General features: G+C 58.9%; 49 protein-coding genes, 3 tRNA genes, 1 other RNA gene and 1 pseudogene (2 of these 54 running past the window's edge). 43 read left to right on the top strand and 11 right to left on the bottom strand.

The genetic code is table 11. From position 1 onward, the window contains the following. From nuoG to pnp, 16 genes are all read left to right on the top strand, one after another. Nucleotides 1–15: the final stretch of an NADH-quinone oxidoreductase subunit NuoG gene (gene nuoG / locus VZ068_RS13325; protein WP_349655566.1), read on the top strand. The gene continues 2,220 nt to the left of window position 1, outside the view; the window shows 15 of its 2,235 coding nt (coding positions 2,221–2,235); its start codon lies beyond the left edge, outside the window; the stop codon is at nt 13–15. Further along, entirely contained in the window at nt 12–1,106 is a 1,095-nt protein-coding gene (gene nuoH / locus VZ068_RS13320; RefSeq protein ID WP_259151150.1) for an NADH-quinone oxidoreductase subunit NuoH, read from the top strand. Before nuoG ends, nuoH begins: the two co-directional genes overlap by 4 nt. Before the next feature lie 3 nt (nt 1,107–1,109). Beyond that, nucleotides 1,110–1,598 carry an NADH-quinone oxidoreductase subunit NuoI gene (gene nuoI / locus VZ068_RS13315; protein ID WP_039407442.1) on the top strand — a complete coding sequence of 163 codons (489 nt, stop codon included), beginning with the start codon at nt 1,110–1,112 and terminating at the stop codon, nt 1,596–1,598. Nucleotides 1,599–1,602: 4 nt separating this feature from the next. After that, on the top strand, nt 1,603–2,265 hold the full coding sequence (locus VZ068_RS13310; RefSeq protein ID WP_349657711.1) for an NADH-quinone oxidoreductase subunit J: 663 nt from the start codon (nt 1,603–1,605) through the stop codon (nt 2,263–2,265). Continuing rightward, entirely contained in the window at nt 2,262–2,567 is a 306-nt protein-coding gene (nuoK, locus tag VZ068_RS13305) for an NADH-quinone oxidoreductase subunit NuoK (RefSeq protein ID WP_005914274.1), read from the top strand. Before VZ068_RS13310 ends, nuoK begins: the two co-directional genes overlap by 4 nt. 7 nt (nt 2,568–2,574) lie before the next feature. Further along, nucleotides 2,575–4,758, top strand: a complete 2,184-nt coding sequence (gene nuoL, locus VZ068_RS13300; protein ID WP_349655565.1) for an NADH-quinone oxidoreductase subunit L — start codon at nt 2,575–2,577, stop codon at nt 4,756–4,758. 20 nt (nt 4,759–4,778) lie between these two features. After that, on the top strand, nt 4,779–6,281 hold the full coding sequence (locus VZ068_RS13295) for an NADH-quinone oxidoreductase subunit M (protein WP_259151036.1): 1,503 nt from the start codon (nt 4,779–4,781) through the stop codon (nt 6,279–6,281). 36 nt (nt 6,282–6,317) lie between these two features. Further along, nucleotides 6,318–7,778 (top strand): NADH-quinone oxidoreductase subunit NuoN, encoded by a 1,461-nt coding sequence (gene nuoN, locus VZ068_RS13290; protein ID WP_259151033.1) that lies wholly within the window; start codon nt 6,318–6,320, stop codon nt 7,776–7,778. Between the two features lie 208 nt (nt 7,779–7,986). Further along, a tRNA-Met gene (locus VZ068_RS13285) sits at nt 7,987–8,063 on the top strand. A gap of 197 nt (nt 8,064–8,260) precedes the next feature. After that, on the top strand, nt 8,261–8,851 hold the full coding sequence (rimP, locus tag VZ068_RS13280) for a ribosome maturation factor RimP (RefSeq protein WP_259151031.1): 591 nt from the start codon (nt 8,261–8,263) through the stop codon (nt 8,849–8,851). Nucleotides 8,852–8,855: 4 nt separating this feature from the next. Beyond that, nucleotides 8,856–10,367 carry a transcription termination factor NusA gene (gene nusA, locus VZ068_RS13275; protein WP_349655564.1) on the top strand — a complete coding sequence of 504 codons (1,512 nt, stop codon included), beginning with the start codon at nt 8,856–8,858 and terminating at the stop codon, nt 10,365–10,367. 95 nt (nt 10,368–10,462) lie between these two features. After that, complete coding sequence (gene infB, locus VZ068_RS13270) at nt 10,463–13,174, top strand: translation initiation factor IF-2 (RefSeq protein ID WP_349655563.1); 2,712 nt, start codon at nt 10,463–10,465, stop codon at nt 13,172–13,174. 144 nt (nt 13,175–13,318) lie between these two features. Further along, nucleotides 13,319–13,711: a 30S ribosome-binding factor RbfA gene (gene rbfA, locus VZ068_RS13265; protein WP_005991395.1), complete on the top strand. Its 393-nt coding sequence runs from the start codon at nt 13,319–13,321 to the stop codon at nt 13,709–13,711. Between the two features lie 79 nt (nt 13,712–13,790). Further along, complete coding sequence (gene truB / locus VZ068_RS13260) at nt 13,791–14,717, top strand: tRNA pseudouridine(55) synthase TruB (protein WP_349655562.1); 927 nt, start codon at nt 13,791–13,793, stop codon at nt 14,715–14,717. 156 nt (nt 14,718–14,873) lie between these two features. Beyond that, the gene (gene rpsO / locus VZ068_RS13255; protein WP_005991399.1) at nt 14,874–15,134 is read left to right on the top strand and encodes a 30S ribosomal protein S15; all 261 of its coding nucleotides are present in this window, start codon (nt 14,874–14,876) and stop codon (nt 15,132–15,134) included. Nucleotides 15,135–15,302: 168 nt separating this feature from the next. Then, nucleotides 15,303–17,417 (top strand): polyribonucleotide nucleotidyltransferase, encoded by a 2,115-nt coding sequence (gene pnp / locus VZ068_RS13250; RefSeq protein WP_046963953.1) that lies wholly within the window; start codon nt 15,303–15,305, stop codon nt 17,415–17,417. A gap of 227 nt (nt 17,418–17,644) precedes the next feature. On the opposite strand, the gene VZ068_RS13245 is transcribed toward pnp, so the two are convergent. From VZ068_RS13245 to VZ068_RS13235, 3 genes are all read right to left on the bottom strand, one after another. Beyond that, on the bottom strand, nt 17,645–18,697 hold the full coding sequence (locus VZ068_RS13245; RefSeq protein WP_349655561.1) for a DUF2272 domain-containing protein: 1,053 nt from the start codon (nt 18,695–18,697) through the stop codon (nt 17,645–17,647). Between the two features lie 63 nt (nt 18,698–18,760). Then, complete coding sequence (gene nadC / locus VZ068_RS13240) at nt 18,761–19,642, bottom strand: carboxylating nicotinate-nucleotide diphosphorylase (protein ID WP_259151009.1); 882 nt, start codon at nt 19,640–19,642, stop codon at nt 18,761–18,763. Beyond that, nucleotides 19,639–19,908 (bottom strand): Trm112 family protein, encoded by a 270-nt coding sequence (locus tag VZ068_RS13235; RefSeq protein WP_259151008.1) that lies wholly within the window; start codon nt 19,906–19,908, stop codon nt 19,639–19,641. The genes nadC and VZ068_RS13235 overlap by 4 nt, the downstream gene beginning before the upstream one ends. Nucleotides 19,909–19,966: 58 nt before the next feature. Here VZ068_RS13235 and purE point away from each other — a divergent pair, with 58 nt between their 5' ends. Next, nucleotides 19,967–20,470, top strand: coding sequence for a 5-(carboxyamino)imidazole ribonucleotide mutase (gene purE / locus VZ068_RS13230; protein ID WP_349655560.1), 504 nt, complete (start codon nt 19,967–19,969; stop codon nt 20,468–20,470). Continuing rightward, entirely contained in the window at nt 20,467–21,612 is a 1,146-nt protein-coding gene (locus VZ068_RS13225; protein ID WP_349655559.1) for a 5-(carboxyamino)imidazole ribonucleotide synthase, read from the top strand. Before purE ends, VZ068_RS13225 begins: the two co-directional genes overlap by 4 nt. A 124-nt stretch (nt 21,613–21,736) precedes the next feature. Here VZ068_RS13225 and VZ068_RS13220 read toward each other — a convergent pair whose 3' ends face one another. Next, entirely contained in the window at nt 21,737–22,315 is a 579-nt protein-coding gene (locus tag VZ068_RS13220; RefSeq protein ID WP_349655558.1) for a Fe-Mn family superoxide dismutase, read from the bottom strand. A gap of 120 nt (nt 22,316–22,435) precedes the next feature. On the opposite strand from VZ068_RS13220, the gene grxD reads away from it, so the two are divergent. The 5 genes from grxD (at nt 22,436) to ppnN (ending at nt 29,208) form a co-directional block, all read left to right on the top strand. Next, entirely contained in the window at nt 22,436–22,756 is a 321-nt protein-coding gene (gene grxD, locus VZ068_RS13215) for a Grx4 family monothiol glutaredoxin (protein ID WP_039420602.1), read from the top strand. Beyond that, on the top strand, nt 22,753–23,496 hold the full coding sequence (locus tag VZ068_RS13210) for an SDR family NAD(P)-dependent oxidoreductase (RefSeq protein WP_349655557.1): 744 nt from the start codon (nt 22,753–22,755) through the stop codon (nt 23,494–23,496). The genes grxD and VZ068_RS13210 overlap by 4 nt, the downstream gene beginning before the upstream one ends. Next, nucleotides 23,493–24,092, top strand: coding sequence for a YhgN family NAAT transporter (locus tag VZ068_RS13205; protein ID WP_046963961.1), 600 nt, complete (start codon nt 23,493–23,495; stop codon nt 24,090–24,092). The genes VZ068_RS13210 and VZ068_RS13205 overlap by 4 nt, the downstream gene beginning before the upstream one ends. Before the next feature lie 369 nt (nt 24,093–24,461). Further along, nucleotides 24,462–27,719, top strand: a complete 3,258-nt coding sequence (locus VZ068_RS13200) for a carboxypeptidase regulatory-like domain-containing protein (protein ID WP_349655556.1) — start codon at nt 24,462–24,464, stop codon at nt 27,717–27,719. Nucleotides 27,720–27,822: 103 nt separating this feature from the next. Continuing rightward, complete coding sequence (gene ppnN, locus VZ068_RS13195) at nt 27,823–29,208, top strand: nucleotide 5'-monophosphate nucleosidase PpnN (protein WP_259150999.1); 1,386 nt, start codon at nt 27,823–27,825, stop codon at nt 29,206–29,208. Here ppnN and VZ068_RS13190 read toward each other — a convergent pair. Then, entirely contained in the window at nt 29,205–30,269 is a 1,065-nt protein-coding gene (locus VZ068_RS13190) for a histidine kinase (protein WP_349655555.1), read from the bottom strand. The genes ppnN and VZ068_RS13190 overlap by 4 nt on opposite strands. A gap of 220 nt (nt 30,270–30,489) precedes the next feature. Between VZ068_RS13190 and VZ068_RS13185 the strand changes: the two genes are divergently transcribed. From VZ068_RS13185 to VZ068_RS13160, 6 genes are all read left to right on the top strand, one after another. Then, complete coding sequence (locus VZ068_RS13185; RefSeq protein ID WP_326521113.1) at nt 30,490–30,957, top strand: GspH/FimT family pseudopilin; 468 nt, start codon at nt 30,490–30,492, stop codon at nt 30,955–30,957. Between the two features lie 40 nt (nt 30,958–30,997). Continuing rightward, nucleotides 30,998–31,480, top strand: a complete 483-nt coding sequence (pilV, locus tag VZ068_RS13180) for a type IV pilus modification protein PilV (protein WP_259160996.1) — start codon at nt 30,998–31,000, stop codon at nt 31,478–31,480. 65 nt (nt 31,481–31,545) lie between these two features. Then, on the top strand, nt 31,546–32,481 hold the full coding sequence (locus tag VZ068_RS13175) for a PilW family protein (protein WP_259160994.1): 936 nt from the start codon (nt 31,546–31,548) through the stop codon (nt 32,479–32,481). Next, nucleotides 32,478–33,011, top strand: coding sequence for a PilX N-terminal domain-containing pilus assembly protein (locus VZ068_RS13170; RefSeq protein ID WP_259160993.1), 534 nt, complete (start codon nt 32,478–32,480; stop codon nt 33,009–33,011). The genes VZ068_RS13175 and VZ068_RS13170 overlap by 4 nt, the downstream gene beginning before the upstream one ends. Nucleotides 33,012–33,022: 11 nt before the next feature. After that, entirely contained in the window at nt 33,023–36,823 is a 3,801-nt protein-coding gene (locus tag VZ068_RS13165) for a PilC/PilY family type IV pilus protein (RefSeq protein ID WP_349655554.1), read from the top strand. A 3-nt stretch (nt 36,824–36,826) separates the two neighbouring features. Next, nucleotides 36,827–37,267, top strand: coding sequence for a type IV pilin protein (locus VZ068_RS13160; protein ID WP_349655553.1), 441 nt, complete (start codon nt 36,827–36,829; stop codon nt 37,265–37,267). 264 nt (nt 37,268–37,531) lie between these two features. On the opposite strand, the gene VZ068_RS13155 is transcribed toward VZ068_RS13160, so the two are convergent. The 4 genes from VZ068_RS13155 to VZ068_RS13140 all read right to left on the bottom strand — a co-directional run bounded on the left by VZ068_RS13155 (nt 37,532) and on the right by VZ068_RS13140 (nt 39,399). Further along, a complete protein-coding gene (locus VZ068_RS13155) occupies nt 37,532–37,801 on the bottom strand; it encodes a hypothetical protein (RefSeq protein ID WP_349655552.1) in 270 nt (89 codons plus the stop codon). A 568-nt stretch (nt 37,802–38,369) separates the two neighbouring features. Further along, a complete protein-coding gene (locus tag VZ068_RS13150; RefSeq protein ID WP_349655551.1) occupies nt 38,370–38,492 on the bottom strand; it encodes a hypothetical protein in 123 nt (40 codons plus the stop codon). Between the two features lie 238 nt (nt 38,493–38,730). After that, nucleotides 38,731–38,807 (bottom strand) — tRNA-Asn (locus VZ068_RS13145). 55 nt (nt 38,808–38,862) lie between these two features. Next, the gene (locus VZ068_RS13140) at nt 38,863–39,399 is read right to left on the bottom strand and encodes a GspH/FimT family pseudopilin (protein ID WP_349655550.1); all 537 of its coding nucleotides are present in this window, start codon (nt 39,397–39,399) and stop codon (nt 38,863–38,865) included. Between the two features lie 149 nt (nt 39,400–39,548). On the opposite strand from VZ068_RS13140, the gene uvrB reads away from it, so the two are divergent. From uvrB to VZ068_RS13070, 14 genes and pseudogenes are all read left to right on the top strand, one after another. Then, nucleotides 39,549–41,570: an excinuclease ABC subunit UvrB gene (gene uvrB, locus VZ068_RS13135; RefSeq protein ID WP_259160984.1), complete on the top strand. Its 2,022-nt coding sequence runs from the start codon at nt 39,549–39,551 to the stop codon at nt 41,568–41,570. 95 nt (nt 41,571–41,665) lie between these two features. Then, nucleotides 41,666–41,740 (top strand) — tRNA-Val (locus tag VZ068_RS13130). A gap of 616 nt (nt 41,741–42,356) precedes the next feature. Next, complete coding sequence (locus tag VZ068_RS13125; RefSeq protein WP_259160982.1) at nt 42,357–42,599, top strand: hypothetical protein; 243 nt, start codon at nt 42,357–42,359, stop codon at nt 42,597–42,599. A 36-nt stretch (nt 42,600–42,635) separates the two neighbouring features. Beyond that, nucleotides 42,636–44,309 (top strand): type IV secretory system conjugative DNA transfer family protein, encoded by a 1,674-nt coding sequence (locus tag VZ068_RS13120; protein WP_259160981.1) that lies wholly within the window; start codon nt 42,636–42,638, stop codon nt 44,307–44,309. A 349-nt stretch (nt 44,310–44,658) separates the two neighbouring features. Next, a complete protein-coding gene (locus tag VZ068_RS13115; protein WP_259163780.1) occupies nt 44,659–45,069 on the top strand; it encodes a toxin co-regulated pilus biosynthesis Q family protein in 411 nt (136 codons plus the stop codon). 128 nt (nt 45,070–45,197) lie between these two features. Next, complete coding sequence (locus tag VZ068_RS13110) at nt 45,198–46,211, top strand: type IV secretion system protein (protein ID WP_259160979.1); 1,014 nt, start codon at nt 45,198–45,200, stop codon at nt 46,209–46,211. After that, a complete protein-coding gene (locus tag VZ068_RS13105; RefSeq protein WP_259160977.1) occupies nt 46,208–46,975 on the top strand; it encodes a TrbG/VirB9 family P-type conjugative transfer protein in 768 nt (255 codons plus the stop codon). The genes VZ068_RS13110 and VZ068_RS13105 overlap by 4 nt, the downstream gene beginning before the upstream one ends. Further along, nucleotides 46,972–48,153, top strand: a complete 1,182-nt coding sequence (locus VZ068_RS13100) for a TrbI/VirB10 family protein (RefSeq protein WP_326521098.1) — start codon at nt 46,972–46,974, stop codon at nt 48,151–48,153. The genes VZ068_RS13105 and VZ068_RS13100 overlap by 4 nt, the downstream gene beginning before the upstream one ends. A 14-nt stretch (nt 48,154–48,167) precedes the next feature. Continuing rightward, nucleotides 48,168–49,208, top strand: a complete 1,041-nt coding sequence (gene virB11 / locus VZ068_RS13095; protein ID WP_259160976.1) for a P-type DNA transfer ATPase VirB11 — start codon at nt 48,168–48,170, stop codon at nt 49,206–49,208. Nucleotides 49,209–49,260: 52 nt separating this feature from the next. After that, nucleotides 49,261–49,977 (top strand): annotated as a pseudogene (locus VZ068_RS13090) (lytic transglycosylase domain-containing protein); the annotation flags it as partial. 166 nt (nt 49,978–50,143) lie between these two features. Next, the gene (locus tag VZ068_RS13085) at nt 50,144–50,548 is read left to right on the top strand and encodes a TrbC/VirB2 family protein (RefSeq protein ID WP_259160975.1); all 405 of its coding nucleotides are present in this window, start codon (nt 50,144–50,146) and stop codon (nt 50,546–50,548) included. Beyond that, nucleotides 50,541–50,849, top strand: coding sequence for a VirB3 family type IV secretion system protein (locus tag VZ068_RS13080; RefSeq protein WP_259160974.1), 309 nt, complete (start codon nt 50,541–50,543; stop codon nt 50,847–50,849). Before VZ068_RS13085 ends, VZ068_RS13080 begins: the two co-directional genes overlap by 8 nt. Nucleotides 50,850–50,948: 99 nt before the next feature. Continuing rightward, nucleotides 50,949–53,405, top strand: coding sequence for a VirB4 family type IV secretion/conjugal transfer ATPase (locus VZ068_RS13075; protein ID WP_259160972.1), 2,457 nt, complete (start codon nt 50,949–50,951; stop codon nt 53,403–53,405). Between the two features lie 301 nt (nt 53,406–53,706). Continuing rightward, a complete protein-coding gene (locus VZ068_RS13070) occupies nt 53,707–55,326 on the top strand; it encodes an alpha-amylase family glycosyl hydrolase (protein WP_349655549.1) in 1,620 nt (539 codons plus the stop codon). Between the two features lie 352 nt (nt 55,327–55,678). On the opposite strand, the gene VZ068_RS13065 is transcribed toward VZ068_RS13070, so the two are convergent. Further along, nucleotides 55,679–55,754, bottom strand: a non-coding RNA gene (locus VZ068_RS13065) — sX9 sRNA. A gap of 343 nt (nt 55,755–56,097) precedes the next feature. After that, nucleotides 56,098–57,671: the 3' portion of a TonB-dependent receptor gene (locus VZ068_RS13060; protein ID WP_349655548.1), read on the bottom strand. 1,201 nt of this gene lie beyond the right edge of the window; 1,574 of the gene's 2,775 nt are visible here — the last part of the coding sequence; the start codon falls outside the window, past its right edge; its stop codon occupies nt 56,098–56,100.

Below are 57,671 nucleotides of genomic sequence, written 5' to 3'. Positions count from 1 at the left end.
GTGGTGGCTGCATGAACGAATTGCTGTTGAACGTGGTCGATCCCCTGCACCAGTGGTTCCTCGGACTGGGCGACGGCGGCATCGTGCTGTGGACCGTGTTGAAGATCCTGTTGATCGCCGTGCCGGTGATCGTATCGGTGGCCTTCTACGTGGTCTGGGAGCGCAAGCTCATCGGCTGGATGCACGTGCGTCACGGGCCCATGTACGTGGGCATGGGCATCTTTCAGGCCTTCGCTGACGTGTTCAAGCTCCTGTTCAAGGAGATCCTGCAGCCGAGCAGTTCGCACAAGGCGATGTTCATCATCGCGCCGCTGCTGACGCTGGCGCCGGCATTCGCGGCATGGTCGGTGGTGCCGTTCGATGCGCAGCTGGTGCTCTCCAATGCCAACGTCGGTCTGCTGTATCTGCTGGCGATGACCTCGCTGGGCGTGTACGGCATCATCCTCGCCGGCTGGGCCTCCAACTCCAAGTATGCGTTCCTGGGTGCGATGCGCTCGGCCGCGCAGGTGGTCAGCTACGAGATTGCGATGGGTTTTGCGCTGGTCGGCGTAATGATCGCTTCCGGCAGCGTCAACCTCAGCCAGATCGTGTTTGCGCAAGCGGGTAACTCCGGCTTCTTCGACTGGTTCCTGATTCCGCTGTTCCCGTTGTTCATCGTGTACTGGGTCTCCGGCGTTGCCGAAACCAACCGCGCGCCGTTCGACGTGGTGGAAGGCGAGTCGGAAATCGTCGCGGGCCACATGGTGGAATACTCGGGCGGTGCATTCGCACTGTTCTTCCTGGCCGAATACGCCAACATGATCCTGGTCAGCTTCCTGATCTCGATCTTCTTCCTGGGCGGCTGGTTGAGCCCGTGGCCCCAGGTGTGGGGCAGCCCAGACATCTCGCCGTGGATTGACTGGGTGTGGAAGGGCGGTTGGCCGTGGCTGCTGATGAAGGTGTTCTTCTTCGCCAGCGCCTACATCTGGTTCCGTGCCAGCTTCCCGCGCTACCGCTACGACCAGATCATGCGTCTGGGCTGGAAGGTGTTCATTCCGCTCACGATCGTGTGGATCGCAGTGACGGCATTGATGGTGTTTTACGGCGTGATCCAGAAGGGCGTGTAATTGATGAACAAGATCACCCATTACTTCAAGAGCTTGCTCCTGCTCGAACTGCTCGGAGGCTTGTGGCTGACGTTGAAATACACGTTCAAGCCCAAGTACACCGTGCTGTATCCGATGGAGAAGTTTCCGCAGTCGCCGCGTTTCCGTGGCCTGCATGCGCTGCGTCGTTATCCCAATGGCGAAGAGCGCTGCATCGCCTGCAAGCTGTGCGAAGCGGTCTGCCCGGCATTGGCGATCACCATCGACTCGGCCAAGCGCGAGGATGGCTCGCGCCGCACCACGCGCTACGACATCGACCTGTTCAAGTGCATCTTCTGCGGCTTTTGCGAAGAAAGCTGCCCGGTGGACTCGATCGTCGAAACGCACATCCTCGAGTATCACTTCGAGAAGCGTGGCGAGAACATTGTCAACAAGCCGCAGCTGCTGGCGATCGGAGACCGGCTAGAGGCCGAGATCGCCGAGCGTCGCGCTGCCGATGCCGCCTTCCGTTGAGGTCATGATGGACTGGGTCTCTATTGCATTTTACGCCTTCTCCGCAATCGCGGTGGTGTCCGCCGGTGCGGTGATCAGCGTGCGTAACCCGGTGTATGCCGTGTTGTGCCTGATCCTCACCTTCTTCTCGATGGCCTGCATCTGGCTGCTGGTCGGTGCCGAGTTCCTCGGCGTCACCCTGGTGCTGGTCTACGTCGGCGCGGTGATGGTGCTGTTCCTGTTCGTGGTGATGATGCTGGACATCGACACCAGCCGGCTGCGCGAGGGCTGGGTCAAGTACATGCCGCTGGGCGTGATCGTTGCGGTGGCGATGCTGGCGCAGATGGTCACCTTGATCGGGGTCAAGTCACGCACTGCCACGCCGTTCCCCGTCGACAATGCAGCAGCGCAGGCTGCCGACAGCTCGAACCTGACCTGGCTGGCCAAGAGCCTGTATACCGAGTTCCTGCTGCCGTTCGAATTTGCTGCGGTGATTCTGACTGTGGCGGTGGTGGCTGCAGTGATGCTGACCCTGCGCAAGCGCACCGGCATCAAGCTGCAGAACGCCGGCGAGCAGTCGCGGGTCAAGGCAGGTGATCGTCTGCGCATGGTCAAAATGGCGGTTGAAAAGCCGGTACAGGTTGCGCCGCAGGTCGACGCGGCCGGCGGACAGGAGGCGAAGTCTTGATTACCTTGGGCCACCTGCTTGGACTGGGCGCGGTGCTGTTCTGCATCTCCCTGGCCGGCATCTTCCTCAACCGCAAGAACGTCATCGTCTTGCTGATGTCGATCGAGTTGATGCTGCTGTCGGTCAACGTCAACTTCATCGCGTTCTCGCGCGAGCTCGGCGATACCGCCGGTCAGTTGTTCGTGTTCTTCATCCTGACCGTTGCCGCCGCGGAGGCCGCCATCGGTCTTGCGATCCTGGTGACTCTGTTCCGTACGCGCCGCACGATCAATGTGGCCGAAGTCGACACGTTGAAGGGCTGACCCGTAGATGGAAATCACTCTCTCCAAGAGTCTGCTGATCGCAGTGGTGCTTGCACCGCTGGTCGGCAGCATCATCGCCGGCCTGTTCGGTCGTCAGGTGGGGCGCAAGGGCGCGCAGTACGTCACCATCCTCGGCGTGGCGGTCAGCTGCGTGCTGTCGTGCCTGACGCTGTATCAACTGGTGGAGCAGGGCGCCAGCCCGTTTAACCAGAATCTGTACACCTTCTTCGACGTCGGCAACTATTCCGCACACGTCGGTTTCATGGTCGATCGCCTGACCGCGATGATGATGGTGGTGGTGACCTTCGTGTCGCTGCTGGTGCACATCTACACCATCGGCTACATGGAAGAGGATCCGGGTTACCAGCGCTTCTTCAGCTACATCTCGTTGTTCACCTTCTCCATGCTGACGCTGGTGATGAGCAACAACTTCCTGCAGCTGTTCTTCGGCTGGGAAGCGGTGGGCCTGGTGTCGTACCTGCTGATCGGTTTCTGGTTCAAGCGCCCGACCGCCGTGTTCGCCAACATGAAGGCGTTCCTGGTCAACCGCGTCGGCGATTTCGGCTTCATTCTCGGCATCGCCGGTGTGTTGCTGTGGTTCGGCTCGCTGGATTACTCCACCGTGTTCGCCAACGCGACCACCATGGCCGGTGCCAAGGTGCAGCTGTTCGCAGGCCACGAGTGGAGCGTGATGACGCTGATCTGCATCTGCCTGTTCATCGGTGCGATGGGCAAGTCGGCGCAGGTGCCGCTGCATGTGTGGCTGCCTGACTCGATGGAAGGCCCGACCCCGATCTCGGCGCTGATCCACGCTGCAACCATGGTCACTGCCGGCATCTTCATGGTGGCGCGCATGTCGCCGCTGTTCGAGCTGTCCGAAACCGCGCTGAACTTCATCCTGTTCATCGGTGCGACCACGGCTTTCTTCACTGGCCTGATCGGCATCGTGCAGAACGACATCAAGCGCGTGGTCGCGTACTCGACGCTGTCCCAGCTCGGCTACATGACCGTGGCGCTGGGCGTATCGGCCTACTCGGCCGCAGTGTTCCACCTGATGACGCATGCTTTCTTCAAGGCGCTGCTGTTCCTGGCGGCCGGCTCGGTCATCATCGGCATGCACCACGAGCAGGACATGCGCAAGATGGGCGGCCTGCGCAAGTACATGAAGGTGACTTACTGGACCAGTGTGATCGGTACGCTGGCGCTGGTCGGTACGCCGTTCTTCTCGGGCTTCTACTCGAAGGACACCATCATCGAGGCCGCTGCGCATCACGCGCATGAGTCGCATAGCTGGATCGCGACCTATGGCTACTGGGCGGTGCTCGGCGGCGTGCTGGTGACCAGCTTCTACAGCTTCCGTCTGCTGTTCCTGACCTTCCACGGCAAGGAACGCTTCCGCGATGCGCATGCGCACGACGCCCATGCCCACCACGACAGCGCGCACACCGACGCCGAGGCGCAGGTCCACGTGCACGACAGCCATGCGCACGACGCACATGCACACGACACACATGCACACGACACACATGGCCACGACGATCACGGCCACCATGGCGCACACGAGCCGCACGAGTCTAAGTGGGTGGTGACGTTGCCGTTGATCCTTCTGGCGATTCCGTCGGTGGCGATCGGCTTCTTCACCATCGGCCCGATGTTGTTCGGCACCGATTGGCAGGGCCATCACGCGGCGCACGCGCTTAAAGGGCAGGCTGTGTCGTTCTTCACCGGCATCGTTGACTTCTACGACCCGGCACGCGATACCGTGGGTGCCCTGGCCGAGGAGTTCCATGGCCCGGTCGCGTTCGCGCTGCACGGCATGATGGCGGCACCGTTCTTCCTGACGCTTGCCGGTCTAGTGCTCGCTGCTCTGTTCTACCTGTGGAAGCCGGAACTGGCTACCAAGTCGCGCAAGGCGTTCGCGCCGATCGTGTGGCTGCTGGAAAACAAATACGGCTTCGACAAGCTGTGGATCAATGGCTTCGCCGGTGGCGGTGTTGTCCTTGGCAAGGCGTCACGCGCAATCGATACCCATGTGGTCGACGGCGTGGCCGTCAATGGTTCTGCCCGACTGATCGACCTGGCTGCAAATCTGCTGCGTCGCACGCAATCCGGTTTCCTCTATCACTACGCCTTCGCAATGATCATCGGTTTGATCGCCTTGTTGGCGGTACTGATGCATTTCTGGCGTTGACCTGTACGGAATAAGAAAACGTGTCGAACTGGCCTTTACTGTCTATCTTGATCTGGCTGCCGATTATCGGTGGCGCCCTGATCCTTGCGTTGCGCAACGCCGAGACTGCCCGCTGGGCATCCCTGGCGGTGGCGGTGGCGACCTTTGTGCTGAGTCTGCCGCTGCTGGGCTACGACACGGCCAATGACGCGATGCAGTTCATCGAACTGCATGCCTGGATTCCGGCCTACAACATCGGCTACAACCTGGGCGTGGATGGCATCGCGGTTGCGTTGATCGTGCTGACCACGCTGGTGACTGTGCTGGCACTGATCGGTGCCTGGCGCTCGATCGACAAGCGCGTCAATCAGTACGTCGCTGCCTTCCTGATCCTGGAAGGCGTCACGGTCGGCATCTTCGCCGCGACCGATGCGATGCTGTTCTATGTCTTCTTCGAAGCCATGCTGATCCCGATGTTCCTCATCATCGGTGTCTGGGGCGGTCCGCGGCGTATCTATGCGGCGATGAAGTTCTTCCTCTACACCTTCCTCGGCTCGGTGCTGATGCTGGTGGGTCTGGTGTATCTGTATCTGAAGGGCGGCAGCTTCCAGCTCGCCGACCTGTATGCGCTGCAGCTGACCGCCAAGGAGCAGACCTGGATCTTCTTCGCGTTCCTGATCGCGTTCGCGGTCAAGGTGCCGATGTTCCCGGTGCATACCTGGTTGCCGGACGCGCACGTCGAAGCACCGACCGCCGGTTCGGTGATCCTGGCCGCGATCGCACTGAAGATCGGCGGCTACGGTTTCCTGCGTTTCAACCTGCCGATCGTTCCCGATGCCAGCCATGAGTTTGCGTGGCTGGTGATCACGCTGTCGCTGATCGCGGTGATCTACGTCGGCCTGGTGGCGTTGGTGCAGGACGACATGAAGAAGCTGGTGGCGTATTCGTCCATCGCGCACATGGGTTTCGTCACCCTGGGCACCTTCATCGCCTTCACCCTGGTGCGCGAGTACGGCAGCACCGACGCAGCACGCCTCGGCTTGCAGGGCGCGATGGTGCAGATGATTTCGCACGGCTTCGTGTCCGGCGCGATGTTCTCCTGCATCGGTGTGCTGTACGACCGCATGCACACGCGCCGCATCGCCGATTACGGCGGCGTGGTCAATGTGATGCCGTGGTTTGCGACCTTTTCCATGCTGTTCTTCATGGCCAATGCCGGTCTGCCGGGTACCAGCGGGTTCGTCGGTGAATTCATGGTGATCCTGGCCAGCTTCCAGAAGCATCCGCTGGTTGCCTTCGCCGCCGCCACGACCCTGGTGATCACGGCCGCCTACACGCTGTGGCTCTACAAGCGCGTGTTCTTCGGCGAAGTGGCCAATGCCCACGTGGCCGAGCTGAAGGACATCAATGGCCGCGAGGCTTTCGTGCTGGGGGTGTTCGCTGCTGGCGTGCTGGCCCTGGGCCTGTATCCGAAGCCGCTGACCGATCTGATGGAACCATCGATCGCCAAGCTGGCTACCCAGATCGCCGCGAGCAAGCTTTGACCGCTTGCCGTACGTTTTGATTTTCAGGATTTGATGATGACCACGCCAACGCTCGCGCCGTTGACCACCGCTGACCTGGCTCCGCTCGTTCCGGAGCTGGTGCTGATCGGCGGCGCCTTCGCATTGCTGATGCTCGACCTGTTCATGAGCCAGCGGAACAAGGTCTGGACCCACTTGTTCTCCATCGCTGTTCTCGCCGTGGTGTTTGCGTTGCTGGCCACCGGCACAGGCGGGCAGGGCGATATCTTCAATGGCATGTTCGTGCGCGATACCGCCGCAGACGTGATGAAGACGGTGATCGTGCTCGTCAGCGGGTTGAGCCTGGTCTATGGCTGGACCTACCTGCGCGAGCGCAATCTCTATCAAGGCGAAATCCCGGTGCTGGTGTTGTTCGCGACCGCCGGCATGATGCTGCTGGCGTCGGCTGGCAGCCTGCTGATGGTCTACCTGGGTCTGGAATTGCTGGCGCTGTGCTCGTACGCGCTGGTCGCATCCAACCGCGACAACGGCCTGGCCACCGAAGCGGCGATGAAGTATTTCGTGCTGGGTTCGCTGGCGTCGGGCCTGCTGCTGTACGGCATGTCGCTGGTCTATGGCGCTACCGGCACCTTGAGCCTGGCTGGCATCCACGAAGCGATCGAAGGCTCCGGCGAGCGTACGCTGCTGCTGACCGGCACCATCTTCATGATCGCTGGCGTGGCGTTCAAGCTGGGCGCGGCACCGTTCCATATGTGGCTGCCGGATGTCTATCAGGGCGCACCGGCACCAATCGCGTTGTTTATCAGCTCCGCACCGAAGCTGGCTGCGTTCGGCATGACCTACCGCCTGCTGGAGGTGGGCATGGGGCCGTTGTCGCCGCAGTGGCATCTGTTGATCGGCGGCCTGTCGGCACTGTCGCTGGTCGTCGGCAACCTGATGGCCATTGCGCAGAGCAATCTCAAGCGCATGCTTGCATATTCGACGGTCTCGCATATCGGCTTCCTGCTGATGGGCGTCGCCGGCGGCGGCGAAGAGGGTTACGCCGCCGCGATGTTCTATGCGGTGAGCTACACCATCATGTCGACCGCGTCGTTCGGCGCCATCATCGCGTTGTCGCGCAATGGGTTCGAAGCCGAGAACATCGACGACTTCAAGGGCCTCAACGCGCGCAATCCGTGGATGGCCGGCCTGGTGTTGTGCATCATGGCGTCGCTGGCGGGTATTCCGCCGTTCCTCGGCTTCTGGACCAAGCTGGCCGTGCTGGGCGCGGCGGTGAACGGCGACATGCTGTGGTTGGCGCTGGTGGGTGTGATCTGCGCGGTGATCGGTGCGTACTACTACCTGCGTGTCATCAAGGTCATGTATTTCGATGAGCCGGTCGGTGAGCCGTTGCCAGCCAATAACGACCGCGTGCTGGGGACCGTGCTGGGCGTCAACGCACTTGCGTTGCTCGCGCTTGGCTTGGCCTGGAACCCGATCATGGTGTGGTGCCAGCGCGCGTTTGCCGGTCTCGCATAAGAAGCGGGCACGGTCAGGTGTTGCGTTCGTCGCGACGCCTGTTGCCCGCGCATGGCGCGGATATGAAATAAAGTTGTGATTGGTGTTTCGTTTTTGTTGCATTGCGGTTATCATTCGCCGCGACGTTGGACACTCGCCAAAGTGTCCAACAGATGAAAAACTTAGGGCTTGCAATTGCCGCTCAAGTTCTTCATAATTCCGCTTCTGCTGCGGGGTGGAGCAGTCTGGCAGCTCGTCGGGCTCATAACCCGAAGGTCGCAGGTTCAAATCCTGCCCCCGCTACCAAGTTTCGAATTACCGCTTTATCGCAGTGATTCAACTTCTTGGATCGTAAGGACGCATGTTCCCGTCCTTGCGCCGACCCTGAGAGGTCGGGCTTTTTTCACGCAAGGGGCCCATCGGGCCCCTTGTTTTTTCCGGAACCGGAAAGTTTGCTGCCGGTTGCCGGGGTTCTACTGGCAATCATTTGATCAGGGCAGTCTGTGAGCGAAAAAGCGACCGAAATCGCGAATCTGCTGAGTCCAACGGTTGAGTCCCTGGGCTTGGAACTGCTGGGCGTGGAGTATCTTCCCGCGCCAGGCGGCGCCACGTTGCGCCTTTACATCGATGTGCCGCTGGCCGAACAGCCCGAGCGTGTCATCAACGTCGACGATTGCGAGCGCGTGAGCCGTGAAGTCTCCGCCCAGCTCGACGTCGAAGACCCGATCAGTGGCAACTACACCCTGGAAGTGTCCTCGCCGGGTGTGGACCGTCCGTTGTTCACCCTGGAACAATTCGCGCGCCATGTCGGCGAGTCCGCAAAGATCGTGTTGAAGCTTGCGCAGGATGGTCGGCGCCGCTTTCAGGGTCAGATCCTGCGCACCGAGCCGGAAGCTGATGCCGTGGTGTTTTCGGTCGACGGCAAGGACGTGCAGATCGGCTTCGACAACATCGACAAGGCGCGCATCCTGCCGGATTGGGTCGCCCTGGGCCTTGCGCCGCAAAAACCGAATAAGCCCGGCCCGAAAAAACCCGGGCACGACAAGAAGAAACCATCCAACGAGTCGGCGGCTGGCAAGCCGCGCGCGGAGTGACGAAATGAGCAAGGAACTTTTGCTGGTAGTGGATGCGGTGGCCAACGAAAAGGGCGTGCCGCGCGAAGTGATCTTCGATGCGATCGAGGCCGCGCTGGCTTCCGCAGCGAAGAAGCGCTATCCCGACCAGGACGTGCTGACGCGCGTGACCATCGACCACAAGGACGGTAATTACGAAACCTTCCGCCGTTGGGAAGTGGTTGCCGACGATGTCGTGATGGAATCCCCGGATCGCCAGGTGCGTCTGATGGATGCCGTCGACGAAGCCGACGGCGTGGATGTGGGCGACTACATCGAAGAACAGATCGAAAACCCGGACTTCGGCCGTATCGCGGCGCAGGCTGCCAAGCAGGTGATCGTGCAGCGTGTGCGCGAGGCCGAGCGTCAGCAGGTGGTCGATGCCTGGAAGGATCGCGTTGGCGAGTTGATCACCGGTGTGGTCAAGCGCGCCGAGCGCGGCAACATCTTTGTCGATCTGGGCGGCAATGCCGAAGCCTTCATTCCCAAGGACAAGGGCATTCCGCGCGACGTGCTGCGCCCGGGCGACCGCGTGCGCGGCTATCTGGCCGAAGTGCGCTCCGAGCCGCGTGGCCCGCAGCTGTTCATCAGCCGCGCCGCGCCGGAATTCATGATCGAGCTGTTCAAGCTCGAAGTGCCGGAAGTGGGTCAGGGCCTGGTCGAGATCAAGGCCTGCGCCCGCGACCCGGGCGATCGCGCCAAGATCGCCGTGATCGCGCACGACACCCGCACCGATCCCATCGGCGCCTGCATCGGTATGCGTGGTTCGCGCGTGCAGGCGGTGTCCAACGAGCTCAATGGCGAGCGTGTGGACATCGTGCTGTGGAACGAGAACCCGGCCAACTTCGTCATCAACGCAATGGCGCCTGCCGAAGTGCAGTCGATCATCGTCGATGAAGACAAGCACTCGATGGACCTGGCTGTGGCGGAAGACCGCCTGGCGCAGGCGATCGGCAAGGGCGGCCAGAATGTGCGCCTGGCCAGCCGCCTGACCGGCTGGCAGCTCAACGTGATGACCGCCGACCAGGTGGCCGCCAAGTCCGAGGCTGAACAGGCATCGGCGCGCCAGCTGTTCATGGACCGCCTGGAAGTGGACGAAGAAATCTCCGCGATCCTGGTATCCGAAGGCTTCAATACGGTCGAAGAAATCGCCTACGTCCCGGTCGGTGAACTGCTGGCGGTGGAAGGCTTCGACGAAGACATCGTCGAAGAACTGCGTGCCCGTGCCCGCGATGCGTTGCTCAACGCCGCGCTGGCCGAGGAAGAAGGCCTGGAAGGAACTCAGCCCACCGAGGACCTGCTGGCGCTGGAGGGGATGGACGAGGAAACGGCCTTTGCTCTGGCCGAGCACGGCGTGCGCACCAGCGAGGATTTGTCCGACCTGGCAGCGGACGAGATCGTCGACTTCGGCATCGAGGGCATGACCCAGGAGCGCGCCGCGGCGCTGATCCTGGCGGCCCGCGCCGAGGAGATCGCCCGTTTGGAGCGCGGCGAATGAGCCGGCAATGAACCGCGCCCTGACCCCATCAGGGCTTAGAATCAGCGTTTCCCTTGCTCTGGGCGAGGGGGCGCCAACCAGATCATAGGATCCGAATGTCGCAGCAAACCACCATCCGCAAGCTTGCCGAACTGGTCAATACGCCGGTCGATAAACTGCTGGTTCAACTGGCCGAGGCCGGAATGAAGTTCAGCGGTCCCGACCAGGTCGTGACCAGCACCGAGAAGATGAAACTGCTTGGCTTCCTGCGTCGCACGCATGGCAAGGCCGACACGCCCGCCGAAGCGGCGAGCGAGGCAGCCAAGAAGATCACGCTCAATCGGCGCAAGCTGCAGGAAGTCACGGTCAACGCCGGCCGCACCAAGACCACGGTCAACGTGGAAGTGCGGCAGAAGCGTACTTACGTGAAGTCCGAGAACGAAGGCGGCGGCCGTGCCGCGCCGATGACGCCGGACGAAGAGCGCGCCGACATCCTGCGCAAGCTCGAGGAGTCGCGTAAGCGCAACCTCGACGAGCAGCAGCGTCTGGCCGAAAGCGATCGTGTGCGCGATGAAGCAATCCAGCGCAAGCGCGACGAGGAGCAGGCCGCAAAAGACCGCGCAGAAGCCGAGCGCAAGGCTGCCGAGGAAGCCGCTGCGGCTGCCAGTGCGCCGGCCCCGGTTGCTGCTGCGCCGACGCCGTCGTCTGCGCCCGCCGCGCGTGCTCCGTCCTCGCCGTCTTCGGCACCGCGTCCGTCCCGCCCGGCTGGCGCGTCGCCCGCCTCGCGTCCGGCGACGCCGGCCCGCCCGGACGACCGCAACAATGCCGCCAAGCACAAGACGCGCGGTTCGCACGTGATGGTGGCTGGCGTCGAAGACGACGATGCGACCAAGCGCTTTGCCGGTCAGCTGCATCTGTCTGCGGCCGATCGTGCGCGTCGTTCCAACGTGCGTGGCAAGCCGACCGGTCGTCCGGGTTCGTCGTCGTCGCGCCGTGGCAACGATGGCGGTCGCGGCAGCAACCAAGGCAATAGCGGCCCGCACGGGTTCGAGCGTCCGACCGCACCGGTGGTGCGTGAAGTAGCGATCGGCGAGACCATCACCGTGGCCGACCTGGCGCAGAAGCTCGCGCTCAAGGGCGGCGACGTGGTCAAGGCGCTGTTCAAGATGGGCGTCATGGCGACCATCACCCAGAGCATCGACCATGACACTGCTGCGCTGGTGACCGAAGAGCTCGGCCACAAGGCTGTGCGTGCCGACAATGCCGACTTCGAGGATGCGCTGCTGGCGCATGCCGAGGATGCGCAGGGCGAAACCACCTCGCGTCCGCCGGTGGTCACCATCATGGGTCACGTCGACCACGGCAAGACCTCGCTGCTGGATTACATCCGTCGGACCAAGATCGCCTCTGGCGAGGCCGGCGGCATCACCCAGCACATCGGTGCGTACCACGTCGAAACCGGCCGTGGCGTCATCAGCTTCCTGGATACGCCCGGCCATGCCGCGTTTACCTCGATGCGTGCGCGCGGCGCCAAGATCACCGACATCGTGGTGCTGGTGGTTGCAGCCGATGATGGCGTGATGCCGCAGACCAAGGAAGCGGTGGCGCATGCCAAGGCGGCGGGCGTTCCGTTGATCGTGGCGGTCAACAAGATCGACAAGGCCGGCGCGGATCCGCTGCGGGTCAAGAACGAGTTGCTGGCCGAAAACGTGGTGGCCGAAGAGTTCGGTGGCGATACCCAGTTCATCGAAGTGTCGGCCAAGGTCGGTACCGGTGTGGACACGCTGCTGGACGCGATTTCGCTACAGGCCGAAGTGCTGGAACTCAAGGCCGTGGCCGATGGCCGCGCCAGCGGTACCGTGATCGAATCGTCGCTGGACAAGGGCCGCGGCCCGGTCGCGACGGTGCTGGTGCAGCAGGGCGCGCTGAAGCGTGGCGACTACCTGGTGTGCGGCATTCAGTACGGCCGCGTGCGTGCGCTGTTCGACGAAACCGGCCATCAGCCGGCCTCGGCGGGCCCGTCGATCCCGGTGCAGGTGCTCGGCTTGTCCGGCGTGCCGGAAGCCGGCGACGACTTCGTGGTCGTCGACGACGAGCGTCTGGCCAAGGACGTGGCGCAGCAGCGCGAAACCAAGCGTCGCGAGTCGCGTCTGGTCGCCTCGGCCACCAACCGCATGGAAGACATCCTGGCCCAGATGGGCAAGGGCGAAGGCCAGCAGGTGTTGAACCTGGTGATCAAGGCCGACGTGCAGGGTTCGGTGGAAGCGCTCAAGCAGTCGCTGGTGGCCTTGTCCAACGACGACATCCGCATCAACGTGATCCACTCCGGCGTGGGCGGCATCACCGAGTCCGATGCCAATTCGGCAGCGGCCTCCAAGGCCACGGTGATCGGCTTCAACGTGCGTGCGGATGCCTCGGCGCGCAAGATCGTCGAGTCCAACGGCATCGATCTGCGTTACTTCTCGATCATCTATGACGTGATCGACCAGGTGAAGCAGGTGGCCTCCGGTCTGCTCGGCGTGGAAATCCGCGAAGAGATCATCGGTATCGCGCAGGTGCGCGATGTGTTCCGCAGCTCCAAGTTCGGCGCGGTCGCAGGCTGCATGATCATCGAAGGCGTGGTCAAGCGCAGCAAGCCGATCCGCGTGCTCCGCGACAGCGTCGTGGTGTTCGAGGGCGAGCTGGAATCGCTGCGTCGCTTCAAGGAAAACGTCGACGAAGTGCGCAACGGTACCGAGTGCGGTATCGGCGTGAAGGCCTACAACGACGTCAAGGCCGGCGATCAGATCGAGTGCTTCGAGCGTATCGAGGTTGCCCGCACGCTGTAATGGAAATCGGGGCCTGCGGGCCCCGATTTACCGCGCTGGCGCATGGCGTCACGCAAGTTCTGCAAGGCGAGGGCGGCATGGCCGCCCGCGTTCGTTTTTGGCTTCGGTGCCATCTGGCCCTCCGAATCAACCAGGTCCACGACCATGCCAACCAAATCATTCCATCGCACCGACCGCGTCTCTGCGCAGGTGCGTCGCGACCTCGGCACCATCGTGCACGCGGCCGTGCGCGACCACGGCCTGCCGTCGGTCAGCGTGTCCGATGTCGAAATCAGCCGCGATCTGGCGCACGCCAAGGTGTTCGTCACCGCGCTGCAGCAGGAGCGCTCGGCCGAAGCGGTCAAGGGGCTCAAGGAAATCGCCGGTCAGCTGCGCACGCAACTGGCGCGCGCGATGAAGCTGCGTCATGTGCCCGAGCTGCACTTTCACTACGACGACTCGGTCGACCGTGGCGAACGCATCGACAACCTGCTGCGTGACCTGGACGATGTCGGTCCGCAGGCCACGTCCAGCGATGAGGACGCCGAGCAGCGCTGAGCGCTGTGTCGGCTGGGCGAGCTGCCGTGCCCCTGGATTCCCGCGGATGCGCACAGCGCCCGATTCGAGCACCGATCTTTTGAAACCCCGCATCGTCTATCGCCCGCTGCACGGCATCCTGTTGCTGGACAAACCGGCCGGGCTCAGTTCCAACGCTGCATTGCAGGCCGCACGCCGCTTGTTGCGTGCCGAAAAGGGCGGCCACACCGGCAGCCTGGACCCGCTGGCCACCGGCTTGCTGCCGTTATGCCTGGGCGAGGCGACCAAGATCGCCGGCTTGCTGCTGGGTTCGGCCAAGGCGTACGACGCCGAGGTGGTACTGGGCGTCACCACCGATACCGACGATGCCGACGGCGAGCCGCTGCGCGAGCGTGCGGTGCCTGCGCTGAGCGAAGAGGCAGTGCGCGCGGCCTTGGCCCCGTTTATCGGGCGCATCCAGCAGCAGGCCCCGATCTATTCCGCGCTCAAGCAGGGTGGCGAGCCGCTGTATGCCAAGGCACGCAGGGGCGAAGCGATCGAGGCGCCGGTACGTGAGGTCGACGTGCATGCGATCGAGTTGATCGGCTACCACGCGCCGCGCCTGCAGTTGCGCGTGACCTGCGGCTCCGGCACCTACATCCGCAGCCTGGCCCGCGATCTGGGCGAAAGTCTCGGCTGCGGTGCGCATATCGCCGCGCTGCGCCGGCTCTGGGTAGAGCCGTTCCGCTCGCCCCAGATGATGACCCTGGAAGCGTTGAGCGCAGCAGTGGAATCGGGCGCGCGGGCGCAGGATCTGCTGCTGCCGATCCAGGCAGGGCTGGCCGATTTTGCGCAGATCACCCTCGATCACGCCCATGCGACCCGCTTCCGGATGGGACAAAGGCTGCGCGATCCGGCGTTTCCAGCCGGCCAGGTCGCCGTTTTCGGCCCGGATGGAAGCCCGTCAGGCCTTGGCCTTGTTGACGCTGACGGCCGGCTGTCGCCACAGCGCTTGTTCAATGGACTGAACGAAACTCCAGGTTGTTAAGGTTTAGTCAACTTGTTCCCGGCGTCCTGCGACGGTACAATTTCGCGGCCCCGATCGGGGCACCTCAGCGCCAAGCGCGCTCATCCCTAGCAAACGGCGAGTCCGACGGTGCGTCATGCACGTTCCTGTCGACCACGCATCTATCGAGTAAACATCATGTCCGTCGACACCCAGAAAGTTATTGAAGACAACAAGCGCAGCGCCCAGGACACCGGTTCGCCGGAAGTGCAGGTCGCTCTGCTGACCGCACGCATCGAGCTGCTGACCGGCCACTTCAAGACCCACAAGAAGGATCACCACAGCCGTCGCGGTCTGCTGCAGATGGTCAACCGTCGCCGCAGCCTGCTCGACTACCTGAAGAAGAAGGACAACGATCGTTACAAGTCGTTGATCGAGAAGCTCGGCCTGCGCCGCTAATCGAGTCCTACCGCCGCGGCGCAGCGATGCGCCGCGGCTTTGTTTTGGTCGTTCGCAAACGCGTCATCGCATTATCAAGTTCATGGGCCGGAGCCTCCCGGCCGCCCGTTCTCGGCATGGGTCGACGACGGTCCAACGAAGACAGTTACACCTAAGGAAAAAACCTCCGTGGCAAAAATCACCAAAACCTTCCAGTACGGCAAGCACACCGTCACCCTGGAGACGGGCGAAGTCGCTCGCCAGGCGAGCGGTGCCGTCATCGTCAAGATGGACGACACCGTACTGCTGGTCACCGCCGTCGCCGCAAAAACCGCGCGCGAAGGGCAGGACTTCTTCCCCCTGACGGTCGATTATCAGGAGAAGTTCTACGCCGGCGGCCGCATCCCGGGCGGCTTCTTCAAGCGCGAAGGACGTGCGACCGAGAAGGAAACGTTGATCTCGCGCCTGATCGACCGTCCGATCCGTCCGCTGTTCCCGGAGGACTACAAGAACGAAGTACAGATCATCGCGACCGTGATGTCGATGAACCCGGACATCGACGGCGACATCGCCGCGTTGATCGGTGCGTCGGCTGCACTGTCGCTGGCCGGCACCCCCTTCAATGGCCCGATCGGCGCCGCCAAGGTGGGCTACAAGAACGGTGAGTACATCCTCAACCCGACCATCGCCGAGCTGAAGGATTCGCAGCTGGAGCTGGTGGTCGCCGGTACCGCCAATGCGGTGCTGATGGTGGAGTCGGAAGCGGCGCTGCTGTCCGAAGAAGTGATGCTGGGCGCAGTGACCTTCGGTCATCGCGAACTGCAGAAGGTCATCAATGCGATCAACGAGCTGACCGTCGAAGCCGGCACCAAGCCCAGCACCTGGGTTGCGCCTGCCAAGAACACCGCGCTGATCAACGCGCTGAAGGAAGCCGTCGGCACGCAGCTGGCGAGCGCCTTCCAGGTGCGCGACAAGCTGCAGCGTCGCGATGCCATCTCGGCGATCAAGAAGGACGTGATGGAGTCGCTGGCCGGCCGCGTCGCCTCCGAGGGCTGGAGCAGCGCCGAGCTGTCGAAGGAATTCGGCGAGCTGGAATACCACACCATGCGCGACTCGGTGCTCGACACCAAGGTGCGTATCGATGGTCGTGCGCTGGATACCGTGCGTCCGATCGCGGTGCAGGCCGGCGTGCTGCCGCGTACCCACGGCTCGGCGCTGTTCACCCGCGGCGAGACGCAGGCGATCGTGGTCACCACGCTGGGCACTGCCCGCGATGGCCAGGTGATCGATGCGGTCAGCGGCGAGTACAAGGAAAACTTCCTGTTCCATTACAACTTCCCTCCTTATTCGGTGGGCGAGTGCGGTCGTTTCGGTGCGCCGAAGCGTCGCGAAATCGGTCATGGCCGTCTGGCCAAGCGCGGCGTGCTCGCCGTGATGCCGAGCCTGGAAGAATTTCCGTATACGATCCGCGTGGTCTCGGAAATCACCGAGTCCAATGGCTCCTCGTCGATGGCATCGGTCTGCGGCAGCTCGCTGGCGCTGATGGATGCCGGCGTGCCGATCAAGGCCCCGGTCGCAGGTATCGCGATGGGCCTGGTCAAGGAAAACGACCGCTTCGTGGTGCTGTCGGACATCCTGGGTGACGAAGATCACCTCGGCGACATGGACTTCAAGGTGGCCGGTACTGCAGAAGGCGTGTCCGCGCTGCAGATGGACATCAAGATCGAAGGCATCACCGAAGAGATCATGAAGCAGGCATTGCAGCAGGCCAAGGCCGGCCGTCTGCACATCCTCGGCGAGATGGCGCATGCACTGACCGCCCCGCGTCAGGAGCTGAGCGACTACGCGCCGCGCTTGCTGACCATCAAGATCCACCCGGACAAGATCCGCGAAGTGATCGGCAAGGGCGGCTCGACCATCCAGGCGATCACCAAGGAAACCGGTACGCAGATCGACATCCAGGACGACGGCACGATCATCATCGCCTCGGTCAACGCGATCGCCGCGCAAGCTGCCAAGTCGCGTATCGAGCAGATCACCTCGGACGTGGAGCCGGGCCGCATCTACGAAGGCAAGGTCGCCAAGATCATGGACTTCGGCGCGTTCGTCACCATCCTGCCGGGCAAGGACGGCCTGGTGCACGTCTCGCAGATTTCCAGCGAGCGCGTGGAGAAGGTCGGCGACAAGCTGAAGGAAGGCGATCTGGTCCGCGTCAAGGTGCTGGAAGTGGACAAGCAGGGCCGTATCCGTCTGTCGATCAAGGCAGTGGAAGAAGGCGAGGGCGTTCCGCCGTCGGCCGAGTAATCGCCGCTGGTTGATACGTCACGAAAAAGCGGGCTTCGGCCCGCTTTCTTGTTGTCGGTTCGCAATAGCCCATGCCTTGTTCCTTCTCCCACCGGGAGAAGGTGCCCCGAAGGGGCGGATGAGGGTGCGGTCGCAGTCTCATGCAGGTGAAACGGCGCCAGGGCTACGCCTCCGTAGCTCACCCCAACCCCTCTCCCGCAGCAGAGAGAGGGGCTTCGATTCGTTCCTCAACCAGGCTGCTGCGTCGGCGCCGGCTGCGTTTCCGGGCGCGGCGGCACCACGCGTGGAAAACCTGGTGGCATCGTCTGCTCGGCAGGCGGTGCGGTGGGCGCAGGCAGTGGTTCGGTCGGCGGTGGCGCCAGCATCGCCGCATCAGGACGCAGCTTCAGCAACGCAGCCCAGTCGCGACGATTGAAGTCGCATAGTTCTTCGTGTGCCGGCGTGCATTCGCTGGCGGCGCCAAGGCTGTCTTCGTTCTGGTCCTGCGCGTTGTCGGACTGCGGCGTCGGCAATACCACCCGACCGGCGCGGTCCAGCGGCATCTTGCGCATCATCACGGTGTTGAACACATTGCCGCCGATCAGATACAGCGTGCGATCGCCGCCGACATTGGCAGCCACCACCACATCGCAATGCGATTGCCATGGCATCGATGCGCTACCGCCCAACGCGGCCTTCAATCCTGCGTAGCCAAGCGCCACGCTGCGCCCGCGGAGCAGGCAGAGCAGATCGCCGGGTGCAGGCTTTTCGACGGCAGGGTCGGCGAACTGGTACGGGCCGGTGGCACCGTCGTTGTACGCGCTGCGAATGTAGTCCAGATGGCGCGCTGAACGGTGGAATCCGCTCAGTCTGGCTTGCGTCATCACCCATGAAATGAAAGCGGCCGACCACGGGTTGTCGATCAGAAACGCGCGACAATCGCTGGCGGTGTAGCGGGTGCCATCCAATGCAGCGCAACTTGACGCGCCGGGACGGCCGCCCATCGAAGCAAGCGTGCCGCTGTCGCGCCAATAGTCTGCCACGCGCTGCCAGGCGACGACACCATGGTCGGCGAGATAGCCCGATTCGGCTTCGGTCACGCCCAGGCTGGCAAGGCGCCCTTTGGCATCGATGAACGGGTGTTGCCACAGACGATGCTCATTGCAGGCCGAGCGCACGATGGCGATAGCGGCGGGGCTGGTGCCGAACCGCGGCGGCACATCGCACACTTCCGCAGCCGCAGCGCCGCCTCCCAATCCTGCAAGCAACAGGCACATCCACGGCCAGGGTCTTACGGTCATCGAACATCCTGCACGAAAGCAATCGCAGCAGGCTGCCAGAGCGGCCTGCGCGCAGACGTGAAATCAGTGCGGCGGCGGGCCGAGTTTGAGCGACAGATCCACCGCCTGCACATGCTTGGTCAACCCGCCGATGGAAATGCAGTCCACGCCGTCCTGTGCAATTGCGCGGATGCCGGCCAGGTCGACGCTGCCGGAGACTTCCAGCGGGATGCGCTGATCCACCGGCAGTGCGGCAACGATGCGCACCGCCTCGCGACGCATCGCCGGGTCGAAGTCGTCGATCAGGATGCGCGTGCAGCCCACCTGCAAGGCCTCGCGCAGCTGCGCCAGCGTTTCCACCTCCACCACCAGCGGCAACTGCGGTTGCTGCGCACGTGCCGCATGCACGGCTGCGCCGAGCGAGCCGGCGGCGCGGATATGGTTTTCCTTGAGCATCACCGTATCGAACAGGCCGATGCGGTGATTGTCGCCGCCACCGCAGCGCACCGCGTATTTCTGCGCCATGCGCAGGCCCGGCAGCGTCTTGCGCGTGTCCAGGATGTGGGCGCCGGTGCCTGCCACTTCCGCCACATAGGCCGCGGTGGCGGTGGCGGTGGCGGAGAGCGTCTGCAGAAAGTTCAGCGATGTGCGTTCGGCACTGACCAGGCTGCGGCTACGGCCTTGCAGGATGGCCAGCACCGTGCCGGCGCTGACGTGCTGACCTTCGTGTACGTGCCAGTCGATGCGTACCTGTGGGTCGAGCGCACGATGGGTGGCATCGAACCAGGGTCGGCCGGCGATCACCGCGTCCTGCTTGCACAACAGATAGGCGCTGTCGGCTTGGTCGGGCAGCAGCGCGGCAGTCACATCGCCAGAGCCGATGTCTTCGGCCAGCGCGCGCGCCACATCGGCATCGACCAACGCCGCTGGCGGAGCCGCAGGCACGGTACGCACGGACGAACTCACTTTTCGGGGAAGTCGGTGATCTGCGCGGTGGCGATGGCTTCTTCGGCCAGCAGCACCGGAATACCGTCGTCGACGCGGAAGACCTGCTTGCGGTCCCGGGTGATCAAGGCCTCGCGCAGCGGCTGGCTTTGCGCGGTGCCGTCGGCGCGCTGCAGGGCTCCGGCGGCGATGGCGGTGTTGAGCGCTTCCAGGCCCTTGCCGTCCAGCAGCGAAAGCGGCTGACGGGTGTCGGGCGAGCACAGCAGGTCGAGCAGTTTGCGATCCATCGAAGTCTTGTCTTGCGTGGAGATTGGCTAGAATACGTCTTTACCGCAGGGCAGGGCCATGACCTCCAACCACTCCGCGCCGCTGGTCGGCATCGTGATGGGCTCCCGTTCGGATTGGGAGACCATGCAACACGCAGCTCAGAAGCTCGATGCGCTGGGCGTGCCGTACGAAGTCAAGGTGGTCTCGGCGCACCGTACCCCGGATGTGTTGTTCACCTACGCAGAACAAGCTGTCGAGCGCGGCTTGCGCGCCATCATTGCCGGTGCCGGCGGTGCAGCGCACCTGCCAGGCATGCTGGCGGCCAAGACGGCGGTGCCGGTGCTGGGCGTGCCGGTGCAGTCCAAGGCGCTCAACGGCATGGATTCATTGCTGTCGATCGTGCAGATGCCGGCCGGCATCCCGGTGGCCACGTTTGCGATCGGCAACGCCGGCGCGGCCAACGCGGCGTTGTTTGCGGCCGCGATGCTGGCGCCGGAGCAGGTACAGATCGGTCAGGCGCTGGCGCAGTTCCGTGCCAAACAGACCGACGATGTGATGGCCAGCGACGACCCGCGCCAATGACCACGGTCGGTATTCTGGGAGGCGGCCAGTTGGCGCGCATGCTGGTGCTGGCCGGCGTTCCGCTTGGGCTGCGGTTTGCGGTATTCGACCCGGCGGCCGATGCCTGCGCAGGGCAGGTGGCACCGCTGCAGGTGGGCGCGTTCGACGATGTTGCCGCGCTCGCGGCATTCGCCGCGCAGGTGGATGCAATCACCTTCGATTTCGAGAACGTGCCTGCCGCCAGCGCGCAGCAACTTGCCGCGCAGCTGCCGGTGTTGCCGCGCCCGGATGCCCTGGCGGTAGCGCAGGATCGGCTGAGCGAGAAAACCTTGTTCCGCGCGCTCGGCATTCCGGTGCCGGAGTTTGCCGCCATCGACGACCGTGCCGGGCTCGACGCTGCCTTGGCGCGTATCGGTACGCCCTGCGTGCTCAAGACGCGTCGCTTCGGCTACGACGGCAAGGGCCAGTTCCGCATCAAGACGCTGGCCGATGCCGATGCCGCGTGGGACGCGCTTGGCGCGCAGGCGGCGAAGGTCGGGCTGATCGTGGAGGCCTTCGTGCCGTTCGAGCGCGAGGTCAGCGTGGTGGCCGTGCGTGGGCGCGATGGCGAATTTCGCGCGTGGCCGCTGACCGAGAACTGGCATGTGGACGGCGTGCTCTCGGCCAGTCTGGCGCCGGCGCGTGTAGATGCCGGGTTGCAGGCCGCCGCACAGGCACATGCGCGTGCGATCGCCGAGCGCGTGGACTACGTGGGCGTGTTCGCGCTGGAACTGTTCGTGCGCGATGGCCAGTTGCTCGCCAACGAGATGGCGCCGCGCGTGCACAACTCCGGGCATTGGACCATTGAAGGCGCCGAGACCTCGCAGTTCGAAAATCATGTGCGCGCCGTGCTCGGCCTGCCACTTGGCAGCACTGCGATGCGTGGCCATGCCTGCATGCTCAACTGGCTGGGCGCGATGCCGGACGCTGCGGCATTTCTGGCAGTGCCCGGTGGGCATTGGCACGACTACGGCAAGCAGTCGCGCGAGGGCCGAAAGGTGGGACACGCAACGCTGCGTGCCGATACCCCGCAGGCGCTGGACGAGGCGCTTGTCGCAGCCGGGGTGGCACTGCAGCGCACTGCGCAAGTCGAACCGGTGATTGCGCGCCTGCGCGAAGGCTGAGTTGTCAGCCGATCCCGAGACATCGCGACGCAGCAGTGAGGCGGCGCGATGGCTGCCTGCACTTGGGCGCAGAGCACTGACGCGGGCCGCCGGTCAGCGGTCCATCGGCATCCAGGTGCGCGTGTCAGCTCAGCCGGCTGGCCACGAAATCCCAGTTGATCAGCTTCCAGAACGCCTCCAGGTACTGGGCACGGTCCTGCTGGTAATCCAGGTAGTACGCGTGTTCCCAGAGGTCGCATGCCAGTAGCGGCGTGTCCGGCCCGGTCAGTGGCGTGGACGCATTGGGCGTGGCGACAACGGCCAATGCGCCGTCCGGGCGTTGTACCAGCCAGACCCAGCCCGAGCCGAAGCTGCTCAAGGCGACGCGATTGAACTCCTGCTTGAAGTGCACGAAATCGCCGAACGATCTGCCGATGCCATCGGCCAGCTTGCCGAGCGGCTCGCCGCCACCGCGTGGCCGCAGGCATTGCCAATAGAAATTGTGGTTCCACACCTGCGCGGCCAGGTGGAACAGCGTGCCCTGCGCCTGCGCGATGATCTCTTCCAGCGTCAGCTCGGCAAATTCGCTGCCTTCGATGCGCGTATTGAGCCGTTCGACCTCGCTGCGATGACAGACGCCGTGGTGCGCCTCCAGGGTCGCGGAAGACAGATGCGGCTCCAGAGCGGCGCGGGAGTAGGGGAGTGCAGCGTGTTCGATCGGCATGATGTGCAAGGCAGCGAAGGGAGTCCGGCGGCAGGTCGCGTGAAGGCTTACAATGCGCGCCTTTGCGGAAGTCTATCCGACCCGGCGGTCGGGCCTGCCGCTCCCAGTCAGGAGAGTCCAATGCCGGTGATGGAACGGATCCAGGCCGAAGTCGAACAACACCCGATCGTGCTGTTCATGAAAGGCACCCCGCAGTTTCCGATGTGCGGGTTTTCCAGCCGCGCAGTGCAGGCGTTGATCGCCGCCGGCGCCGATCAGCTGCGCACGGTCAATGTGCTGGAAGAACCCGAAATCCGCGCCAATCTGCCGCGTTATTCCAATTGGCCGACCTTTCCGCAGTTGTTCATCCATGGCGAGCTGATCGGCGGTTGCGACATCACGCTGGAACTTTTCGAAGCCGGCGAACTCAAGCGCATCGTCACCGAAGCGTATCAGCCGTGAGTGCGTTGCAGGACCAGGGTCCGCCGCAGTCGCTGGCCGGGCGGGTGGTGCTGATCACCGGCGCGGCCGGTGGGCTGGGCGCCGCCGCCGCACGGGCATGCGCATCGGCAGGGGCGACCGTGGTACTGCTGGGGCGCAAGCTGCGTCCGTTGGAGCGCGTCTACGATGCGATGGCAACGCTGGGTCCGGAGCCGTTGCTGTACCCGCTCGATCTGGCCGGCGCGACACCCGATGATTACGCTGGGTTGGCGCAACGGCTGCAGTCCGAATTGGGCGGTGTCCATGGGCTGCTGCATTGCGCCGCCGATTTCGGCGGGCTGACGCCGGCCGAACTTGCGGCACCTGCGGACTTCGCACGCAGCATCCACGTCAATCTCACCGCACGCGCCTGGTTGACCCAGGCCTGCCTTCCACTGATGCGACAGCAGGACGACGCGGCCGTGGTCTTCGTGGTCGACGATGCCGTGCGCGTCGGTCAGGCCTACTGGGGCGCCTACGGCGCCGCCCAGCATGCGCAGCTCGGCGTGATCGCCAGCCTGCATCACGAAACCGCAGCCGGCCCGGTGCGCGTCCATGGCCTGCAACCAGGGCCGATGCGCACCGCATTGCGCGCGCGCGCCTTTACCCATCAGGAAGACAGCGAGGCGGCCGACCCCGTCCGTTACGCGTCCGCCTGTGTCACCTTGTTGTCCATGGCAGGTGCCCCGCACCGCGGTGCGATCTGGAGCCCTTGCGCATGACCATTCTGTCGGCGGCCTTGCTGCTGTTCCTGATCCTGGACCCGCTGGGCAACATCCCGGTCTTTCTCAGCGTGCTCAAACCGTTGCCGCCCAAGCGGCAGCGCTTCGTGCTCGCGCGCGAGCTGCTGATCGCCCTGATCGTGTTGATGGCGTTTCTGTGGGGCGGCAAATACGCGCTGGAACTGATGCATCTGCGGCAGGAATCGGTGGCGATCGCCGGCGGCATCGTGCTGTTTCTGATCGGCATCCGCATGATCTTCCCGCGCCCGGAAGGCCTGATGGGCGAGATCCCGGACGGCGAGCCCTTCATCGTGCCGCTGGCCATTCCGCTGGTGGCCGGACCGTCCGGCATGGCCGCGGTCATGCTCATGGGCAGTAACGAACCCACGCGTCTGTGGGACTGGAGCCTGGCGCTGATGATCGCCTGGATCGGCGCCTCCACGATCCTGGCCTCGGCCCCGTTGCTGTACAAACTGCTCGGTCATCGCGCACTGACCGCGATCGAGCGGCTGATGGGCATGCTGCTGGTCGCGATTTCCGTGCAGATGTTCCTGGATGGGTTGGGGACGTACTTCAAGCTGCCGGTGTCGATTTAAGGGCGCTGTCATATCAGGGGTCGGTACTGGCCGTGGCGCGACGCGCGCTCCTTTGCGCAAACCCGGTCCAGCCGCAGTCCCGCCGGCTTTTGACGACCGAATTTGGCCCAGTCGAGACGCATGTCTCGCTCCCGCTGCGATCTTGCGCAACAAGGCCGTTGCGCCTTCACATGCGAAGTTCATGTTGCAGTGCGCGAACTTTGTCACGCCGCCGTCACAATCAGGCCTTAGCGTGTTAATCTGTTGTTAACCGTTGCGGCAGCAACCAGCCGCCCGGCGAGGGACCCCAGATCATCGGCAGCCCACCCCCGGGAACGGTTGGGCTGACTGCGCTTTTGTCACTGCCCAACCTGTATCGAGGCCACCGAAATGACCCACCCCCGTTGTCTCCGCATGTCCAAGCTCACGCTTGGTCTCGTTGCCGCACTCGCCGCCGCTCCCGTATTTGCGCAGAGCACCTCCGCCGGCGTCGCTGGCCTGGTCACCAGCAGCGGCGGTCAGCCGGTGCCGAATGCCGAAGTCACGATCACCCACGTCGAATCGGGTACCGTCAGCCGCGCCACCACCGATGCCAGCGGACGCTACAACGCGCGCGGCCTGCGTGTGGGTGGGCCATACACCATCACCATCACCAAATCGGGTGAAGGCACCAAGACCGAAGAGGGCGTTTACCTCAACCTCAATCAGGTCAACACTGTCAATGCGGATTTGGCAGGCGACATCGCCGCCACCAATCTCGAAGCCGTGCAGGTCATGGCTGTCGCGGGTGGCTCGGAGCTGTTTAGCGCTTACAAGATGGGTACCGGCACGAACGTGTCTCGCGAGACCATCGAATCGCTGCCGTCGGTCAATCGCAACATCCAAGATTACATCCGTCTCGATCCGCGTATTTCGCAAGTCAGCAAGGCCGATGGCGCAATTTCGGTGGGCGGTCAAAATACGCGCTACAACGCTATTCGCATCGACGGTATTGGTGCAGGCGATCCCTTTGGTTTGGAGTCCAATAACCTGCCGACCGAGCGTCAGCCGGTGTCGATGGATGCCATCCAGGAAATCAATATCGATGTCGCCAATTACGACACCACCATTTCTGGCGGTACCGGCGCAGTAATCAATGCGGTAACCAAGTCGGGTACCAATAACTTTGGCGGCACCGTGTACTACGCGTATCGCGACAAGGATATGGTGCGCAAGGAATTGGAAGGCGTTCGTTTCAATGGCTTCGATGATGAAAAGACCTATGGCATGACCTTGGGTGGGCCGATCGTCAAGGACAAGCTGTTCTTCTTTGCCAACTACGAAAAGATGGAGCGTTCGGCGCCGGGTATCAGCTTGACTGATTCTCCGTATGGCAGAGGTAGCATCACCGATGCCGATATCGCCCGTGCACAGCAGATCGCAACCGGTTATGGCTTCGACGCGGGTTCGCTGAACCAGCCTGCCAATAAGACCGAAGTCGAAGAATATGCGCTGAAGATCGACTGGAACATCAGCGACAATCATCGCGCCGCTGTGCGTTACAACAAGCTTGAGCAAAACGTGGTCCGCTTCCCGCAGATCAGCAATAGTGCTGTCTCGCTGAGCAGTTTTTGGTATCAGCAGCCAAAGACCTACGAATCCTGGATGGGCGAACTGTTCAGTGACTGGTCCGAGAACTTCTCAACCGAATTCAAGCTTTCACATAAGGAATACTCTGCGGTCCGCGAGCCGAATTCGACCTTGCCGCAGATTCAGGTGCGTGGTTTTGGCGGGACTGCGAATAATTCGCTCTATTTCGGTACCGAGCAGAACTCGCACATCAATGCGGTCGAGAGCAAGGAATTGAGCGCCTTCGGTGCCGGGACTTGGTATGTCGGTGACCACACCGTCAAGTTTGGCTTCGATTATTCCAAAAACGATCTGCTCAACTACTTCGGCCGTAATCTCAACGGCGCATACTTGTTCAACAACCTCAACGACTTCGCGGCAGGTCGCGTTAACCAGTACATTGTGCGTGCGCCGCGTCCCGGCGGTAGTTATGACGACATTCCGGCCGAGTACACGCTGAAGAATACTGGTTTGTTCATCCAGGATAGCTGGGCGGTCAATAGCAATCTGACCGTGCAGGGCGGCGTGCGCATCGACATGCCCGACTTCAGTGATCAGCGCCTGTACAACCCGCGCATTATGTCGCTGTATGGCTACGACAATACCCAGCTACCCGACGACAAGTTGGTGCAGCCGCGCTTCGGCTTCAACTACACGTTCGATAGCGATCGTCCTACACAGCTGCGCGGCGGCCTGGGTCTGTTTGGCGGTGCCGCACCGAATGTATGGCTGGCAGGTGTGTACCAGAACACCGGCCTGAACTATACCGAGTACACGGTCAACAATCCGGTCGGTATCTTCACCCCGAATACCAATCCGCCGTACATCCCGACTGCTGGGGCCGGTGCTCGTCAGAACGTGGACATCGCCGCGCCCGACCTCAAGCTGCCATCGGTGTGGAAGACCAATCTCGCCTTCGATCATGAGTTGCCCTGGTATGGCATCGTCGCTTCGGCTGAGGTGCTGTACACCAAGGTCAATAACGCGATCTATTTTGAGCGCCTGGACCTGTACAACCAAGCTGGTGTGGCTGCGACCCGTATTGGTCAGGATGGTCGTGAGTTGTACTGGAACGCTGCGGGTTACCGCCCTTCGACTGGTACCAATACTTCCGTACAGAACGGTCAAAACCTGGGTGGTGGTCAAGTCGTAAGCGGCAAGGCCAATCGTCCAAGCGACATGGGCGATGTGATGCTCATGCGCAATACTGACAAGGGCGAAGGCACCCAGTTCACGGTTGGGTTGAACAAGCCGCTCACGGAAACCTGGGGCTGGTCGCTTGCCTACACCTACACAGAGTCCACTGAAGTCAGTCCTTTGACCAGTTCGCAGAACACCTCGAACTGGGGCAGCACGCTGATCGGCACTGCCAATGAAAACGTGGCCTACGATTCGCGTTATGCGATCAAGGATCGCATCACTGGCTCGATCAACTGGAAGAAGGCGTTCTTCGGCAAGTACAACACCAGCGTGGGGTTGTTCTACGAAGGTCGTTCGGGTCGTCCGTTTAGCTACATCTACTACAACGACTTGAACGGCGACGCTGCTTCTACCTCCGGGGCCGGCTACTTCAACGACCTGTTCTACGTACCGAACGGGCCTGGCGACGTCCGGTGGGTTGGCGGAGCTGCAATGGAGCAGCGCTTCTTTGATTGGCTGGCAAAAAATCCCGAGTTGGCTGCCTACAAGGGGCAGATTGCGCCTGCGAACGAGTTCCGTACCAAGTGGGTTAACAGCTTCGATCTGCACGTCAGTCAGGAGCTGCCCGGTCTGTTCGAAGGCCACAAGACCGAGTTGGCGCTGGACATCATGAACGTCGGTAACCTGCTCAACAAAAAGTGGGGTCGCATCGAGGACTACGGCTTCAACTCCACCGCCCGAGTGGCGAGCTATGCCGGTATCGATCCTGCAACCGGCAAGTACATCTACAACTTTACAGGCGCCACCGACGAGCCTACGGTGCAGGAAAACAACAACGACAAGGGCAACACTGGCGTGTCGCGTTGGTCGATGCAGGTGACGTTGAAGTACAAGTTCTAATGCGGCTGGTGACGTAAGCAGCAAAAACGGCCGGGTTCTCCCGGCCGTTTTCTTTTGTGCGGGTGAGTACGCTAAAGTCTCCGACAGACGACAGGAGCAAGCTATGGAACTCAGCAGTACGGCAGCACGGGCGCTGCCGGTGGTGGATGCGCGGATCTATCCGCGGGGTGGTCTGGACGTGTTGTCCAAGGCGGAAGTGGCCCGGTTGCGCGATGCATCCAGCGGCGGCATGCACGAATTGCTGCGCCGTTGCGCGCTGGCGGTGCTGACCAGTGGCAGCGCCTCGGACGACCCGCGCGCCGCGCGCGACCTGTATCCGGATTTCGACATCCAGGTGAACCAACAGGATCGCGGCATCCGCATCGACCTGAGCAACGCGCCAGCAATGGCGTTCGTCGACGGCGAGATCATCCGCGGCGTTGCCGAGCTGCTGTTTGCCGTCGTCCGCGATCTCGCTTACATGGCGATCGAGCTGGAAGCGCAGCGCGCCGATCTGGACACCAGCGAAGGCATCACCAACGCCGTCTTCGGCCAGTTGCGCAACGCGCGCATCCTGCAGCCGTCGGACCCGAATCTGGTCGTGTGCTGGGGCGGGCATTCCATCTCGCGCGACGAATATCTGTACACCAAGCAGGTCGGCTACGAGCTCGGCCTGCGTGGCCTGGATATCTGCACCGGCTGTGGCCCGGGCGCGATGAAGGGCCCGATGAAGGGAGCCACCATTGCGCATGCCAAACAGCGCAAGCACCACACCCGCTACATCGGTGTGACCGAGCCCGGCATCATCGCGGCGGAGTCACCGAATCCGATCGTCAACCACCTGGTGATCATGCCGGACATCGAGAAGCGCCTGGAAGCCTTCGTTCGGATCGGTCATGGCATCCTGGTGTTTCCAGGGGGCGTCGGTACCGCCGAAGAAATTCTCTATCTGCTCGGCATCCTGCTACGCGAAGAAAACGCCGACCTGCCGTTCCCGCTGATCCTGACCGGCCCGACCATTGCCGCGCCGTACTTCGAACAGATCGACCGCTTCATCCGCCTCACCCTCGGCGAGGCGGCTGCGTCGCGCTACGAGATCATCGTCGGCGACCCGGTCGCCGTCGCACGCCGTATGGCAGAAGGCATTCACGAGGTGCGCGCGCACCGCAAGGACCAGAAGGATTCGTATTACTTCAACTGGTCGGTGCATATCCCGCTTGAGTACCAGCAGCCGTTCGTGCCCAGCCACGAAGCCATGGCTGCGCTGGACCTGCACCACGGCCGCCCGGCGCCGGCCCTCGCGGCCGACTTGCGCCGTGCCTTCTCCGGTATCGTTGCCGGCAACGTCAAGGAAGATGGCATGCGCCGCATCGAGGAGTTTGGCCCGTTCGAGATCCATGGCGACCCGGACATCATGCAGGCCCTGGACGAACTGCTGCGCGGCTTCGTCGAACAACGCCGGATGAAGATCTCTGGGGATTACCGGCCGTGCTATCGGGTAGTGACTTAGAGGTTGTTTTCCTGAGTTTGTGATCTTTGATGGATAAGGGGCATCACGATGGTTGCCAAATGGCGGCCATCGCTGATATCCGTGTCTAGTCTGCCTTTACCATCAGTCAAGCTGTCGAGACGGCTACGCACTGCGTTTAGGCCGATGCGGTGGCCGATACTCGTATCAAGTGGTGTACTCGGCACATCGTTCGTAACGGATAGTTCGATCCTGTCCTCATAAGTGACTACTCTGACGAGAACCTCGCCACCATTAGCGGATGGCTCGACCCCATGGCGGATTGCATTTTCAGCCAATGTCTGAATGCTCAGCGTGGGGACCTCGATATCGGGCAATGGAGAAGGTAGCTGCCAGGCGATACGTAATCGTTTGCCGAAACGCAATGCTTCGATCTTCAAGTACCTCTCCGTCAGTGCCAATTCTTCGGCAAGCTTCATTGCTGGTGGGCCGGCAAGCGCAGCCCTGAAGAGATCTGCTAGATCTAGCAGGAGCTGTTCTGCAGCCTCTGGCCGTTGGTGCAGCAGGGCGATTCCGGTATTGAGTGTGTTGAACAGAAAATGTGGGTGGATGCGCGCTTGGAGGGCCTCAAGCTCTGCCTGTTTCGCACGGACGGCTAACTGTCGCGCATTCCAGTGATTCTGAAAAATGACCAAGCTTAGAATGCCCATTGCCAGTGCGATGCCCGTGAACTGTAGCCAAAGTGACATCCAGTCGTTACGGGGGATCGGCATCACATCGTGCGTCAGGCTCTGTATCAACAAGCAGATCAGTCCGGTTACGATCAAAAGGGCCGCTAGCGCAGCCTGAGCGACTTGTTGGGGGCGCAGCCTGCTGAGCGGAGTTCGTATTAGGTAAAGCGCTCCCAAAGTTGGCAGGCTGATCCATTGAATGACCAGAGAGCTCAGCCCGAAGTAGACCCAGCGGCCGCTTTCGATGCCGGGTGCGAGCGCTAGCGTTGCGGCAAGCAACTCGCCCGCCAAAATGACTGCAATGATCACTGGGGCTTGCCAAAGCGCATCGAGGGGAGCTTGCAGTGGTTTGGAGGCAGGAATTTGGATCACTGGCGGCGACGCCCTGTGAAGGAGCTGGATGGGAGGCAGGCCGCTTGGATCACTGATGCGCCCGTTTGTCGGCACAAGCTATGGATTTCCACCCCGTCTAGCTTAGTGTACGCGGGTCGACTAGGGGATGGGGATCTCCATGCTAAGTACTTGTGAGCTTCCTGCGAACCCGCAACTGCGGTTAGTGCTGCGGGAAAGAGGATTTACATTAGTGGAACTGATGACGGCAATTGCCGTAATGGCAATTCTAGCTGCCATCGCTGTCCCCAGCTTCAATACATTTATTAATGACAGCCGTTTGGCATCGCAGGCCAATGAACTGATTGGAACGTTACAGTACGCCCGTTCGGAAGCGATTCGACGGAATAGAAAAGTGACGGTCTGTCCATCGTCAAATGGCTCAAGCTGTTTGACGGGTACCACATGGACACGATGGATCGCTCGAATTGACAATAGTGGCGAGGTACTACGCGACTTCTCTGGTAAGGCCGGTATCACCGCCACGGGGAACGTCAGCGCGATCGTCTACGGCTCCGACGGATTGGCGAAGGCCAGCACTGGCATGCTCGCGACTGCACAGATCGTCGTGTGCATGAATACGACAAGGCCCGCACAGAATCGTCGGTTGGTACAACTTGCGGGAGGCTCTCGCCTCGAGGTCAAGCGAGAGGCGGGCAGTTGTCCTTAATTAAATTAGGTGCAGCGTGAGCGCCCACCAGGAGAAACCGATGTATCGTCCTTTGTCTAAGCAGCTGCAGCGTGGCGCCACATTGATAGAGGTGATGATTTCAGTGCTGGTCATGGCAATTGGCTTGCTTGGGATCGCTGCAATGCAGACTACAGCATTGCGGAATAGTCAGAGCTCTTTGGAAAGAAGTGGTGCCGTGATTCAGGCATATACGGTGTTGGACGCGATGCGCGCCAATCGTGACATAGCCTTGGCAGGTGGGTATAACACGTCTGGCTATCTTTGTGCTGCGCCGACCGGTGCTTCACTTGCAGAAACCGACAAAGCCGCGTGGTTAAGGGCCTGGAAGGGAAGTTTAGGAGTTGCAATGGATGACGCGAGCGCCTGCGGCAGCATAGATTGCCAAAGCGGAATTTGTGATATCGGATTAAAGTGGGATGACAGCAGAGCAGTTAACGCGGCTGGCAGCAAAAAAGAGGCAGGCAATTCTGCTCAGGAATTTATGACTACGGTGCAGTTATGAGCGCAATGCGTAGGAGGGAGCGTGGTAGCCGTACTAAAAGCAGCGGCTTCACAATGGTTGAGCTCATGATAGCGCTGCTGCTTGGTCTGCTAGTGGTAGGGGCTGCCGTTGGCATTTTTGCCTCCAATCGCCAGACATATCGAGCTACCGAGGGCCTTGGGAGAATGCAAGAAGGGGTGCGTAACGCTTTTGAGTTGATGGCAAGAGACGTGCGTGAAGCTGCCGGAAATCCCTGTGTCAATAACCTGCCTATAGCGAATGTCCTTGAGAGTTCTTCTTCCAAGTGGTGGAGCAACCTGAATCAGTGGGGCGATGCTTTTCGCGGATATGGGGCGACAGACAACGCTGCGGATCTGACTGTTGGTGGAAGTAATGGGCAGCGCCTTGCAGGTACCGAAGTGCTGCAATTGTTTGCAGCTGATGAGAATGCGGCGACCATCAGTCTGCATGACACTGCGACTGCGAAATTTACAGTGAATACTGCCAGTCACGGTTTGAATGCAGGCGACTTGGCGGTTGCCTGCAATTCACGTCAGGCGTCCATTTTCCAAGTGTCATCGGTTAGCGGTCAAGACATTTTCCATGCACGAGCTGGAACGCCGGGAAACTGTACGTTGGGTCTAGGAGTACCTATGAGCTGTGCCACAGGAACGGTCTTCAATTACGCGGCCTCTGGTTCGGTCCTGGTCCGTTTGCATGCAACTCGCTGGTATATCGGTAACGGCACTAATGGTCCATCCTTATACCAGCAGGTTGCCACTGCCAATGGCACTGTAACAACTCAAGAGGTGGCTGAGGGTGTCAAGAATCTCAGTGTGCTCTATCTAGTGAAAGGTAGTAATAGCTACGTCAATGCATCTGCGGTTGGAACCCGTTGGGCGGATGTTATCGCAGCTCGTATGAGCCTCAGTCTTGTCGGTACCGACAGCGTCGGAGTGGGGTCTGCAGTGATTGAACGTCAATTGGTCCACGTCGCAAGCCTGCGGAACCGCAACCCATGAGTGAGCTAACCCATTTGCCAAATGCTTCAGGGCAGCGTGGCGCATCTTTGATTGTAGTGCTGATTTTGCTTTTGGTTATGACGCTTCTTGGTTTGACTGTCTTGCGGAACACTACTCTCGAAGAGCGCATGGCCGCTAACTTGTATGATCGAAGTCTCGGCTTTCAGGCGGCCGAATCTGCCCTGCGTCAGGGTGAGTTGCTCGCGCAGGCAACTCTCGCTTCTGCAGTTCCGAGCAGTGGATGCACTGCGGGTGTCTGCAGTACACCAGTCGCAACTGAATCAGATCGCTGGCTGAATAACAGTTTTGCCGGTTGGCTTAATGCGACCAATGATATTTCTGATAAAGCACCTCTCCCCAGGGCTAAATATTTCATCGAGTATATGGGGGAGGCGCCTACATGGCCGGCGTGCGATCGCAAAGTGCCAATCGATGCGCAATGTCTTACTCCGCGCTATCGAATCACTGCGCTAGCAGAAGAGGCGGACCGCGCCAGCGTCCTGCTACAGACCAATTATCTAGTTCGCTGAGGACGTTTGCCATGCGTACGCCGCAAACCAAAAATAATTCCTGGCACCGACGTTTATTCGCTCGTGCAACTCCTGTGCTGTGTGCTTACTTTGCGACTCTGTTGGCAATACCCGTCAATGCCGGTATCACATTGCCTTCCGATCCCTTGACTACCTCCAGTCGTGTGCCTCCGAATATTCTATTTATTCTGGATGATTCGGGCTCCATGCAATGGAGGTATATGTACAACCCTGATGTTTCCAGTATCTCTGGTGGCGGCATTACCAGTATTCCTACTGGTGACAATAGAACCGCGGACAACGACTACGGGTCAGATAGTGTCGATTTGGCAGCTTTCTATGATCTCAATTATGTGACAAATACGCTCTATTACAACCCTAATGTATCATACAACGCCTGGCTGGATTCAACAGGCACGCCGCTCGTGGGAGGGTTGAGTTACACCGCGGCCTACTCTGATAATGTCAACGTGCAGAGCTCGTTCGCAAATACCACGAGTGCTACTTTGAATCTTTCCAGCGCTGTAAGGACTTTCTACTTTCCTAAAGGCGATATTTCCAATTATTCTGATGCTACTCAATACTACAGGTATCAAATTCTTACTGGCGGGCAGGTGGTCCGTAGTGAGCGCCTGCAAGGTGTATCGAGAAGCGATAGCGGAACGATTGCATCTGGACTGTCAGGCGCTGCTGGAGTGTTTAGTGCAAATTACTCAATAAATTTGCCGGCAGGAGCTTCGAATTTATCAATTCAGACCGCAAGCTCTGCCAATTGTAGAAATGCGCGTTGTGCTGATCTTTACGTCAGATTGAACGCCACGCCAACTTTGGCGCAGTTTGATTGTGCCCAGACCTCGAGTGGAAATTCAGAGGCGTGCAACTTCTCATCTCCGGCGGCAGGTGTTTACAATATCCGGGTGTATGGTGGTAGTGCTTATTCGGGTGTTACACTAAGTTACAGCTATGACATTTTGAATAGCAATGGCGTCTCCAATGCCGGCTGCGATACGAGCACCTCTGGCTGGGGATGGAGGAATTGCACTTATTCGACTCCGGTCATCGTAGATAGCCAAGGCAATTCAAGGTCCAGGACCGATGCCGAAGAAAGAACCAACTTTGCTGCATGGTATTCTTACTATCGTACCCGTACGAAAGCAGCAAAGGCTGCTGCCGGCACCGCTTTTAGTGAGCTTGGGACCGATGTTCGTGTTGGTTATCGCACTATCTGGGGGCGTAACGGGGCAAGTACTAATGCCAACATACCTACTCAGACTGTCCCGATTCCCGTTTCGTATAATCAGGGTTTATTCGATGACCCCAATGGCGTATCCGGCACGAATAACAACCGAGCTGAATGGTATCGGAGACTTTATTCGACAATAGCGTCAAACGGTACGCCGCTACGTAGCGCTCTCACGAACGCTGGTGAATATTTTTCGCAGACAAATGCTTCGGGGCCGTATGGGCCTGAAGCTGGTTCCAACCAGCTTCAGTGCAGGCAAAATTTCACTATCTTGACTACGGATGGCTACTGGAATAGCGATAGCGGTTTCAGCTCCGGAGGTAATCAGGATGGCTCCAATGGCAGCGCAATTTTAAGGCCGGACAACTCTTCTTACACCTATACAGCTTCGCGGCCTTACAGTGATGGGCTTTCCAATACTTTGGCGGACGTCGCCATGCGCTATTGGAAAAATGATCTTCGTGCAGATATGCCAAATATTGTGCCGACAACGGGAGCCGACCCTGCATTCTGGCAGCACATGGTGACTTTCGGTCTATCGATTGGTCTCAGAGGAACATTGGATCCAGCATCAGATCTACCGGCAATCACTGCGGGAACCAAGGCGTGGCCGAGCCCGGTCGCGGATAACATCACTACGATCGATGATCTGTGGCATGCTTCGGTCAACGGTCGAGGCCGATTTGTTGCAGCAAGTAATCCGGGCCAGGTAACAAGCGGTTTGCGTGCAGCATTGTCCTCGGTTACTGAGCGAACTGGTTCATTTTCAAATGTATCTGCAAATTCAACATCGCTCACCACAGGAACCCGGGTCTATCAGGCGACCTACGTTTCAGGAGTATGGACGGGGGAAGTGACTTCTTATGCAGTCACTGCGGCTGATGGAGTGTCGACGACCGCGAGTTGGAGAGCGTCTGAACAAATTCCCACTGTTAATCGTAAAGTCTTTACTTCCGATGGAGTCAGAGGATTGGCTTTTCCGGCATCGGCGACAGCGGCGCAAATTGCGTCGCTGGCTCGGGTTGGGGCAAGCAATTATCCCGTGAGTGGTGAGGATAATGCTGCATATATCGCCGGAACGCGGACGCTTGAAATTCAAAATGGCGGTACATTACGTAACCGTAGTCGCATTCTAGGAGATATCGTCAGCTCGTCTCCTGCGTATGTTCCAGAAACGAATAGTCTTTACGTGGGATCTAACGACGGCATGCTGCATGCGATAAATGCCGCGAATGGTGCCGAGTTGTTTGCCTATCTTCCAAATGGAGTCAGCTGGAGCGGTCTGAATTCTTTGAGTCGTCCAGATTATACGCACAGGTATTCTGTAGATGGTCCAGTTGTCGTGTCTACGCGGACCCAGACTCCGGGTAAAAACACCTTGGTTGGCACTCTTGGGAAGGGCGGCAAAGGTCTATTTGCGCTGGACGTAACCAATCCGACCACTTTTGGCGTGAGTGACTTCAAATGGGAGGTGACGGAACAAGGCGGCGATATGGGTTTGGTACAGTCCAAGCCTGTTATAGCAAAGCTTAACACCGGGGAGACCGCGTTGATTGTCAGCAATGGAGTCAATAGCACAAATGGTCGTGCTGTTCTGTTGATTTATAATCTTGATACCGGAGCGTTAATTAGGAAGATCGACACAGGCGTTGGTTCACCTGTCACGGATAGTGCTGATTCGAACGGATTGTCTACTTCTGTTGGTTGGGATTCTGATGGCAACGGGACTGTGGATGCTGTTTACGCTGGTGACTTACTTGGTAATCTCTGGAAATTCGATGTCTCGTCAGCAACCGCTACAACATGGGGTTTAGCAAATAGCGGTCGCCCCATTTTTGCGGCTACTTATACCGGAGGAGCTACGCCAGTGCGCCAGCCCATTACTGGTGGATTGACAGTTGCCCTGAATCCTACGACCTTCAAGACATGGGTATTCTTTGGTACGGGTCGGTTGATGACAACTGGCGACTTGACAAATATGGATGTTCAAAGCATGTATGGCTTTGTCGATGATGGTACAGCAATCGTTCGAAGCGGCACGTCAGCGAATCTTACGCGTCGCACTACTGTTGTTGCCGGTACGCTGGGTGGCAGGCCGGTTCGCTCCTTTGAGGCGAATTCTCCTTTGCCTGCTACATCAAAGGGCTGGTACGTCGATCTTGTGGCACCGCCACAGCCAGGCACGGCAGAAGGCGAACGTATCGTGAGTGATGCCCAATTGCTAGGCGATGTTCTAGTAACTTCCAGCGTTATTCCCACTGCTAGTGCTTGTCAGGCAGATGGACGTGGCTACTTGAATGCTTTGGACGCCTTTACCGGTACCAGTAGCAATTCTTCGTTCTTCGACTTAGATGGTGATGGTAGCTTTACAGACGAAAAATTGACGAGTGACGGTCGAGACATTCCAGTTGGATCGGTGGATTTGGGGGTGGGGATGCCGACATTGGCGAACTTGCTCCGCGGGCGGGCAGTCTTGGGTGGTTCATCAGGCAATAATGCGAGCGTGGGTATCCCGGAAAATCGTAACGTCGGGCGTGTGTCTTGGCGCGAAGTCAAGCGAGGAGACTGATCGATGTGCAGATCAAGTGTGTTTCATTATCGACGTATGTCCCATATGCGATCTCGCCTTTATGGGTTCACGCTGATGGAGGTCATGGTTGTTGTGGCTGTCATTGCGATTCTGTCAGCGATTGCGTTCCCCAGCTATAACGCCTACGTAATCAAAACGCGTAGATCCGCAGCTACAGTTTGCTTGCAGGAGCGAGCACAGCTCATGGAGCGTTATTACACGACCAAGTTGACCTACGTCGATGCACCTGCGCCTGCAGCTTGCGACGGGATCATCAACTCTTATGCAATAGCATTTGAATCGACGCCTACGGCTAAGGCGTTTGTGCTGACAGCAACTCCGTCTACCTCGCAGAGGGATCCCAAATGCGGCACGCTGTCTCTTAACCAGAAGGGCGAGCGAGGCGCGTCTGGTACTGCGGCTTCGGCTGCGGAATGCTGGTGATCTTTGAGTTGCGGTAGTAAGTTGGTTGTTTGATTTTTTGGTGTGTTTTAAGGTTTTTGAAGAAGGAGATGGGATTTGCGAATTGACAGCTTTTCTTGACGGCAGTTGAGTTTTATATGTCGACTTTTTGAAATATAGAACTTAGCGGGCGTGGTCCCAAGCTGTTGTGTGATATCTGCAGGCAGTGGTCAAGCAGTGACCTTCTCTCCGCGCTAGGCATGCCTTCGCAGAGCTGAACAGTTCGGCTCCGGGGTGGGAGGCGAATTAGGTGGCGAACTTGGCCTGCGGGACATCGCCGATCGAGGTAGCTGCCGTGGGGCGATTCGACGAGCGGTGTGCCGGTCTGTCCGGCGGTGAATACGCCATGCTCACGTCGTTGTCGTGGGCCCAGAAATCCACCACCATCGAGATGAATTCGTTGCCCTCTGAATGCGCCGCAAGGGGAGGGCATTGAGGACGTGGGAATTGCATCGCTGTCATCACCAGGTCTGCGCCCTCGAGGTTCTGATTCGCTTCGATGTTCAGGCTTTCCATGGTGAAGTTGTCCGAGATGTTCACTGCCCGGAAGCGGCGGCAGCGGAGCAAGCGTCGGCAACGAAGTCCATGCTTCAAACTTGGTTAGGGGCGGTCAGTTCAGTCCGCTCCATGCGATGTGCTGCGGCCTTGTATCTGCGCGGAGGGTTGTGCCGCAGGTTGAGGCTTGCTTGGCAGTACGGCCGAGACAGACACGTGTGGTTGCATTTCCGGCCTTCTCTCTGCAATTGCACGTGGGATCGCCATAAACCATGGCGGACCCGTACGGGCGCGATCTCTACTATCTTTCGAAGCAGTGGCGCATCACCGTTGTCAAAAGGCTAGTAATACCACGCCAATCGACTTTGCTTGACGACCGCGCAAGCCCGTCGAGTCCAGCCTGATACCGATCGCAGATGGCCCACAAGCGTCTTGCACTGCGTGGCATCAGAGCTTTGTCGACCACACGTCCTGCAACATCACCTTGCCCAGGTTTAGATCGCCGACTAGCTGCTTGAGCTTGCAGCTCTCTTCCTCAAAGTGGCGTAGTCGACGCAGGCCGGCAACGCCGATCCCCGAAATTCTTGCGCTACGCGTAGAACGTAGCCCGGCTGGCGCCAATCTGGCGGAAAATCTCCTCGTCCGTCGTGCCGATATCAGTCTGCTTCAGGGCGAATGCGGTCTGCTCTTCGGTGAACTTCGATTTCTTCATGGCGGCGGGCCTCCCGGGGCCTGAGTGCCGCCGAATTTTCTCGTTCTGGCTGGTCTAAATCATAGGAATGAGGTCACTGGAGAGCTGCTCCTGGACACGTCTTCCCGATGATTGGGTTGCCTGAAGACCGCTGGCTATGGCCAAGTCAATGTTGCGCAAGGCCGAAGCGCGCGCGGCCTGCTTTTTCTCGACTAACGACAAAAAAGGACTTGCGAAACTCGCAAGTCCTTGATGTTTTTGGCGCCCGAAGTTGGACTCGAACCAACGACCCCCTGATTAACAGTCAAGTGCTCTAACCGGCTGAGCTATTCGGGCGGGGAGGCAAATTATAGGGACCAGCCGCCGCGTACGCAACCCCTTTGAAAAAATTTCAGAAGGGGCACTGCTGCTGGGCTGTGAGCAATCTGGATCGCTGTCTGCCTGCGGCATTGACGATCACCTGGCCCTTCAGAAGCCCGCGGCTACAGATGTGGAACGTTAGATTGCTTCCGGCTGTTCTGCCCAGCGAATTGTAGCGGGCCTGTTCACGTCCTGACGAGGTGTGAATGCTGAGCCTGGAAGCAGCACTTGACGTACGCACGCCGATGATAAGGTGAGTGCTGTCAGGCTTCCGATTGCCGTCAGGATCGGCGTATATCAACCAGCCTTTCGTCCAATCGTTGTTGGCATCGCAGCTGTCGTAGGAAGCGCTTGGACACATTGCCACGGCGCTTCCACGCGAAATTGCGGCCGATCGGGTCATTGCCAGGTGGGCGGAGATTTCAAACATAAGGGCGCGTACCTGTTGCGCTTGACGTAGCTCCGACAAAGACGGCCAGGCAACTGCTAGAAGGATGGCGAGTACTGCGGTTGTGATAGTGCTCTCTGTCAACGTGAAGCCTGCTTGCTGATGATGGTTCCTGTCCATGGCAGCTGCACCACCTTGCGGGAGCTTAAGCGTCTAACGCCTGATCCTTAAAGGCCATCAGCATGCTTCCGAATAGACCGTAGGAAAACCACAAACATTGCCATCATCTGCCGTCGGTATACTGACCGGCCGATTGAGGGCACCGCTGCATGACCGACCGTTTTCAGCTCGTATCCCCGTATTCCCCAGCTGGTGACCAGCCAGCGGCCATCGACAAGCTAGTGGCCAACTTCGAGGCCGGCCTGGCCAAGCAGACCCTGCTGGGGGTGACCGGCTCGGGTAAGACCTACACCATCGCCAATGTCGTGCAGCAGGTGCAAAAGCCGACCCTGGTGATGGCGCCCAACAAGACGCTGGCGGCCCAGTTGTACGGCGAGTTCAAGTCGTTCTTCCCGAACAACGCGGTCGAGTACTTCGTCAGCTATTACGACTACTACCAGCCCGAAGCCTACGTGCCGTCCTCGGACACCTTCATCGAGAAGGACAGTTCGATCAACGAACACATCGAGCAGATGCGCCTTTCGGCGACCAAGACCTTGTTGTCGCGGCGCGATTCGCTGGTGGTTGCGACGGTGTCGGCGATCTATGGTCTGGGTGCGCCGGAGGACTATCTGTCGCTGCGCCTGATCCTCTCGGTGGGCGAGCACATCGATCAACGCCAGTTGATCCGCCATCTGACCGATCTGCAGTACACCCGCAATGAGTTCGAGCTCACACGCGGCGCATTCCGGGTGCGCGGCGAGGTGGTGGACGTGTTTCCGGCCGAGTCGGATACCGAGGCGTTGCGGATCGAGTTGTTCGATGGCGACGTCGAGCAGCTGACCTTGTTCGACCCGTTGACCGGCGAAACCCTGCGCAAGCTGCAGCGGTACACCGTGTATCCCAAGACCCATTACGCCACCACGCGCGAGCGTACGCTCAGCGCGGTGGATACGATCAAGGAAGAGCTGAAAGATCGGCTGGAGCAGTTGTATTCGCAGAACAAATTGGTCGAGGCGCAGCGTCTGGCGCAGCGCACCCAGTTCGATCTGGAGATGATGGCTGAAGTGGGGTTCTGCAACGGTATCGAAAACTATTCGCGGCATCTCACCGGCAAAGCGCCCGGCGAGCCGCCGCCGACGCTGTTCGACTACCTGCCGCCGGATGCGCTGCTGGTCATCGATGAGTCGCACGTGACCATTCCGCAAATCGGTGCGATGTACAAAGGCGACCGCTCGCGCAAGGAAACGTTGGTGGAGTTTGGCTTCCGGCTGCCGTCGGCGCTGGACAACCGGCCGCTGCGCTTCGAGGAGTGGGAGGCGCGTTCGCCGCGCAGCATCTATGTCTCCGCAACGCCGGGGCCTTATGAATTGCGCGAGTCTGCCGGCGAAATCACCGAACTGGTGGTGCGTCCCACGGGGCTAATCGATCCGGTCGTGGAGATTCGCCCGGTCGGTACCCAGGTCGACGACTTGATGTCTGAGGTGCACGAGCGCATCAAGCTCGGCGACCGCGTGCTGGTCACGACGCTGACCAAGCGCATGGCCGAGAACCTGACCGAGTACCTCGGTGAGCATGGCATTCGCGTGCGCTATCTGCACTCTGATATCGACACGGTCGAGCGTGTGGAGATCATCCGCGATCTGCGCCTGGGCAAGTTCGATGTGCTGGTTGGCATCAACCTGCTTCGCGAGGGTCTGGACATGCCGGAAGTGTCGTTGGTGGCGATCCTGGATGCGGACAAAGAAGGTTTCCTGCGTTCAACCGGCTCGTTGATCCAGACCATCGGCCGCGCCGCACGCAATCTGCGCGGCAAGGCGATCCTGTATGCCGACAAGATGACGCGTTCGATGCAGGCCGCGATCGACGAAACCGACCGCCGTCGCGAGAAACAGGTGGAGTACAACCTTGAGCACGGCATCACCCCCAAGTCGGTGGCGCGTCCGATCTCCGACATCATGGAAGGTGCGCGCGAGGATGCGGCCGAGAAGAAGGCGGGCAAGGGGCGCTCGAAGTCGCGCCAGGTCGCCGAAGACACCCCCGATTATCGCGCCATGAAGCCCGCTGAAATTGCCGGCAAGCTCAAGAGCCTGGAGCAGAAGATGTATCAGCATGCCAAGGATCTGGAGTTCGAGGCAGCGGCGCAGATTCGCGACCAGATCCAGAAGTTGAAGGCCGCAAGCCTGGGGTAGGGCGAAGTGGCGCACGAAGCGCGGGAGGGCTTGTGATTGGCAAAACCCTGCGCTAGAATGCGCGCCCTGCACAGCGCAATGCTGGCGCAGGATTCGGGCGGTTAGCTCAGCGGTAGAGCACTACCTTGACATGGTAGGGGTCACAGGTTCGAACCCTGTACCGCCCACCACTCCAAGTCCAGATGGCACGGCGACTTGAGTGGTTACATGGTCGGCAGCGATGTCTGCCAATAAATCAAAGTGGCCCCAATGAGGAGCTCCTCAACCTGGGTGCGTGCTTGGCCAAGTTCTCGGCGATCAACGCCAACCCCTTCATTCGCTTGGTCCGGATACGTCGGATCGAACTTCGCGTAGCGGTCAGTTGTGCCTGCTGCACGGTGACCGAGCAAGTCGGACACTCTCATGCGGCCCCACCGCGCTTGCGTAGCCACGTGGCGATGGTGTGTCGGAATGTTCTGGGCACGAACCCTGTCGCCTGCAGCGCCAGCCAAGGCGCACCTTTCGCCACGCGACCCCACGTCATGCCCCAGGCAGCCGTTGGCTCGCGACATCACTCAATAGCTCGGCGCAGGCGATGAAGGATCCAGTGCTGGCAGCAGCGGAGCTATCGGCCAGCGCGTATCTGTCTGCCGCTGCACCGTCGGAAGGGCCAAACCAAGCTCGCCGAATCGGGCTCAGAGATGGGGCGGCGCGACGCGTACAGTCACGGGCGCCTCCGAAACCGCTTTCTCCATCACACGTCTTGCTTTAGCATCGCCTCCGCGCTGACGGAAAGGAAGGCTGGCGATGGACGAGTATCAGCACACCGTGCTGACCAGGGGGGGGTATCGCGTTGTGGCGATCACGCGCGACGAGGTGTATGCACCCGATGCGGTGGTGGCGTATGCGGTCGTGACCGATGCTGGAACGCGAATCACGCCGGATCTTTCCTTGGATCAAGCCAAGGTGTGGATCGACTCGCTTGTCGAGAGCGAGAGCGGAGGCCGCAAAGCGGGCCTGATCGACCACAAGCCTGTCGTCCGCCGTTAGACCGCAGTCCAGCTGCAAGCCTAGGGAGAAGGGCGCATGTCCAAAGCCAAAATTATCGCGATTGCCACTGCGGTGGCGCTGCTTGCCGGATATCTGCTGTCCGGCTACGTGACCTTGCTGCTGCTGCGGCTGGATACGGGCCTGTATAGCTGGGACACCTATTACCGCTACTACAGCGCGCTGGGACTGCCCGAGGTTGCTCCCTATGCAACCAAGATCAAGATGGCAGGTGGCATCGGCTTCGGTTTTCCGGCGCTCATCTGGATCATCGGTATTGCTCTGGCACTTAAGCCCAAGGCGCCTGCATTGCACGGCGACGCGCGCTTCGCCGGGGCTTCCGATCTCGCCAAGCACGGCCTCTTCAAGCCAAGCGGAAACGGCATCGTCGTCGGTAAATTCAACGGCAAGCTGGTGCGTCTGAGCGGGCAGCAATTCGTGATCCTCGCTGCGCCGACGCGCTCAGGTAAAGGCGTGGGTGTTGTCATCCCCAACCTGCTTGAGTACCAGGAGTCGATCGTCGTCCTGGACATCAAGCAGGAAAACTTCGATCTGACCAGCGGCTGGCGCGCCAGCCAGGGGCACGAGGTCTTTCTCTTCAATCCGTTTGCGGAAGATCGGCGTACCCATCGCTGGAATCCACTGACCTACGTGTCGAACGATCCCGCATTCCGCGTGTCGGACCTGATGAGCATCGCAGCCATGCTGTATCCGGACGGCTCGGACGATCAAAAATTCTGGGTCAGCCAGGCGCGTAATGCATTCTTGGCTTTTGCTCTGTACTTGTTTGAAAACTGGGATGAGGAGCTGTCGCTTGGCTTCCCGGGCGGGGCAGGGGCGCCCACGCTGGGCGGAATTTACCGCCTGTCTTCGGGCGACGGTACCGACCTCAAGAAATACCTGAAGTCGCTGTCCGAGCGCAGGTTCCTGAGCAGCAACGCCAAGTCGGCCTTTGCCAACATGCTGTCACAGGCGGATGAGACCTTCGCGTCCATCATGGGGACCCTGAAAGAACCGCTCAACGCGTGGATCAACCCCGTGCTGGATGCGGCCACCAGCGCCGACGACTTCATGTTGACGGATCTACGCAAGAAGAAGATGACGATCTACATCGGCATCCAGCCCAACAAGCTGGCCGAGAGCCGCCTGATCATCAACCTGCTCTTCAGCCAGATCATCAACCTCAACACCCGCGAACTGCCGAAGTCCAACCCCGAGCTCAAGTACCAGTGCTTGCTGCTCATGGACGAATTCACCTCGATCGGCAAAGTGGACATCATCGCGACGGCAGTAGCCTACATGGCGGGCTACAACATCCGTCTGTTGCCCATCATCCAGAGCATGGCGCAGCTGGACGCGACCTATGGCAAGGACCTGTCGCGCACCATCATCACCAACCACGCCCTGCAGATCCTGTACGCACCGCGCGAACAACAGGACGCGAACGACTACTCGGAGATGTTGGGCTACACGACGATCAAGAAGAAAAACATCACAAGGGGGCGCGAAACAACGCGTAGCGTGTCGGAGGAGCGGCGTGCATTGATGTTGCCGCAGGAGCTGAAGGCAATGGGGAACGAGAAGGAAGTCTTCCTGTATGAAGGCATTCCGCATCCTGTGAAGTGCGACAAGATCCGCTACTACGAAGATCGCTACTTCACCGCGCGATTGCTGCCCAAAACAGATGTGAAAACGCTTTCCATGGGAGTGTGATATCCATCACGGATTGGTGGTAGATATGTGTGGGTAATTCTTGACTCATGTGTCCGTTAAGGGCAAAGTTATCCAGAATTCCTGCATTGTTGATTTTTTGTTAAGGGGACGGCGCCGGACGGGGTCGTACAGGAGTAAAGCTATGGATGGTTCTTCGGTATGTTCGTGTCGCTTGCCCGCGCGTCTGCGCTGCACTGCTCCGCCTGCCTGGGCGGATCATGTGCGCCTCGCGTTTCCAGCCGGTTTCTCAAAGCTCTCGACGCTCCGTCACCTTTAGGTGTGTGGGGCCGTAGTGCTGTCCGTCATTAAGCCCGAAATTTCATGAGTTGGAGAAGTCAGAGTGAATCCGATGTATGTGTCCAAGCTGTCGTTGGTGTTAGCGGCTGCCATGTTGGCTGGCGCCTGCGCGACCAAGCCTGCTCCTGACTTTGGTGGGCGCTGGAAGCACGTCAATCACTTTGACGAGGCTCCAACCGAAATTCCTCTTTATACCTCCTACACGTATCAGGCTACGCCGATGGATGGCACGCTGAAGACGATGCTTGAGCGTTGGGCCGCGGACTCCAACATGCAGTTGTCCTACAACCTGCCGTCGGACTACACCCTTATCGCGCCGGTTTCGAACATCAGCACCACCAGCGTGCAGCAAGCCGCAACTGAACTCAGTGCGGTGTATGCCGCGCAGGGAGTCTCGGTCTCAGTCTCTGCCAATAAATTGCTCGTGCAGCCGGTACCAGTGTCAACGGGTTCCAAGCTCTAAGGGAGCGTCGACCGATGTGCTGCACCTGCGCATCACATTTTCAAGCACGTCCATGCTTCCCAAGTGCCCGCAACCCATCGCGGCAACAGTTTCAGGCCTGACAAGGCCCCACGGTGACGGATCTAGACATGTTGCGTAAGAAAGTCAATGAGAAGGACGGATCCGCCCAAGTAGGCGCGGCAGTCCAGAAAGCGGTGAATTATGAGGTCAGCATCGCTGACCTTGCCCGCCGTAGTGAAAAACGTGCTTGGATGGTGGCGATGATGTCCACGCTCGTCACCGTGCTGACCGCTGGCGGCTACTACTACATGCTGCCTCTGAAGGAAAAAGTTCCCTATCTTGTAATGGCGGATGCCTATTCAGGTACGAGCACGATCGCCAAACTCGAAGCAAATTTCGGCGGGCGTTCGGTGAGTACCAGCGAAGCATTAGCACGCAGCAATATCGCAAGGTTCATTATCTCACGTGAATCGTACGATGCATCCAATATCAGCGATCGAGATTGGAATACCGTAGTTTCAATGGCGGCTACGAGTGTGTTGGCGGAATATCGAGCGCTGCATGCGGCGAACAATGCTTCTAGGCCTTTTAACATTTACGGTAGGAATCGCTCGATACGCATCAATATATTGAGCATTACGCTTATCGGGGGTAGGGGTAAGGCATATACGGGTGCGACCGTTCGATTTCAGCGCAATATCTATGATAAAAGCTCTACTGTAACTACGTTGCTTGATAATAAAATTGCGACGATGGAGTTTGCTTATCAAGACAATCTTGAAATGAGCGACGACCTTAGGGTGGAAAATCCGCTCGGTTTCAGAGTGACAGATTACCGGGTTGATAATGATTACTCTGCGCTGCCTGCGGTTCCGGCATCGGGCGCACCGCTGGCAGCGCCGACGACCGTAACCGCTTCGGGGGTGCCTGCTGTGCAGCCAGGGGCCACCAGTGATATGGCTAACACTGCTACTCAAGGCGGAGCGCTACCTGGAACAGTGCCGATGCAGCAGGGTGCACCAGCAGCACCCGGTGTCTCTCCGGCACCGCAACAGGCACCGCAAATGTATCCAAACCAGGCCCAGCCCGCCATTCAACCCCAGGGAGCACAAAATAATGTCAATGGAGCGAGCGGTAGATGAAACTCTTTAGCCGATACAAAATGGCGCTACTAGCGTTGCTTCCTCTTGGGTTATGCGCCTTCCCTGTCGCTGCGCAGGTGGTACAAGAATATGAGTATGAGTCGGATCGAATATACCAAGTTCGTACGGGTCTGGGTATTACTACCCAGATTGAACTCAGCCCCAATGAGAAAATCCTCGATTACAGTACGGGTTTTACTGGTGGATGGGAGCTGACGCGTCGCGAAAATGTTTTTTACTTAAAGCCGAAGAATGTCGATGTCGATACGAATATGATGATTCGTACCGCAACCCATTCATACATTCTGGAGCTGAAGGTCGTCGCAACTGATTGGCAGCGCCTGGAACAAGCCAAACAGGCCGGTGTTCAGTACAAAATTGTCTTCACTTATCCCAAGGACACGAGCTTCAATGGTGCCGAGGATCTGATTGCTGCAAAAGATGGGCCGCAGTTGAATGCAAAGATCCTCAAGGATCGTCGTTATTATTATGATTACGACTATTCGACGCGCACTAAGAAATCGTGGTTGATCCCGAGTCGGGTGTATGACGACGGCAAGTTTACCTACATAAATATGGATTTGACGCGTTTTCCTACCGGAAATTTTCCGGCAGTCTTTGGCCGCGAGAAAGAGCATAGTGAGGATTTCTTGGTCAACACGACGGTTGAGGGGAATACATTGATCGTGCACGGCACCTACCCATATCTGGTAGTGCGCCACGGGAGCAATGTGGTAGGTCTGCGAAGGAATAAGCAAAAGTGAACTCAAACCCTCCAAATAATTCTGATGAGCGCATTCCCGGAGAAATGGATGCGCAGTCGCGTTCTGAACACGACGAGCATGGCAGTAATCCCTATTTTGCACGTCATCGGTCCGCCGAATCCCCAGACCTAGATGCAAACGAACCTGTTTTGCAATCTAATGACATGAAGCGGCTTAATCGCAAAGCTTTGATGTTCTTGGCTGGCATCGCGTTGCTCCTAGTACTCGCCATTTTTTGGCTGGTATCGCGTAACTCAGAAAAACCAGAAGTGGTGAAGCCTCGCGCAGAAACCGTTATTGCGCCAGCTCTGCCTCAAAACTTGGGTGCACCAACCGCGCCAGAACCAGTGCCGCTCGTCCAGCAGCAGAGTCCGCTGGCGCTCCCGAGTGAGCCGCCTGAGTATAACGATGCCCCCCCTCCTGTTGTCGCTCCTGAGCGGGAACGTGGTCCCACGCTTCTGGAGCGGCGCATTCTTGCAGAACAGGGTGCTGATGCTGATTTGCGACCTGCAAGCGGTGCTAGCGCTGCAAGAACTCCTGAAGATCAACTAGATAAGCAAATTACGCTGGCAAAGCCGATTAGTAATCCCGATGGTCTGCTTGTCCGAGGGACATATATTCGTTGCATACTGGAAACCCGCATCATCAGTGACTTTGATGGCTTTACGTCCTGCATTGTTACCGAGCCTGTTTATTCAATAAACGGCCATAAACTCCTGCTGCCGAAGGGGTCAAAGATGTTGGGCCAATATGCTGCCAAGGAGCCGACTTCGCCTCGCATGCAGGTGGTTTGGGATCGTATCACAACGCCCACGGGTATTGATGTAATGCTGGAGGGGCCAGGCATCGATAACCTTGGCAGCGCGGGGCATCCGGGCCAATATGATGCACATTGGGGAAATAAAATAGCCTCTGCGTTGTTCATTAGTATGCTGAGTGATGCATTTAAATATGCTGCGGCAGAATACGGCCCCCAGACGACAACGGTCGGAGTAGGTAGCGGAGTGATCACTCAGCAGCCATTCGAGAGTAATACTGCGCGCAGCATTCAGGATATTGCCGAGCAAGCAGTGGCAAAATCCGGCCGTCGTCCATCGACGGTGACAATCAATCAGGGCACCGTACTGAATGTGTATGTGGCCAAAGATGTTGATTTTTCGGCTGTGCTGCCAAAGTGAACGAAGGTTACGCCGTGACGATTGAAGACTCACCACTCGCAAAAATCTCGAATGATTTTCTGGATTATCAGTATTCCGTCTTGGGAATTTTGGATTACTTGAACTCTCCGGAGGTCACTGAAATTTGCATCAATCGTCCGGGCGAGCTGTATCTCGAGACCATCAATGGCTGGCAGCGTGTAGATGTGCCTTCACTGACATTTGATCGTGCAAGGCAGTTCTGCACTGCGGTTGTTAATGAAAGCAACACCGGTCAGCGGATCACGGACGCTGACCCTGTTGTTTCATTGACTTTTCCAACGGGGCAGCGTGCGCAATTTGTAATTCCACCTGCTTGTGACGCTGGAAAAGTTTCGATTACCATCCGTCTGCCCTCAAAGCACACCAAGACTTTGGAGCAATACAAACACGATGGATTTTTTGATCAAGTACTAGAGCAGGCTGCTGACGTTAGCGATCAAGATCGCGAATTGCTGGAGCTACGCCGTAACAGAGATTACTCTGAGTTTTTCAAAAAATCTGTTCTCTACAAGAAAAATGTTGTTGTTGCGGGCGCGACAGGCAGTGGTAAAACCACGTTCATGAAGGCTCTCGTTAACCACATTCCAAATGAAGAGAGACTTGTTACCATTGAGGACGCAAGAGAACTTTTCATAAGTCAGCCTAACTCCGTTCATCTCTTATATTCTAAGGGCGGGCAGAGCGCGAGTAACGTGACAGCTAAAAGCTGCATGGAGGCCTGCCTTCGAATGAAGCCCGATCGAATCATATTAGCTGAGTTGCGAGGCGATGAATCGTTCTATTTTATTCGTAATTGTGCGTCTGGCCACCCTGGCTCAATCACCAGTTGCCATGCTGGTAGCGTTGAGCAAACCTGGGACCAACTTGCGCTTATGGTCAAAGCCTCTAACGAAGGTTCTGGGTTAGAATTTGAAGTGATAAAACGTCTGCTGCGTATGACCATTGATATAGTAGTGCATATCAAAGCGCATGCGGGACGGCGCTACATCACTGGTATTGACTTTGATCCAATTCGAACCTTGCGTGGTGGTTGAGTTGTCGTCTATCGCTATTGATCTTGTTTAAGGAGCCGCTATGTTGCCAGGTATGGAACTAATGGGCTGCACCGGACTAGCTGTCCCCGGCGAGGTGATGCAGCATGTCGTCCGTGTGGAGTCTTCGCGGAATCCTTACGCAATTGGCGTGGTCGGTGGGAGACTTGTTCGTGAGCCGAGAGGGCTGCAAGAAGCAGTTGCCACGGCAAAAATGCTGGAGCAAAAGGGATACAACTTTTCTCTCGGGCTTGGCCAAGTGAATCGCTATAATTTAGTGAAGTATGGCTTGACCAGTTACGAAATGGCTTTTGAAAAATGTCCAAACCTCGTGGCTGCTTCGAGGATCCTTGCAGAATGCCATTCTCGGTCAGGTGCTAACTGGGGCAAGTCTTTCAGCTGCTATTACTCCGGTAATTTCGAGACGGGGTTTAAGCATGGGTATGTACAAAAAATTTATGCATCCATTCGGCAGTCGGCGGCACGGGTAGATAACGTCGAGCCGATCGGAGTTATTCCTAATCAACCAATCAAGGTTGGTGTCAGGAGTCCGTTGCGTCAGGCAGCAGCAGAATTGGCCGATGCAATTGTTTCTAGGCGAGTGCAGGGCATGGCACAGTCGCCACAGGTGAATTCGCAACCTGCGGCTCCACTCGAAAATTCCTCAGCCCTTGCAAGTACAAATGGTCCGACGCCCGTCACGCCGACTGAACCCAACGACCTTTATATAATTAAGGCAACGGGCCAAGGGCGTGGAGTTGCTGTCCCGGCTGTTGCGCCATCTCAGTCGGTTACGTTGAGTGCCGGGTCCCCATCTGCTGCGCCCACCAATCCGCAGCTTCAGAGGCAAGTTCCAGTGGATAGTGCTTTCGTGTTTTAACAAGGAAGAATGTTGCCATAGGACGGCTGCAAGCCCCCCTGTTTAAAGGAGATAGAAAATGCAAATGATGAATAACAAGCAGTTGGTCGCCGACGCTAAGATGGTCGGTATTCAGGCATTGAAAGCTTTGGTTTTCACTTCAGCTCTATTCGTTGCCGGTGGCGCCGGTGCGCAAGTAGGCGATCTGGCAAAGACTGACGAAAAAGTCTGTGGATTTCTCGATAATGTAAATTCGCTGCTCACCATGGGTTCTGTAGCTGTCGTAACGATCGCCGTGATTGTGGCCGGTTACCAGATCGCGTTTGCTCATAAGCGAATTTCGGAAGTCTCTCCAATTCTTATCGGCGGTGTCTTGATTGGCGCTGCGGGACAGATTGCTAACATGGTTATCGGTAAGCGCGACAGCCAGTGCCAGGGTGAATCGGCAATGGCGCTACTCCAAGCGCTGCATCATTATGCATAAAGACGTGCTCTTTCGCGGGTGCACCCGCCCTGCAATGTTCTTGGGGGTTCCATACATCCCCTTTTTCATTGGCGCCGGTGGAGGCCTGATGATGGGCATGTATCTCAATCTGTGGTATCTCCTGACCATTCCTGTATTCATTTTTATAATGCAGCAGATGGCAAAGCGCGATGAGATGATTTTCAGGTTGCTGGCGTTGAGATGGTTATTTCGATTTCGCGTTCGTAATCTGCAGCGTTATTCAGGAATGTGGGTGTTTAGTCCAAACGAATATCGTAAAAATCCCCCCGGGAAGCCTTAGCGTACAGGCGATAACTCGACCAACCCCATGCACTGAATCTGCATGGGGTTGGTCTTTCAGAGCCTAGTCTTGCAGTGAATCCTTCTTATTGGTATTGCCATGTTCAGCCCAGATAGTCCAATCAGTGAGTTTGTATCTATTTCGACACACGTGGCACCTTCGGTGCTGAAGACAACTGGTGGCGATTATCTTTTGATCTGGCATCTCGCCGGTTTGCCATTTGTCGGCAGGGATGAGTTCGAGCTTGAGCAACGGCATAACACCTTTAATCGGTTGTTGCAGACTTTACGTGCGCCTGATTTTGCCAACGTTGCGTTTTGGGTTCACGATGTCCGACGGCGTCGTAAGATCGGCAACGGCAGTCGCTTCAAGCAGTCGTTTAATCAGGCGTTGTCTGACGAGTACTATGCGGCACTGTCTTCGCAAAAGATCATGCAAAACGAGCTCTATTTCAGCATGATCTACCGTCCTGTAGTCACCGGGCGGCGCCTAGTAGAAAAATCAGCAGACCCTGAGCGGCTCAAGTCGGAAGAAGATCAAGCAGTGGCGAAAGTGATCGAGCTGGCCACGAATGTCGAGGCTGTGCTGAAAGATTATTCGCCTTATCGTTTGGGTATGTATGAGGCTAAAAATGGAGTTGTTTTTTCAGAGACTTTAGAGTTTCTAGGTTATCTGCTAAATAGAATTGACGAGCCCGTTCCGGTATTGCAGGCCCCGGTACAAGCGTATTTGCCTGTTAGTAAACATATGTTTGCAAACAAGACAGGTGATTTTGTCATCCGTACACCGGATGGGATTAATCATTTTGGTGCTATCTTGAACGTTAAGGAATATTCGGATGGTACATATCCGGGAATTCTGAATGGTTTAAAATATCTTGATTTTGAATATGTTGTAACCCATTCTTTTAGTCCGGTCGGTCGCCACGATGCACTTAAGGTGCTTGAGCGAACCAAAGGGATGATGATTTCGTCAGGTGACAAGTCTTCAAGCCAGATTCGTGATTTGGACGTGGCAATGGACGACGTTGCTTCGGGAAATTTCGTTCTGGGTGAATATCACTTCACTATTGCGATTTACGCTGATAGCCAGGAAAAGTTGGCACGGCAGATAGCAACGACCAGGGCCGAGTTGTCTAATGCAGGCTTTGTCTCATCTAAGGAAGATCTGGCGGTAGCATCCTCTTTCTATGCCCAGCTGCCGGGAAACTGGCGCTTCCGTACGCGTATCGCGAATCTCAGTTCTCTTAATTTCCTTGGGCTTTCTCCTCTGCATAACTTTGCCCAGGGGAAGCAGAACAATAATCCTTGGGGCGAATGCGTTACGACGCTGCAGACCACCAATGGTCAGCCTTACTACTTTAATTTTCATGCCACACATCCTGCAGAAAATTCTCTGGGTGAGAAAGCTATCGCCAATACGATGGTGATTGGAAAGTCCGGTACAGGTAAAACGGCGCTAATCAACTTTTTGTTGAGTCAAGTGCAAAAATTTGATCCTATACCCACGATATTTTTCTTCGACAAGGATCGTGGGGCCGAGATATTCGTGCGTGCTTGTGGAGGTAATTATCTGGCGCTTGAAAATGGCGCTCCCACTGGATTCAACCCTTTTCAATGCGAGAGAAACGAAGCGAATACGCAGTTTCTTTCAGAGCTCATCAAGGTGTTGGGCGGTAAGGTAGAATACAGCTCGCGCGAAGAGGAGGATATTTTTCGTGCTGTGGAGGGCATGTTGGACACTCCGATGCATCTGCGCAGCATGAGTAATTTCCGCAAAAGCCTGCCTAATATGGGGGACGATGGGCTTTATGCAAGACTGCGGCGCTGGACGGCAGGGAATTCGCTGGGCTGGGTGTTCGATAATCCAGTGGACACAGTCGATCTTCAAAGGGCCTCCATCATCGGCTTTGACTATACCGATGTGATTGATAATGCTGAAGTGCGTGTGCCAGTGATTAATTATTTACTGCATCGCCTGGAGTCTTTGATCGATGGGCGCCCGCTGATCTATGTTATGGATGAGTTCTGGAAAATTCTGGATGGCAAGGGTGGCTTGAAAGAGTTTGCAAAGAACAAGCAGAAGACCATCAGAAAGCAGAATGGCATGGGCATTTTTGCGACGCAGAGCCCTGAGGATGCGTTGGCCAGTGATATTGCGGCAGCTTTGATTGAGCAGACGGCGACAATGATATTGCTGCCTAACCCAAATGCCAGTCGTGACGATTACATGGAAGGGCTTAAGCTTACTGACGCGGAATATCAGGTGGTGGTGTCCCTTGATGAACGTTCGCGTTGCTTTTTAGTGAAGCAAGGTCATGCGTCCGCTGTATGTCAGCTCAATCTGCGTGGAATGGATGACGCGCTTTCAGTGATTTCGTCGTCGACTGATAATATTGAGATTATGCAGCAGGTTTTGTCGCGACAAGCCAACAAGCTTGGTGTTAGCGTCGATCAGTTGACGCCCGAGCAATGGTTGGAAGAGTTTTATGCAAACCGTAAAGGTTCCGGTAGACGGAAATCGAGTGCTGATAAGCAAGCGGAAGATCATGCCTAGCATGCGGTGCATGGCCCGCGTATGCGTGCCATGCACCGGCTAAATGCCATCTGTTTTCGCGGATTTTTGTAGCTTTAGGGATCTATCGGTTTCGATTCCGCATTATCTGGATTTTTTTTGGCGCGACATGCTTTGCTACCTCGAATATTAGAGTTCAGAGGGGTTTTGGGATTTTGATAGCGTATTTTTAGATGACATGAATACGTATGCACATGTGCGCTCTTAGAGTTGTGCGGAGCTACGCTAGCAACCTTGGCAGGGCGCTCATTCTCGCGCCCGCATTGGCCCGGGAGGGGCGTACATGTCGCAGACACCATGGTGGCGCGGGGCCGTCATCTATCAGATCTATCCGCGGAGTTTTCTGGATTCCAATGGCGACGGGGTGGGCGATCTGCCGGGCATCATCGCCAAGCTCGACTACATCGCCGGCTTGGGCGTGGATGCGATCTGGATCTCGCCGTTCTTCAAGTCACCGATGGCCGATTTCGGCTATGACATCGCGGACTACCGGGCGGTGGATCCGCTGTTCGGCACGCTGGAAGATTTCGATCGCCTGCTTGACAAGGCGCATGCGCTCGGGCTGAAGGTGATGATCGACCAGGTGCTGAGCCATACCTCGATCGAACATGCGTGGTTTCAGGAGAGCCGGCAGGACAAGACCAACGCAAAGGCGGACTGGTACGTGTGGGCCGATCCGCGCGAGGACGGCACGCCGCCCAATAATTGGCTATCGATCTTCGGCGGGGTGGCGTGGCAGTGGGAGCCGCGGCGCGAGCAGTACTACCTGCATAACTTTTTGGTGGATCAGCCGGATCTCAATTTCCACAACACCGATGTGCAGCAGGCGACCCTGGACAATGTGCGGTTCTGGCTGGATCGCGGGGTCGATGGCTTCCGTCTGGATGCGATCAACTTCTGCTTCCACGATGCGCAGCTGCGCGACAACCCGGCCAAGCCGGCAGACAAGCGGGTGGGGCGTGGCTTCAGTGCGGACAATCCGTACGCGTACCAATACCACTACTTCAACAACACGCAGCCGGAAAATCTGCCGTTCCTGGAGCGCCTGCGCGCGTTGCTCGATCGCTATCCGAATTCGGTGAGCCTGGGCGAGATTTCTTCAGAAGATTCGCTGGTGACCACGGCCGAGTACACCGCCAAGGGCCGTTTGCACATGGGCTACAGCTTCGAGCTGTTGGTGCAGGATTACAGCGCTGCGTATATTCGTGAGACGGTCAGCCGGCTCGAGGCGACCATGCTGGAAGGCTGGCCGTGCTGGGCGATTTCCAATCATGACGTGGTGCGTGCGGTGACGCGTTGGGGCGGCGAAGATGCGTCGCCCGCATTGGCGCGGATGGTGGTGGCGCTGCTGTGTTCGCTGCGTGGTTCGGTCTGCCTGTACCAGGGCGAGGAGCTTGGGCTGGGCGAGGCGGATGTGGTGTTCGAGGATCTGCAGGATCCATATGGCATCACGTTCTGGCCAACCTTCAAGGGGCGCGACGGGTGCCGCACGCCGATGCCGTGGACCGATGCGCCGTCAGCGGGTTTCACCAGTGGCAAGCCTTGGCTGCCGTTGGCCGAGCCGCATCGCCTGGCCGCGGTAAGTGTGCAGCAGGGCGATGCGCAGTCGGTGTTGAGCGCGGTGCGTGCGTTTCTTGCCTGGCGCAGGCGCATGCCGGCCTTGTGCGAAGGAGCGATTACGTTCTACGACACCGCCGAGCCGGTGCTGATGTTTCGTCGTGAGCATGCAGGCCAGGTCATGCTGTTGGCCTTCAATTTGTCGTCCGCTGTTGCCGAGATTGCGCTGCCTGAAGGCGCATGGGTACAGCTCGATGTCCCGGGGGTGGAGCGGGGCGTGATCGAGGATGGACGCGTGAGCTTGCCTGGGCACGCGGTGGTGTGCGCCACGGGCGAGGGCCGATAGCACCGTTTCACAGGCGGGTAGCTGTGATTGAGTGAGACAGGCGAGGCATTCCATCGTGATGCCTCGTTTTTTTTGTATGCGGTGTCTGCTACCAATCAGTGCTTGCGCTGAGCGCTGTGCCCGGCAAGCGACTCAAGATGCGTCACATGGGTGGTGCTGTTGCAGGAAACGGCAATGCGTGCGCGCCGGCCCGATCAAGCTGCAGGAGCCGGGTGCCTGATGAAGCTGAGTGTGATTGCGACATCGCCAGTCGACGCACTGGCTCGCGTGTCACGGCGTCTGGTGCGCATGGGAATGTCGAGAAGTCAGGTGCGCATATGGCGCTCAGCACCCGATCTCCTCGATTGAAAGCGGCTGACAGAACGCAGCCAGCAGTCGTCAATTGGTGTGGGTGGGGCACTCTGAATCGGAGTGCACGAGCGGCACATACCCCTCTTGAGCTCCGGTATCGCCCGTTTGGCGTATGCATGGTCTTGTTACTAGCTGCTCCCGTGGTGATCGCGTTTACCCGAATGGCGGTGGTACTCATTCAAAAGAAAAGCCGCGGGTCTTTGACCGGCGGCTTCTGAGTAGGCACCATCTTGAGGTTCTGGAGCGGCGCGCTTTGGGTTGCATTGCGCGGATTGGAGAGCAGCCACTTCTGAATAATCTAGAGAATTATGAAAGCAGTACACCTGGAGCTGATTGTGTTTCCCTGAACCCCGTACCCTCACCCCAACCCCTCTCCCGGGGGAGAAGGGCTATAGCGCCACTGTTTGGTGCTGCAGCAGATCAGAACTTGTAGTTCACACCCAGCACGAAGGTGCGGCCCCATTCGATGTATTCGAGCGGGCGGTCCTTGGTTTCTGCATAGGTGCGATACGGCGAGTTGCTGAGGTTGCTGGCCTGCAGCAGCAGGGTCAGGCCGGTCAGGCTGCTGTTGTCGCTGAAGTTGTAGCTGATCTGCGCGTCGGTGATGTTTTCGCCGACCACGTAGCGCAGGGTGCGGTTGCCGTTGAAGTTGCCGATCTCGCCGATGAAGTCCGAGCGGCGACGTTGGCTGACGCGCGCTTCGAAGCCCTTGTGCTCGTAATACGCGGTGAGGTTGTACACGCGTTCGGACAGGCCGGGCAGGCTGATTTCGCCATCGCCCACGCTGGAGGCGCTTTCCGGGTCGCGGATCTTGACGTCGCTGTCGTTGAAGGTGGCGCTGGCCTGGATGCCGAAGCCTTCCAGCGGTGCGAACAGCAGGTCCAGGGGCAGCGATGCAGTGAGCTCGACGCCGCGCAACGTGCCGCCCTTGCCATTGAACGGTGCGCTGAAGGTGCCGGTGGTGAGCACCGGCGCCGAGCCCGGCGGCGGCACGTAGCCGGCAACCAGTGCGGAGAAGTCGTAGTTGTCGCGGCTCTGGGTGTAGATGTAGCTCTTCAGGTCCTTGTAGAAGAACGCAGCTGCCACATAGGCGCGCTCGGCGAAATATTTTTCGTACGAGAGGTCGATGGCGTTTGCACGCCAGGGGTCGAGCATCGGGTTGCCGCCGCTTGCGCCTGGCCGGCCGGTGGAGGTGTCCACGCCGAACTCCAGCGAGGCGCGTAGCTGGTCCACTCGCGGGCGTGCGACCTGTTTGGCCATCGCAAAGCGCAGCGTCTGCTCGTACGGGAACTGGAAGGCCAGATTCAGGCTGGGCAACCAGTCGCGGTACTTCTTGCCGTCGTCGATCGGGCGCACTTCGCTGCCAGGCGGTTGCGAGGCATCCCAGTAATTGGCTTGCGAGGATTGGTCGGCGCTCTGCAGCTGCACGCCGATATTGCCGCGAACACCCACTTCGCCCCATTCGGTATCGATGTTGGCGCGTAGCCAGGCGGTGGTGATCTTCTCTTCGACCGTCCAGGCCTTGGACACCAGGAACGAGGCATCGTCGCTGGGGTTGAATAGCATGTAGCGCGATACTGCGGCCGGTACGTTCCAGGCAGGCAGAGATCCGAGACCGGCAAAGCCGAGATTGACCGGGGCGTATTGCAGATCCGCCGCCACCGTGGCTTCGCCCTGCGCGCCCAGCGTGATGTTGCCTTCCGGCTGGGTCTTCTGTTTTTCGCGATTGGCGTAGTTGACGCCCACGTCCAGATCGGAAAACCAGCTCAGCGCTTCGGGCATGGGGAAGCTTGCCTGCAGGCGCGCGCCCTTCAGCACGTCTTCCACGCGTGGCACCTTGCCGTAGCCGGAGCCGTAGATGGTGTTGGTGAGGAACAGCTCGTCCGGATTGGAATAATTCATGCCCGGCGCCAGCTGCGAGAAGCCGTTGCCGGCGACCGACACTCCCACCGTGTCCAGTTGCGGCATGGGCGCCCGCTGGAGGTTGTTTTCCA

The sequence above is a fragment of the Xanthomonas sp. 10-10 genome (assembly GCF_040182365.1).
GTDB lineage: Bacteria > Pseudomonadota > Gammaproteobacteria > Xanthomonadales > Xanthomonadaceae > Xanthomonas > Xanthomonas arboricola_F.
The sequence above is the reverse complement of the archived record's forward strand: the minus strand, read 5'-3'. Positions and strand labels throughout refer to the sequence as shown.

Coding starts and splice junctions, on each gene's coding strand:
- VZ068_RS13155 (WP_349655552.1), bottom strand. CDS start 37,801: ATGGAAAGCCTGAACATCGAAGCGAATCAGAACCTCGAGGGCGCAGAC.
- pilV (WP_259160996.1), top strand. CDS start 30,998: ATGTATCGTCCTTTGTCTAAGCAGCTGCAGCGTGGCGCCACATTGATA.
- nusA (WP_349655564.1), top strand. CDS start 8,856: ATGAGCAAGGAACTTTTGCTGGTAGTGGATGCGGTGGCCAACGAAAAG.
- nuoL (WP_349655565.1), top strand. CDS start 2,575: ATGGAAATCACTCTCTCCAAGAGTCTGCTGATCGCAGTGGTGCTTGCA.
- VZ068_RS13105 (WP_259160977.1), top strand. CDS start 46,208: ATGAAACTCTTTAGCCGATACAAAATGGCGCTACTAGCGTTGCTTCCT.
- VZ068_RS13220 (WP_349655558.1), bottom strand. CDS start 22,315: ATGCCGATCGAACACGCTGCACTCCCCTACTCCCGCGCCGCTCTGGAG.
- VZ068_RS13080 (WP_259160974.1), top strand. CDS start 50,541: ATGCATAAAGACGTGCTCTTTCGCGGGTGCACCCGCCCTGCAATGTTC.
- VZ068_RS13200 (WP_349655556.1), top strand. CDS start 24,462: ATGACCCACCCCCGTTGTCTCCGCATGTCCAAGCTCACGCTTGGTCTC.
- VZ068_RS13115 (WP_259163780.1), top strand. CDS start 44,659: ATGTATGTGTCCAAGCTGTCGTTGGTGTTAGCGGCTGCCATGTTGGCT.
- VZ068_RS13160 (WP_349655553.1), top strand. CDS start 36,827: ATGTGCAGATCAAGTGTGTTTCATTATCGACGTATGTCCCATATGCGA.
- VZ068_RS13310 (WP_349657711.1), top strand. CDS start 1,603: ATGATGGACTGGGTCTCTATTGCATTTTACGCCTTCTCCGCAATCGCG.
- VZ068_RS13070 (WP_349655549.1), top strand. CDS start 53,707: ATGTCGCAGACACCATGGTGGCGCGGGGCCGTCATCTATCAGATCTAT.
- ppnN (WP_259150999.1), top strand. CDS start 27,823: ATGGAACTCAGCAGTACGGCAGCACGGGCGCTGCCGGTGGTGGATGCG.
- VZ068_RS13225 (WP_349655559.1), top strand. CDS start 20,467: ATGACCACGGTCGGTATTCTGGGAGGCGGCCAGTTGGCGCGCATGCTG.
- VZ068_RS13165 (WP_349655554.1), top strand. CDS start 33,023: ATGCGTACGCCGCAAACCAAAAATAATTCCTGGCACCGACGTTTATTC.
- VZ068_RS13110 (WP_259160979.1), top strand. CDS start 45,198: ATGTTGCGTAAGAAAGTCAATGAGAAGGACGGATCCGCCCAAGTAGGC.
- VZ068_RS13150 (WP_349655551.1), bottom strand. CDS start 38,492: ATGAAGAAATCGAAGTTCACCGAAGAGCAGACCGCATTCGCCCTGAAG.
- VZ068_RS13235 (WP_259151008.1), bottom strand. CDS start 19,908: ATGGATCGCAAACTGCTCGACCTGCTGTGCTCGCCCGACACCCGTCAG.
- purE (WP_349655560.1), top strand. CDS start 19,967: ATGACCTCCAACCACTCCGCGCCGCTGGTCGGCATCGTGATGGGCTCC.
- VZ068_RS13175 (WP_259160994.1), top strand. CDS start 31,546: ATGATAGCGCTGCTGCTTGGTCTGCTAGTGGTAGGGGCTGCCGTTGGC.
- infB (WP_349655563.1), top strand. CDS start 10,463: ATGTCGCAGCAAACCACCATCCGCAAGCTTGCCGAACTGGTCAATACG.
- VZ068_RS13140 (WP_349655550.1), bottom strand. CDS start 39,399: ATGGACAGGAACCATCATCAGCAAGCAGGCTTCACGTTGACAGAGAGC.
- uvrB (WP_259160984.1), top strand. CDS start 39,549: ATGACCGACCGTTTTCAGCTCGTATCCCCGTATTCCCCAGCTGGTGAC.
- nuoN (WP_259151033.1), top strand. CDS start 6,318: ATGACCACGCCAACGCTCGCGCCGTTGACCACCGCTGACCTGGCTCCG.
- nuoH (WP_259151150.1), top strand. CDS start 12: ATGAACGAATTGCTGTTGAACGTGGTCGATCCCCTGCACCAGTGGTTC.
- VZ068_RS13170 (WP_259160993.1), top strand. CDS start 32,478: ATGAGTGAGCTAACCCATTTGCCAAATGCTTCAGGGCAGCGTGGCGCA.
- grxD (WP_039420602.1), top strand. CDS start 22,436: ATGCCGGTGATGGAACGGATCCAGGCCGAAGTCGAACAACACCCGATC.
- VZ068_RS13085 (WP_259160975.1), top strand. CDS start 50,144: ATGCAAATGATGAATAACAAGCAGTTGGTCGCCGACGCTAAGATGGTC.
- nuoI (WP_039407442.1), top strand. CDS start 1,110: ATGAACAAGATCACCCATTACTTCAAGAGCTTGCTCCTGCTCGAACTG.
- rpsO (WP_005991399.1), top strand. CDS start 14,874: ATGTCCGTCGACACCCAGAAAGTTATTGAAGACAACAAGCGCAGCGCC.
- VZ068_RS13075 (WP_259160972.1), top strand. CDS start 50,949: ATGTTCAGCCCAGATAGTCCAATCAGTGAGTTTGTATCTATTTCGACA.
- VZ068_RS13125 (WP_259160982.1), top strand. CDS start 42,357: ATGGACGAGTATCAGCACACCGTGCTGACCAGGGGGGGGTATCGCGTT.
- rbfA (WP_005991395.1), top strand. CDS start 13,319: ATGCCAACCAAATCATTCCATCGCACCGACCGCGTCTCTGCGCAGGTG.
- VZ068_RS13245 (WP_349655561.1), bottom strand. CDS start 18,697: ATGACCGTAAGACCCTGGCCGTGGATGTGCCTGTTGCTTGCAGGATTG.
- VZ068_RS13185 (WP_326521113.1), top strand. CDS start 30,490: ATGACGGCAATTGCCGTAATGGCAATTCTAGCTGCCATCGCTGTCCCC.
- VZ068_RS13120 (WP_259160981.1), top strand. CDS start 42,636: ATGTCCAAAGCCAAAATTATCGCGATTGCCACTGCGGTGGCGCTGCTT.
- VZ068_RS13205 (WP_046963961.1), top strand. CDS start 23,493: ATGACCATTCTGTCGGCGGCCTTGCTGCTGTTCCTGATCCTGGACCCG.